The organism is Caldicellulosiruptor hydrothermalis 108, from assembly GCF_000166355.1.
In the GTDB taxonomy this organism is placed as follows: domain Bacteria; phylum Bacillota; class Thermoanaerobacteria; order Caldicellulosiruptorales; family Caldicellulosiruptoraceae; genus Caldicellulosiruptor; species Caldicellulosiruptor hydrothermalis.
Map to the genome: position 1 here is coordinate 340,001 of NC_014652.1, position 57,671 is coordinate 397,671.

Here is a 57,671-nt window from a genome sequence, read left to right on the forward strand (position 1 = left end):
GCCTGCCCGTCGGAAGCCCAAGGGTTTCTGGGGAAGGCGAATCCGCCCAGAGTTAGCCGGGGCCTAAGGCGAGGCCGAAAGGCGTAGCTGATGGGTATCAGGTTGATAATCCTGAGCCACCTGCCGGAGGATACCCTACGAGGCGGGACGCAGGAGGAGCAGGCAACCGGGGAGTTGGTATACCCCGGCCAAGCGGCGAGTGGGCGTGCGTAGGCAAATCCGCGCGCGCGGTAACCATGAGCCGTGATGGGGAGCCGAAATTAAAGTAGGCGAAGTGCTGAGCTTCACACTGCCAAGAAAAGCGTCGCGTAGGCGAAGGCAGGTGCCCGTACTGGAAACCGACACAGGTGGGCGAGGAGAGTATCCACAGACGGACGGGTGAAGCACCGCTAAGGAACTCGGCAAACTGACCCCGTAACTTCGGGAGAAGGGGTGCCTAAGGTGAAAGCCTTAGGTCGCAGGGAATAGGCCCAAGCGACTGTTTATCAAAAACACAGGTCTCTGCCAAGCCGAAAGGCGAGGTATAGGGGCTGACGCCTGCCCGGTGCTGGAAGGTTAAGGGGAGGGGTTAAAAGCTCCGAACCGAAGCCCCAGTGAACGGCGGCCGTAACTATAACGGTCCTAAGGTAGCGAAATTCCTTGTCGGGTAAGTTCCGACCCGCACGAATGGCGTAACGACTTGGGCGCTGTCTTGGCGGTGTGCCCGGCGAAATTGTGGTACCAGTGAAGACGCTGGTTACCCGCGGTTGGACAGAAAGACCCCGTGGAGCTTTACTGCAGCCTGGCACTGTGTTTTGGTGTGCCTTGTACAGGATAGGTGGGAGGCTGAGAAGTGGGGGCGCCAGCCTCCATGGAGCCGACGGTGGGATACCACTCTGGGTGCACTGGAGCACTAACCAGACACTCTGAACCGAGTGATGGGACACTGTCAGGTGGGCAGTTTGACTGGGGCGGTCGCCTCCTAAAAGGTAACGGAGGCGCCCAAAGGTCACCTCAGCACGGATGGAAATCGTGCGGTAGGAGTGCAAAGGCGGTAAGGTGGCTTGACTGTGAGGCTGACAAGCCGAGCAGGGACGAAAGTCGGGCTTAGTGATCCGGCGGTTTCAAGTGGGAGAGCCGTCGCTCAACGGATAAAAGTTACCCCGGGGATAACAGGCTGATCTCCCCCGAGAGTCCACATCGACGGGGAGGTTTGGCACCTCGATGTCGGCTCATCGCATCCTGGGGCTGAAGTAGGTCCCAAGGGTTGGGCTGTTCGCCCATTAAAGCGGTACGTGAGCTGGGTTCAGAACGTCGTGAGACAGTTCGGTCCTTATCCGCCGCGGGCGCAGGGTATTTGAGGGGAGCTGACCCTAGTACGAGAGGACCGGGTTGGACGGACCGCTGGTTTACCAGTTGTACCGCCAGGTGCACGGCTGGGAAGCCAAGTCCGGATGGGATAAACGCTGAAAGCATCTAAGCGTGAAGCCCACCCCAAGATGAGATACCCCACACCGATGAGGTGGTAAGGGTCCTGGGAGACTACCAGGTAGATAGGCCGCATGTGTAAGCGCTGTGAGGCGTTGAGCAAGGCGGTACTAATGGCCCGAGGAGCTTGACCGAGTGAGCTTTCCACCTATTCACTTGCGAGGCTGCTTAAAAAATGAATATAGGTAACAAATCCGGTGGCGAAAGAGCGAGGGAAACACCCGTTCCCATTCCGAACACGGAAGTTAAGCCTCGCAACGCCGATGATACTGTGCTGGAGACGGCACGGGAAAGTAGGTGGCTGCCGGATTTTTTATTTTTGTGTATATGTGTTAAATGTTTAACAATGTCCATGATAAAAAGAGTTCAGAACTTGTTTTGTATTTCAAAAAGCAAAATTCTCACTTGGTACTGGTACCTTTTCAAGTATCTCGTTTATCACATCTGACGACTTTGCATTTTTGATTATATATTGATTTTTGAGAAGTATCCTGTGGCTGAGGACAAAAGGAGCTAAGTACTTGACAAAATCAGGAAGAACAAAATCGTAGCCTCGGACAGCAGCAAGGCTTTGCGATGCACGCATAAGAGCAATGAAGCTTCTGTTACTTGCAGGAAGCTGAACCATTTCGTGTTCTCTTGTGCTTTGACAAATTTCGTATATATAAGATAGAATATCTTCGTTTACATACACCTCTTTTATCTTTTCCTGAATCTTTATTACCTCATCCTTGGCTACCACAGGTTCAATACTATCGAGAGGATTTTTTTCTCTGAACCTTGTGAGCATCTGGATAGTCTCTTCTTTGTTTGTGTATCCTAAACTGAGCTTTATCAAAAACCTGTCAAGCTGCGCCTCAGGGAGAGGATATGTTCCCTGGATTTCAATGGGGTTTTGAGTAGCAATAACAAAAAATGGGTCTTCTAACTTATGTGTGATACCGTCAATTGTCACCTGTCTTTCTTCCATGCATTCAAGAAGACTTGACTGTGTTCTCGGAGTTGCCCTGTTTATTTCATCAGCCAGCAGTATATTTGTGAAAATTGGACCTGGTCTGAACTCAAACTCTTGCATTTTCATGTTGAAGTAGTATATACCTGTCAGATCTGATGGCAGAAGGTCTGGTGTGAACTGAATTCTTTTGAAACTGCAATCTATAGATTTTGCAAGAGCCTTTGATAGCATTGTTTTTCCTGTGCCCGGGACGTCCTCTAAAAGAACATGCCCACCTGCAAAGAGAGATGTTATTACAAGCTCAATCTGTACATCTTTTCCAACAATTACTTTTGATATATTTTGAATAATTTTTTTTGCTACACTTGCTATCTCCATTTTTCATTCCTACTTTCCTTTTTATATTTTATATTAAAAATTTTGACCTTTCTATGTTTTATTTAAACTTACATAGTCTGCCTACAAGATTATTTTACCTCTTTTAAAAAGCTATTTCAATCAACTGTTAACGTTTTAGATTTACAAAATGTAAAGTGTTGTTTTATCAAAAATGTGCAAAAACAGGTTAAAAATTTGTATACCCATAACTTAACAAACTAAGATACAATATAGTTGTGTAAACAATTTCATAAGGAGGGTATTAGAAAGTGGCAAACGAAAGATTAGGTACAGACGTTATTGTACAAATAGGGATAATTGTGAAGGATATAGAAAAGACAGCAAAAGATTTTGCTGAATTTTTTGGTGTTGACATGCCCCAGATAATTGTAACTGAAGAGTATGACAAAAGTCATACACAGTACAAAGGAAAGCCTACAAATGCCAGAGCAAAGCTCGCATTTTTTAGAAATTTCAAGAACGTAGAGATTGAGTTAATTGAACCAGACGAAAATCCTTCTACATGGAGAGAATTTTTAGAAACTCACGGTGAGGGTATTCACCATATAGGTGTATTTGTAAAGAACATGGATGAGAAGATTGAAAATCTTAAAAAAGAAGGAATTGAGGTTGTTCAAAAAGGGGATTACACAGGTGGAAGATATGCCTACATGGATAGCACAGATAAGCTCAAATTCATCTTAGAGCTTTTAGAGAACTTTTAAAATATTTTTGGGGAAGTGGGGAGTAAGAATATGAAAAGAATCTTAGCTTTGGTTGGAGATTTTTACCACAGTCATGACAACCTGCTCAAAGCCTTAAAGCAAGCCACAAATGCTGCTTTAGATAACTGCGAGATAATAGATGCATCTATTGAAAACTTTGAGGAGTTTCTTTCTCAAAACCCGGATGCAATTGTAATCTCTGCAGAGAACAGGGTAAATCCACAAGACGAAATTGTAAAGTGCTGGATGACAGAGCAGGTGGAAAAGAGAATAAAAGAGTATGTCGAAAGCGGAGGAAGGCTTTTTGTATGGCACTCAGGGCTTGCCTCATACCCTGAAGAAGGAGAGTTTTGCAAACTTGTAAAAGGATATTTTAAGTTTCATCCAGATAAGCACAAGCTTGTGAGATATCATTCTTTACATGAAGCTACTCTTGATGGCAAAAAATTTGATTTTGAAATTATGGATGAACACTATTTTGTTTTTTGCGACAAAGACAATACCAATATCTATCTTTACTCTGAATCAGAGGACGGCAGTTCAATTGCAGGATGGTGGCACAATTTTGGCAAGGGCAAAGTGGTTGCATTAACTCCTGCTCACAGAGAAGATGGGCTTTTAGATAATAACTTCCAGGAACTTCTCAAAGCAGTTTTGACCATTCTTTTCAAGTAGGACTTTCAAAAATATAAATAAGACTTTTTCAAGGGCTTGTCCGGCTACAGCTTAGGATAAGCCCTTTTTAAAAAACAATTGACAGAATATAAAAAAACAATTAATATAGAAATATAAAGTGAACGATTAAGTAACCTATTTACTAAACTTTTAAGTGAGCTGGTGAAAAATGGATATTACAAGGTTTAAGGAAGATTTAAAAGCTCATCTTGAAGAAAAGATAATACCATTTTGGCAAGGTTTAAAAGATAATGAATTTGGCGGCTACTATGGATACATGGACTTTAATCTCAATGTTAACAGGGAAGCTCAAAAAGGTTGCATTTTGAACTCGAGGATATTGTGGTTTTTCTCAGCATGTTACAATGTGCTGAAAAATGAAAAGTGCAAAGAGCTGGCTTTTCATGCGTTTGAATTTTTAAAAAACAAGTTTTGGGACAAAGAGTATGAAGGACTTTTCTGGAATGTATCCCACAAAGGTGTGCCCGTTGATGTGACAAAACATGTTTATGTTCAGGCTTTTGGCATATACGGACTTTCGGAGTACCATGAAGCATCTGGTGACAAAGAAGCTCTTCATTTGGCAAAGAGGCTTTTCGAGATTTTAGAGACAAAATGCAAAAGGGAAAATGGATACACAGAACAGTTTGAGAGAAACTGGCAAGAAAAAGAAAACAGGTTTTTGAGCGAAAATGGAGTAATTGCCTCAAAGACAATGAATACGCATCTTCATGTACTGGAGAGCTACACAAACCTCTACAGGGTTTTGAGAACTGAAGATGTGTATGAGGTTCTTGAATGGATTGTAAGACTCTTTGTTGACAAGATTTACAAAAAAGGAACAGGTCACTTCAAGGTATTCTGCGATGATAACTGGAACGAACTCATAAGAATGGTATCATATGGACATGATATTGAGGCAAGCTGGCTTTTGGACGAAGCTGCCAAGTATCTAAAAGATGAGAAGTTAAAGAAGCAGGTTGAAAAGCTTTCGCTGGAGGTTGCAGAAGTATCTTTACAAGAAGCCTTTGATGGGCAAAGCCTTATAAATGAAAAGGTAGAGGACAGAGTTGACAGAAGCAAAATCTGGTGGGTTGAAGCAGAGACGGTAGTTGGATTTTTCAATGCATATCAAAAGACAAAAGAGGAAAAATATTTAGATGCAGCCATCAAGACATGGGAGTTCATAAAAGAGTATCTTGTTGACAAAAGAAAAAACTCTGAGTGGCTGTGGAAGGTAGATGAGAATTTAGAAGCTTTGGATATGCCAATTGTTGAGCAATGGAAGTGTCCATATCACAATGGCAGAATGTGTTTGGAGATAATAAAAAGGGTTGACTAAAAGTTGCGAGCTTGACCCTGTAAAGTTACAAAGAAATAAAGTATAATAGAAAGTAAAAAAGAAAAGGCTTGTAAAGCCTTATTTGAAGGGGAAAAAAGGTACAATGGGCAAGAGAGTTACCATGAAAGATATTGCCGAAAAGCTTGGTGTTTCAAAGGTAACAGTGTCAAAGGCGCTCAAAGACAGCCCCGATATTAGTTCATCCCTGAAAGAAAAAATCATTAAGACTGCCCAGGAGATGGGTTACATCTACAACGCAAAGGGAAGGATGCTAAGAGAGAACTTGACATATTCCATCGGTGTGATATCTTCAGAAAAGTATTATGGCAAAGACGACTATTTCTATATAGACCTTTACAAGCATCTTTCAAACAGTTTAGAGAAGCTTGGCTTTACAACAACCTTTAACATTATAAGCCAGTCAGATGAAAATGAACTATCTGTCCCCAACGCGCTTTTGGAACAGAAGGTAGACGGTGTTGTTATTTTGGGTCAGATGAGTCTTGACTATATTCAAAAGATTTTAAGTTACAATTACCCGACAGTGTTTTTAGACTTTTACTGTGACAAGTTTAACGTTGACTGTGTCATCACAGACAACTTTTACGCAACATACGAGATAACCAACATGCTAATAGAGCAGGGTCACACCAAAATTGGGTTTGTAGGGAACATCTACGCAACAAGCAGTATCCAGGACAGGTTCCTGGGCTTTTACAAGGCGCTTTTGGAGAACAAGATAGATCTCAACAAGGACTGGATAATAAAAGACAGGGATGACAACAACAATTTCATAGATATTGTATTGCCCAAAAACCTTCCAACGGCATTTGTTTGCAACTGTGACAAGACTGCCTATCTTACAATAGAAAAGCTCAAATCAAGTGGGTACAAGGTGCCAGATGATGTATCAGTTGTTGGGTTTGATGATAGTCTCCATGCAGTGCTCTCACAGCCCAAAATTACTACAGTCCGTGTGAATTTGGAAGAGATGGGCAGAAGAACAGCCAAGATGATGGTTGAAAAGATAAAGCAGGGTGAGAAGCATTATGGCAAAATGCTCATAAAAGGCAGGATTATCATAAGAGAGTCGGTCAAGGCTTTAAAATAACACTTGGTTAACATGGTCGGGTAAAATTTTAAGTTCACATAAATCAAAAAATATGGAGGAGGAAAGAACTAATGGATGTTAAAATTATAGGGCAATCACTTCCAAACATGCCTTGGGAAGAAAGACCAAAAGACTGCAAGGACATTGTATGGAGGTCTAAACACAACCCAATTATCAAGAGAAACCAGGCAAAAGATGCAAACAGCATCTTCAACAGCGCAGTGGTTCCGTTCAAAGATGGGTTTGCAGGTGTTTTCAGGGTAGATGACAGGGCAAGAAGAATGAACATCAGACGTGGTTTTAGCAAGGATGGTTATAACTGGGAAATTGATGATGAGCCAATAGATTTCATCCAGCAAACAAGAGACCCGCTTGTAAGTGAGTACAAGTACGACCCACGAGTAACTTTCATAGAGGATAGATACTATATCACATGGTGTAATGGCTATCACGGACCGACAATTGGTGTGGGCTATACATTCGACTTTGAAAAATTCTATCAGATTGAAAATGCATTTTTGCCATACAACAGAAACGGTGTACTTTTCCCAAGAAAGATAAACGGCAAATACGCTATGCTTTCCCGCCCATCAGATACGGGGCACACAGCTTTTGGTGACATATTCTACAGCGAAAGCCCTGATATGATTCACTGGGGCTGCCACAGACATGTAATGTCAGCAGGCTACACACCTTGGCAGTCGCTCAAGATTGGTGCAGGGCCAACACCAATTGAAACAAGCGAAGGGTGGCTTTTGATTTATCACGGAGTGCTACTTTCTTGCAACGGGTATGTGTACAGCTTTGGTGCAGCACTTTTGGACTTAGAAAAACCATGGATTGTAAAGGCAAGGTCAAAATCTTATCTTCTTTCACCACAAGAGTATTATGAATGTGTTGGCGATGTTCCAAATGTAGCATTTCCATGCGCAACACTTTGCGACGCTAGCACAGGAAGGCTTGCAATATACTATGGCGGTGCTGACACTGTTGTAAACCTTGCTTTTGCTTATGTTCAGGATATAATTGACCTTCTCAAAAGAGAGAGCCAGGAATAACAAAAATATTGATGATAAAAACATACAAAAAAAGGCCGGCAGCAGAACAAGGCTGCTGGCCTTTTTGATTTTGTGATGTTTTCCAAACTTGAAATTGGTTTATTTACTGGTAAAGTAAAATCTAAAATCTGCGGTATAAAATATTAAGTTTCTCGGGTTGTTAAATATGCACCACAAATTTTATAATGAACATGTAGTTGTTTTGCAGTTTTTCTATACAAAAATTACATTCTAAAAAGGAGGATTGATTATGTTTAAAAGAAGAGTTGCTTTATTGGTTGCTATTGCCTTTTTGATGACCATCATTGTTCCGGGGTTTTTCAGTGCTCCAACAAAGGCAGTAGCAGCGTCCAAAAACCCAATAGTTTTTAAGATTTATTGGGGTGATTCTAACGCAGAGCCGGTTGATGTGTGGAAGACACCAATTGGTAAAAAGGTTGAACAGATCACAAGTGTACGGCTCCAGTTTGAGTTTATTGTCGGCAGTGACGAGGAAACAAAGGCAGGTATCATGCTTGCAAGTGGCGACTTGCCGGACTTAATCAATGCGCACAATGTTGTAAACAAGTTTATTGAAGCAGGAGCTTTAGTTCCGCTGGATAATTACATTGCTAAGTACGGCAAGAACATCAAAAAGTGGTATGATGCAAAAGCGCTTAAAAAACTCAAATATCCAAAGGATGGGCACATTTACTATCTCACACCTTTCAGAGAAGAATCTGACCCGCTGTATTCATTTGCTGGTTTTTGGTTGCCTATATACGTTCTGAAAGAGATCAAATGGCCAGTTGTAAGAGATATTGACACATATTTCAAGATCGTAAAAGACGCTGTCAAGAAACATCCAACATACAATGGAAAGCCAACAATAGGTTTTACAGCGCTGACTGACAGCTGGAGAATTTATGTACTGATGCAACAGCCGCTAAGGCTTGAAGGCTATCCAAATGATGGTGGCTGGCTTATTGACGAAAAGACAGGTGTTGTAAAAGACAGCTATACAATGCCATATGCAAAGACATATTACAAGATACTCAACCAGATGTGGAACGAAGGTCTTCTTGACAAAGAGATGTTCTCACAAAACTATGACCAGTACTTAGCAAAGATTTCGTCAGGTAGGGTTGTTGGTTTTTATGATGAAAGATGGCAGATACAATCTGCAATAGATTCTCTTGAAAAACAAGGATTATATGACAGAATTCCGATTGCAATGCCAGTGCTCAAAAAAGGTGTAAAGAGAGATAGATACAACGTAGTTACAATGGGAACAGGTGCCGGAATATCAATTACAAAGAAGTGCAAAGACCCGGTTGCAGCGTTCAAGTTCTTGGACAGAATGGCTGGCGAGGATATCTTGAAACTCATCAACTGGGGTATTCAGGGCCAGGACTACTATGTAAAGAATGGTAAGATGTACAAGAATGCAAAACAGATTCAAAACTACATGAGTCCAGATTACAGAAAGAAACAGGGTATTGGCGGAAATATCTGGTTTGCATTCCCAAGACCACCGTTTGACTGGACATATTCAGACAAGAGCGGAAAGATTTCTTGGGACTACTCAGACCAGGCATTAGAGCAGAGGTACAAACCATATGAAAAGGAAGTTTTGAAAGCTTATAAGATTAAGTCGTTCAAAGACTTGTTCTCACCAACATGGAACTCACCGTACGGATATGGCTGGGATATCAAGCTTCCAGATGACCTGCAGGCAATCCAGAACCAGGCTGATGACTTGCAAAGAAGGTACATCACAAAAGCTATAATGGCAAAACCAGGTGAGTACGATAAGATCTGGAATGAATACCTCAACAAGATGAAGAAGATTCCTATCAAGAAGGTAATCGACTTTAGACAAAAAGAGATCCAGAGAAGACTCAAAGAGTGGAACTAATTGGTATTTTAGAGTTTAGCATTTTAAAGCTCACGGAACACCTAATTCTACAGGTGTTCCGTGAGTATTTAGTTTAATTGACCCTACAAGCTTTTAAGGAGGAAAAGGAAGATGCAGTCATCTAAGAAAGGAATCTGGGCAACAATCTACAACCAGCGCCAGCTAATTGTTCTTACATTTCCTTTTTTGATTATGGTGCTGATTTTTAACTACTTTCCACTGTGGGGCTGGCTACTAGCTTTCAAAGACTACAAACCTTATCTTGGTTTTCAAAATTCAGAGTGGGTTGGATTCAAAAACTTTGCAGACCTATTTTCAGACGTTTATTTTTTCCAGGCGCTTAGAAATACCTTGGTCATAAGCTGTTTGAAGCTCATTTTTAACTTTTTGTCATCCATTACGTTTGCAATACTTTTGAATGAGATTAAAAACATGCTGTTTAAAAGGACAGTGCAGACAATTTCGTACCTTCCACACTTTGTTTCATGGGTTGTTGCGGCAAATATTGTATACACAGTGCTTTCACCTGACTATGGGATAATAAACGAACTTCTTGTCAAATTCCATATTCTAAAAGAACCAATTAACTTTTTGGGCGAACCTCAATATTTCTGGTTCATTGCACCAATTACTGAGGTTTGGAAAGAGATGGGCTGGAACGCAATTATATACTTGGCTGCAATGACAAACATCGACCCCCAGCTTTATGAGGCTGCAAGCATAGACGGTGCAGGCAGGCTAAAGAGAATATGGTATATAACCTTGCCAGGTATTCTACCAACTGTCAAGATTCTTCTTATCATGAACGTTGGATGGATTTTGAACGCTGGGTTTGAACAGATGTACCTTTTGCAAAGGCCATCAACTTTAGACTATTCAGATATCCTTGAGACGTACATCTTAAGATATGGTATTGGCAGTGGAAGATGGTCATATGCAACAGCAGCTGGTATTTTCAACTCAGTTGTGAGCTTGATTCTGGTTACAACTGCAAACAGAATAGCATCTAAAATTGGCGAAGGCGAAAGGGTATTTTAAAAAACTTTACTGAGAGGTGTTCTTGAAGTGCAGACATCAGCAAAGTACAGGACAACAGAGGATTTAGTCATTGACATTGTGGTATACACAGTCATGATAATCGTGATGATTGCAACACTCTATCCTTTTTGGAATATACTTGCTATTTCTCTTAACGATGCGCTTGATTCCATAAGAGGTGGAATATATCTGTGGCCAAGAAAATTTACACTTAACAACTATAGAGTCATCCTCAGCAATCCTGACATATACCATGCAACCCTCATATCAGTTTTGAGAGCTGTTATAGGAAGCCTCACAAATGTTCTTTCATGTTTGATGGTTGCATACGCAATTAGCCGAAAGGACTACATATTCAGAAGGTTTATCTCCAAAGTTATAGTGTTTACAATGTATTTTAGCGGTGGTCTTATTCCCACCTACCTTCTTATGAAAAACCTCCACCTTGTTGGAACGTTCTGGGTATACATTTTGCCTGGTATGGTAAGTGCGTTCAATATAATTGTGATAAGAAGCTATATAGACGGACTTCCTCAAAGTCTTATTGAATCAGCCAAGATTGACGGTGCAAGCGAATACAGGATACTTTTTCAAATTATTATGCCGCTTTGTCTTCCGGTTTTAGCAACTGTAACGCTTTGGGTTGCGGTTGGTCAGTGGAATGCATGGTTTGATACATTCCTGTATAACTCCGGCAAGCCAGAGCTTTCTACTTTGCAATTTGAGCTTCAAAAGATATTACAGTCTGTTCAGTCTGCATCAACCAACCCTGACTTCTCAGCATCACTTACATCATCAGGTAGAACTGTAACACCAACTGCTATTCGTGCAACCATGACAGTTGTTGCAACACTGCCCATACTTTTTGTATATCCGTTCCTGCAAAGATATTTCATACACGGTCTTACAATTGGTAGTATAAAAGAGTGAAGAAGAGTGTGTTATAATTAAATCAATATTCTCTTAGCTTAAAAGAAGATGGAAAGATTCATGCGCAAAGTAATTAAGATTATAAACGATATTCCTCTGTTTAAGAAGATATTTTCCATATTTTTTATATTTGTTTTTATTCCACTTTTGATTTTGAGTAGCCAATTTATCTCGCAGATTTATTTTTATATAAACGATAAGCTCCGCAGCCAGCTTGAAAATGCGTCAAATATGACAATTTCGAATTTCAAGAAAGCCATTGAGCTTGCAATCAATCTTGCGTATACTATATATTCGGACCCAAGGGTAATTGAGACTGTGAACAACCGTTACTCATCTGTTGAGGAATTTTATGATGCGTACGAGAAGAACATAAAACCCATACTTCAAAACGCAAGAATACTCTATCCGCAGATTTCGCAAATAACCATATACTGTGACAATCCTACCATACTGAATGCAGATGGGCTTGCATTTTTGACAGAGGAATATAAGAAGTTTTTTCAAAAAGGAGAAAAAGAGGGTAAAAATCTCTATGTGCTAAGTGGTCTTGAGAATGAAAAGCCGTATGTTTCTATTGTGCTAAATCTCAACTTTTATGAGCAATATGTACCCAAATACCAGCACAGCACAATTAAAAAGTTTTTAAGAATTGACCTGAACAGAGTTTATCTTAACAGTATTTTGAGCACGTTTAAAGATGGTCATATATTTATAGCAGATGAAAAAGACACAGTATATTTTAGTGACCTTTTGTATTACAATCAGGTTGGAAGACTCAGCGACATTTTGAAGGAAGAGAAAAATCAAACAATTGTGTCTGAAAAGCTTCTATCAACAGAGCTTCCTTACTTTGAAAACTGGAGATATATTGTGACAACAAACAATAGTGGAATATCAAAAAGGCTGCTTGAACATCAGAGAAATTATCTTGCAATTGTGGTTTTATGTTTTACACTTGCGTTTTTTGCACTCTTTTTAATAGTAAATTCGGTGGTAAATAGACTCTCGATTTTAGCAAGACACATAAAAAAAGCAAGAAAACAGCAGTTTGAAAGCATCAATATTGAGGCCGGCAAAGATGAGATAGGCCAGGTTATTGAAGAGTTCAATATCATGGCACAAAAGATAAAAGAGCTTCTTGAAAAGGAAATAAAATATGAGCTAAGACAAAAAGAACTGGCGCTGGAGAAGAAACAAGCAGAGATAAATGCGCTACAAAGCCAGATAAATCCTCATTTTCTTTTTAACACCTTAGAGACAATCCGCATGAGAAGTATGCTCAAAAAAGAGTTTGAAACAGCCAATACCATAAAACTTCTTGCAAAGCTTTTAAAACGAAGCATAAGATGGGAAAACGACCTTATAACAATTGAAGAAGAAATTTCGTCTATTTATGATTACCTTGAGATACAAAAGTACAGGTTTGGGGAAAAGCTAAAATTCGAGATTGATGTAGAGGAGGATGTAAAATCAATAAAGATACCCAAGATGACAATACAACCTCTTGTTGAGAATGCATGTGTTCATGGGATAGAAAATAGCAAGGGTGAAGGAAGGATTGTGGTCAAGGTTTTCAAAGAATGTGATGTGATAGCAATAACCATTGAGGACAATGGCAAAGGCTTAGAGGATAATAAGATAACAGAACTCTTGCGTTCTGTAAAAGGACTTTCATCTGACAAGGCAAGTAGTGTGGGGCTTAAAAATGTTTTTAGAAGACTTGAGCTGTTTTATGACAAAGATTTTAGCTTTGACATATTAAGAGGCCAGCTTGGGGGATTAAAAGTTGTGATAAAAATTCCTAACAAGAGGGACTTTGAAGATGCTGTACAAAGTGTTGATAGTTGAAGATGAGGTATTTATGAGAGAAGGACTAAAAAACTTGATTGACTGGAAAGAACTTGGGTTTGAGATAGTCGGAGAGGCAGAAGATGGAATTTCAGCATTTGAGTTTATGAAAAAGATGCAGGTTGACGTGCTCATCAGCGATATCAAGGTTCCGCTTTTAAGTGGCCTTGACCTTATCGAGAAGGTTAAAAGGGAGATAAAAAACCCGCCTGAAGTGATAATTATCAGCGGGTATGCAGATTTTGAGTATGCAAAAAAAGCTATCCAGCATGGTGTTGTAAATTACATATTAAAGCCCATTGAAGAAGAAGAGCTTGTAAACACGCTCCTTAAAGTGAAATCAAATCTCAAAAAAAAGGAGCTAATTAAAGAAGACAGAAGCCTGCTTGCACTTGAGAGAAGCTTTAAAGAAACGATAGAAAGTAGTAACATCAAAATAGAAAATGGAGTTTATGTTGGAATGGTCTATTTTAAAGAAATGTCGAGCTGGCTTAGTCTCTATCTTGATGAGAGAATAGAAAATATATTGTCAAGGATAAAAGAGTGTTTTGATCAGCTAAAAAAAGAAGGACTCATGTATGAATTTTCAGAGGTTGAAGGCAAGTACTACGTAGTTGCAACCTCTGAAGAAGATATAAAAAAGGCATATCAGAGCATAAAAAAGATGGTGGACTTTGCAACAGAGATTGTGTTTGCTTTTTCAAGAAAGATTTCAAAATGGACTCAATTTTTTGATGCCATTTACGAGGCAGCATACTCTCTAAACTTTGTACTTTTTTACAATCAGACAGGAATTACATTTTATAGTAGCAGCCTGCCCAATTCAAAAGAGCTTTTGTATTCAAAGGAATATGACAAAAAACTCATTTTGGCTATCGAAGAAGATAGTCAGAACCTACAAAAGATAATTAAAGAAATGATGGAGGATATTAAAGAAGGAAGGTATCAGCTTGACTTTTTGAGGACATATTTGAGCTTTGTAGTGGTATCTATAAGCTCTTATTTTAAGTAGGATAGGACTCAATTTAGAAGATGAGATAGAGTACTTTTCAGGCTTGAGGCTGGGATTTTCAAACGTTGAGGAAATAGAAAAAAGTATGCTAAAGTTTTGTGAAGGGATACTAAACAAGTTTAGGCATTGGAAAACTAGCCTATCTAACGGTATCATGAGTGAGCTTGAAAAGTATATAAAGGAAAACTATAACAAGAACCTGACATTGAAATCTGTTGCGCAAAAGTTTTATCTAAATCCTGTGTACTTGGGTCAGCTTTTCAAAAAGCATTATGGGATGTATTTCAACTCTTATTTGCAAAAAATTCGTGTTGAAGAGGCAAAAAGGCTTTTGATGTCCACAAACATGAAAATATACGAAATCTCGCAGGCAGTTGGGTACAACGACGCAGACTATTTCATCAAGTGCTTCACAAAACTTTGCAATATGACGCCTAATCAGTTTAGGAAAAAGTACAGAAAAGTATAAAAAGAAGGCTGGGACTTTTGCAAAAAGCACATTCCCAGCCTTCTTTTGTTTTTATGTGAGAAAGAAGGATTGCTATAAGTTATTTCTGACTTCCCACACTGCAAGAACCATATTTTGCAATGTTGGCATAACTTCTTCTTCCTTTCTGGTTTTAAGACCGCAGTCAGGGTTCACCCACAGCCTGTCTTTCCCAACCTTTTCTATCATCTTTAAAATGAGCTTTTTCATCTCTTCCTTTGATACAATTCGAGGTGAATGCACGTCAAATACGCCAGGACCTACATCTGCTTTTAAACTACTTTTGTTTATGCTGTCAAGCAAGGTGAAATCAGATTTAGCTGCCTCAAAAGTTATAACGTCCACATCCATCTTTGCTATTTCGTCTAAAAGCTCGTCAAAGTTGCTGTAACACATATGCGTGTGGATTTGCGTCTGTGGTTTTACCTTTGAACATGTGAGCCTAAATGCCTTTATTGCCCATGATAGATATTCACTGTGCTGGCAGCGCCTGAGCGGAAGCTTTTCAATCAGTGCTGCCTCGTCAATCTGAATAATCTTTACACCTTCTCTTTCAAGCTCCAAAACCTCTTCTTTTATTGCAAGAGCAAGCTGAAAAGCTACATCTTTCAATGGAATATCTTCGCGAACAAACGACCAGTTGAGGATTGTCACTGGTCCTGTCAAGATCCCTTTTACAGGCTTTGAAGTCAAGCTTTGTGCGTATTTTATATATTCCACAGTGAGTGATTTTTTTCTTTTAATGTCAGAAAATATTATAGGAGGTTTTACACATCTTGTGCCGTATGACTGAACCCAGCCGTTTTGAGTAATTAAAAACCCTTCCAAGTTTTCACCGAAAAACTCTACCATGTCATTTCTTTCGTATTCGCCGTGGACAAGCACATCAAGCCCGATTTCTTCTTGAAGCTTTATTACCCTTTCAATTTTGGATTTTATAAAGCTTTCATATTCATCAAATGTTATCTCACCTTTTTTGAGTTTGCTTCGAGCGGACCTTACATCTTGGGTTTGTGGGAATGACCCAATTGTTGTTGTCGGAAGCTGTGGGAGCTTTAAAACCTCTTTTTGAAGCTTGATTCTCTCTTCAAAACATGGTTTTCTTTCAAAATCATCCTCTGTAAGATTATTTACAGCTGTGCTGACATCTGATAGTTTGTTTTTATTCAGCTCTTCGAAAAGCTGAGCATTTTGAAGATAGATGCTGTTTGCAGTAAAGTTTTCTTGAGAAAATAAAAGCTTTAGCTCAGACAGCTCTTTTAGCTTTTCCTCAGCAAACGCTAAAAACTTCTTTTTATTGCTGTCAAGCTGTGTTTCGAACTTCAAAGAGTATGGCACAAAGAGTAAGGAACATGATGTTGAAATTACAATGTTTTTCTTGTCAACAAAGGAGGAGAGCATATTTAAGAGCTCAAGCGTATTTTTGTAGTTATTTTTAAACACATTTCTGCCGTTTACAACCCCGGCAACCAGGAGCTTTTCCTGTGGAAAACCAAATTTTTTAATGAGCTCTAAATTGAACTTTCCATCAACAAAGTCAAGGCCGATTGCGTCAAAGTCAAGGGATATTATCTTTTCGAAGCAGTCTCTGACATCTCCAAAATAGGTCTGAAGAAGTACTTTTAGCTTTCCTTTGTGAAGAAGAAGGCTGCGGTAGAAACTTTCAAAAAGATCTATGTCTTTTGCACTTAAGTCTGTGACAAGTATTGGCTCATCTATCTGAACAAACTCACAACCGAGATTTTCAAACCTTTTTAGGATTTGAATATATACATCAAGCAGCTTTTCCCAGAAAGATTTGTCGTACACATCAACATTTGATTTTTTGGAAAGCTTCAGAAAAGTAAGAGCACCCATTATCACCGGTTTTGTCTTGATTCCTATCGAAAGTGCTTCGACAAATTCATCAAAAGGTTTTGTCGATGAAAGCTCAAATTTGGTCTTTTCAGTGATTTCTGGCACAAGATAATGGTAGTTGGTGAAGAACCACTTTTTCATTGGCAAAGCTTTAAGGTCAATGTTTTGGTCTTGATATCCCTTTGCAAGGGCAAAGTAGAGCTCAAGCTCATCTGAGAAAAAAGCTTTGTATTCCTCGGGTATTGAGCCTACAAGCATTGCATGGTCTAAAAAAGTGTCATAGAACGAAAAGTCATTTGATGGTATCAGATCAACACCATACTCTTTTTGAAGTTGCCAGTGAGTCTTTTTCAAGGTTTTTGAGTTTTGAATAAGCTCTTCTTTTGAAAGCTTTTTGTCAAGATAGCTCTCAACCCATTTTTTAAGTTCTCTATTCTGGCCTATTCTTGGAAAACCAACAACTGAAATCATCTTACACTTTCAACCTCCTAACTAAAATTTTTTCTTATGCCCAAAACAAAATGGGCCTTTACTGCCGCCAAAAAAGGCTCAAATTGCGTCAAGGCAGTAAAGACCCATCACTACCATTTTCAAAAAGCTTGTGCTTTTAAAATGCTTTTTTTAAGAGGCAGAAAAGCTTTTAAAAATAAGGTACATAAGGGGCTAAAAAAGGACAAAATACCCCTTCTTGGTCTTTACCACCTTGACTGTTCTTCCCACCGAAGACAGTACAAGGCATCTCAAGCAGGCAGGTCTCCTGGCTCGCACCTCATCCAAAGCCCTCTTTGGCCTTCCCAGAAGACAAGCTCCACTTCCAAAAGAGGAACCACACCTTCCAGTGGCAAAAGTTATTTGAGGACTTGTCAGTGCTCACAGTAGCGGGGGCTGCAGCGGATTTTCACCGCTTTCCCTATTAAGCCGCCAAATGGCAGCACCTGCTTGATAGGTAAAAGGCCTGTTGCAAATATTTAGTTTTTTTATTTGTATTGCATATTTGCAATGAAAATTGACAATTGCATTTATGCAATGAATTTTATATCAAACATGTTAATTGAAAAGTTAGGAGTTGTCAATATATAAAAAGACTACGGAAATTTTTATCTATAATTCGGCACAGATTATAAAATTATTTCTATTTAAGATTTGATTGGAAAATGGATGAGGATATTAAAATTTATAATTTTATAAAAAGCAAGATTATGTTGCATAGTTTTTCGGGAAAAGTTATAATAAAATACAATAAATTTTTAAAATAGTAAACAATGTGTCGAAAAATGTCGAAATTTTTTTTTGAAAATGCTTAACTTATGTATAGCACTTTAAAAAAAAGATAAGAAACAGGAGGTGTCTTAACAAGTGAAGATCAAAACGGTTTTTATTCATAATTTTAGATCAATAAAAGATGGTAAATTTGATTTATATGATTATAATGTATTGGTAGGTAGCAACAATTCTGGTAAATCTAATATTCTAACTGCCTTGAGAATTTTTTATGAAGATGAAATTAAGTATAATGATAGTAATGATTTTCCAAAATTCAAAACTGATGACAATGAAAGTTGGATAGAAATTGAGTATGTCTTATCAGAGGAAGAAGTGAAAAGTATTAAAAAAGAATACGTATATGACAATAATATATTAAAAGTAAGAAAGTATTTAAAATCAGAAGATAGAAACAAGGTTAAAGCTAATCAAAGTAACATATATGCGTACGAAAGTGGTAAGCTTTCAGAAAATTTGTTTTATGGAGCGAGAAATATTTCACAAGCAAAATTGGGAACAGTGATATATATTCCCGCACTTGCAACAACAAACGAAACTTTAAAAACAACAGGACCATCTCCATTTAGAAAGTTGTTGAATTTAATAATTAAGGAATTATCAAAAAAGAGTAAATCTTTTCAAAGACTTTACGAAGAATTTGAAAAATTTAACATTAACTTGAAAAATGAGGAAACAGAAGATGGATTGTCTCTAAAAAATATAGAAAACAAAATAAATAATAGCCTTCGTGAGTGGAATGTAAAATTTAATGTCAATATAGAACCTATTGGACCTGACGAAGTAATTAAAAGTTTAGTTAAAACTAACTTTATAGATGAAACATTAAATAAGGAAATGAATGTTACTCAATATGGGTTGGGTTTACAGCGTCATTTAATTTATACACTTATAAAAATTGCTTCCCAGATAGAAAAAGAGACAGAAGAAGAATCTAATAATAAGAAAGATTTTTCGCCAGATTTCACACTTATCTTATTTGAAGAGCCTGAGCTTTTCCTTCATCCAACTCAACAGGAGATTCTTAACGTTGGACTGAGGAATCTGGCAAGTGAAGAAAATCACCAAGTTCTTATAACTACACATTCTCCTATTTTTGTTAGCAAAAATATAGAGGAAGTATCGTCAATTATAAAATTAAAAAGAGAAGAAGGGGTTACAAAAATATTTCAAATTACAAACGAGAAAATAGATGAATTAATAAAAAACAACAATGAATTATTCGTTATTTTAAAAAATAAATTAGAGGATCCGCAAACAGATGAGAGAATTAAAAAAAGGATTAGGGAATTGATTGGAGAAACGGAAGAAGAAAGAAGATTGGAAGAAGAATCAATAAGGTACTTATCTTGGTTAGATTCAGAAAGATGTTGTGCATTTTTTGCTGATTTAGTGCTGATATGTGAAGGTGCTACAGAGAAGGTATTTATTGATTATCTTATAAGAAATAAAGTGCAAAAATTAAATGAAAAAAAGATTTATGTTTTGGACGCAATGGGAAAATTTAATATTCATAGGTATATGAATTTATTCAAAGAATTAGGAATTTACCATTCTGTTTTAATGGACAAAGATGAGAATAGAAATGTTCATGAATTTGTAAATGAGTTTATTGTTAATAATAAAAATGAGTACACAAAAAAAATAGACTTTTTTGAAAGCAATATCGAAGACTTTTTAAATGTACCTCGAGTAAAACAAGACTGGAAGAAACCTATTAATATGCTATGGCATTACTTCCATAATAAGATAGAAGAGAAAAAGTTAGAAGATTTAATCGAGAAAGTAAGACAACTTATAGAATGAAAGTTAAAAATATTTGTATAAAATTAAATACAACAAAGTAAGAAAATATTAAAGCCATAGCTTCAAACCATGTATGATATTAGTTGAAAAGACAAACCCATACACAGGAGGTTTGAAGCTATGACCTATTATAATAATACCACAAAGAGAAGAAGATTTAAACACTTAAGTAAAGCAGAAAGAGGGATTATAGACAAGTTGTTAGAATTAGGGTATGGTATAAGAGAGATAGCCAGAGAATTAGGCAGAAGTGCAAGTACAATCTCACGTGAAGTAAAGAGAGGAACAACGACTCAAATGAGAACTGACCTGAGCACATTTGAAAAATACTTTGCTCAGACAGGTAAAGCTGTGTATGACAGAGAGACTTGTCAAGAATTTTGTGTTTCCAATTTATAACGTAAGTTGTAAAGTTGGGTTATGTTATTGATGCATTTTCTAATACTGGGAACTCCATTTTTCCATTTTGTACGTCGTAAGTTCTCTCGCTGTAAGTAAATATTAATTTCTAAGACTTCAACAGACTGAAAGTATCTACCTGAATTTACTTCTTTACTTTTCAATCATGCTATTTACACTTTCAACGGCGTTTGTGGTATAGATATGCTTTCTTAATTCCTCGGGGTATTTCATATAAGCAGAATAAAACTCTGCTTTTTCTGATATTGCAGCAATAAAATCGAGGATATTTTGCAAGGTATTCATCACAAAGTTCTTTAAATTTCAATACAGCTTCATCGAAATCAGAAGAAGAGATTTTGATTTTGTCCAAACTCTTGTTAAAAGCTGAGGCATCCTCTTTTGTCATATGTTTTCTGACATTACGTTGGAGGTGGACAAAACATAATTGATGATCAGCAAGAGGGTAAGCAAGTTTGACAGCATCTATAATACCAGGGAAGTCATCGCTTATGACAATTAGAACTTCTTTAAGTCCTCTTGTAATTAAGTCTTCAAATACTTTCATCCAATCAGCCTTATTTTCTTTGCCGAAGAAAGTGTAGATACCAAAGATGTCTTTTTTACCTTCTAAGTCGATACCGAGGACAATATAACAAGTAGCTTGTTTAACCTTAGAATTATCCTTAACTTCACAGTGGTAACCATCGATGATGAGAGCAAAAACACTAGTTGGTAGTTCTCTTTGTTTGAATAATTGAAGTTCATTTTTGAGGTCTTCTTTGATTTTTAGGATTTCGTTTTCGGAGTAAGGAAGATTAAGTTTTTCAAAGTTTGAACAAGGGAACGCTCAAGAATAACCATTGACATATTTGCGACATAAGCAGGTCAGTGTATGAACTATTAACTCTTTTGTAACGGTCAGGGAGGATAGAAGGTCGGAAATTCTAAGGGCGTGTGCGAGGGACAGAGATTTCAAGACTGCCCACAGGTGTTGCAAGTTTTACTTCAATAAAAACCATTGCCTTTGTCATTGACATTTTTAGCAAGGTACACTGCTCTTTCCGATAACATAAAGCAATCGAGCAAGTTTTCTAAAAGCTGTTTTAAAGCTGGGCGGTTAGGATCATCACAAGAAGCAATACATATTTAATACTTGTTCTACAGCCATATTTTTAGCAGTTTCGTAAATTTCGTTTTTATTCATTCTCAGTGACCCCCTTTGATAATTATTTCAATACTAATTATACAGTGGACACAATTTTATTTTAACTTCCAACTAGAGCAGAGGCTTTAGAAGAACTTTACAATGTCAACAAAACGCTTGAGGACAGATTCAAAGAGCTTGAGCAGAGCGATGCTGATGTGTTGGATGAGTTGCAAAAGTTAAAGGAGAAGATGGGGAAGTGACACAAAAATATATTAAAGAGAGGCTATCTGCATGATATGTTCTGGGCAGATAGCCTCTTATAATTATTGTAAAAAGCAAATTATTTAAGATACAGCGAGAGAATTATTTCTCTCTTTTCAGAATAATTTTCTTGTTGAGCAATAAAGTGTTCTTCTAAGAAACGGGATGAAATTTCTTTTTCAAAAATCGGTACTATATCAAGAGGATTTTTATTTGTTAATTTTTCTTTTATCAAATTTGTCACATGATTAATTATTTTTTTAGGAATTGCTCCTTCTTCTATTTTATCTTTTAGTTTTAATAAATAGCTTTTTTGATGTTCACTTACCACAGGACTTTTGAGAAGGATTTTTAAGAGACTCAAAATGTATTTCTGATTTGTACTCATTTTTTGTGGTTCAATGGGAACTTCAGTTGTTGCTTCATAAAAAGCAAGTTTATTCTTTTCTAAAAGGTCGTAAAAGTTTAGAGGAATTGTTTCTTTTTGCTCATTGTTTGAACATTCTAACACTTTTGCGGCGGTGACGAAATCAACCTCTACGGGTTGTGCCTTTTCAGAGACCAAGAAGAATTTTTGCAATTTACCTTTTCGGAAGAATGTCAGCAAAAAACTTTCACCTGAGAACAGCTCTGATGATAATTGGTTGGATATCTGATTTCTTAATTTTGCTGAACGTGCTTTGGCTGGTAAATGTTTAATTTTCTCAAAAAGTTGAGGGTCTTTTTCTTTAATTTCTCTGATTATTTTAAGATATTTTAGTTCACTTTCCACCTCTTCATCTTCTTGAATAAATATTTTTGCTGAGACTAACTTATCAAACAATTCATGGGAATCCACAGGTTCACCTTCAGTCAAAATTGCTGCATCACCACCAAGTAAGGTTAGGAATGCTTCAATTTTTGCTTTGGCAAGTTCCTTTAGTTTTATCTGATCATTTGCTTGTTTGGTTGGAAAGAAATTAAAAACATATATTGTATCAAATTTTGTATCTACTCTGTTTACACGACCTATTCTTTGGATCATTCTTGTTGGGTTCCATGGAATATCGTAATTTATGACAACATTGGCACGATGCAAATTAACACCTTCAGATAGAACTTCAGTGGTTATAAGAATTCTATAGTCATCTTTTTTGATTTTTGCTCTGTCGTCAAAGTTTTCAATTACTGCATCTCTATCTCTTTCTGTTGATTTTCCAGTAAAAAGAAGAATATTTTCCTTTAGAGCTCGGGAAAGATTCTCTGATAAGTATTCAGCCGTTTCTTGGGACTCTGTAAAAATGATAACTTTGTTTTTCAGTATTTCATTTCTCATAAACTCATCAATCAACTTTTCTATTTTTGGATCGCGGTTGATTTTGCTCCACATATTCTTTATACGTTTTAATATCTGCAGATCACTTTTTAAATCTTTTATAAAATTATCTTTAAAATCTTTTGATGAATATTTTTCTGCTTTTCCTTCTTCAATGAGGGTTTGCACAAGAATGTCATCGCCATCTTCTAACAACTCAAATATTCTATTGATATACTTTTTGCTGACGTAGACATTCCCTTTCTCAAATTCTCTTATAAATCTTTCATAAGATTGGATAAATCTATCAATAGTTTTTGAAAAGGCATAAAAACTGCTTTCTAATCTTTTTACTAATAGGACTTTCATAAACCCGCCCATATTTTTTTGAGATTGCTCTTCTAATTGGCTTATCTTTTCTTTATAGTACAAGAGTGGCATATAGCGGGCATATTTTAATTCTTGAGTTATCAATCTGATTGTTTCCATGAAAATGTTATCTTCTTCTTCATTAAATTGATAAAAAAGTGGAAATGGATCTTGAACCTTGGGAAATTTGATTTTATTTTTTTTCAGATCATCAGCAAAATATTTTTCAATTTCAGATCTTGTGCGTCTAACCATTATATGTTTTAAAATTTTTTCACGTATCAGCTTAGCATTTTCTCTTGTGACTTTTATGTATTCATCGTAGTTTTCCTGTCTATCAATGTTTTTTAATCTGTTGTTAAGCTTTGTGAAGAATGCTTCGAGATTAGCAACACCTGGAATGTTGCTTTTTCTGGGGCTTTGGAATAATTTAATAAGATTTAATATATCCATGGGTGTGTTATTGAATGGCGTGGCAGTAATTAAAATTACCCGTTTACCTCGACAAATTTCGGAAAGTTTTTTATAACCTTCTGTGTTTTCATTTCTGAATCTGTGAGCTTCATCAATGATGATGTTTTTATATTTTTCAACCCCACTTTTAAGGATATCATCGAGTTTACCTATTGATTCAAAATCGGCAGGAACAGCAAAATCAAAAAATACATTTTTCCAAGAACCAGGGTTTTTTCTATCAATCAGTTTTGGGGGAGCAATAACTAATGTCTTTCCATCTAATTGTTTTGCAAGTAGCGCAGCGATATATGTTTTTCCTAGACCCACGACGTCTGATATAAATACTCCTCCATATTTTTCCAGTATTTTTTTAGCATTCAATACAGCCTGTTTTTGGTATTCAAGTTGTTTAAAATTTTCGGGAAGATCTTCTAAATATATATCATCAATTGTCTCAAGATCCTCTTTGAAGTATTCATACAAAGTTTTAAGGTATATCTCATATGGCGTTATATTTTCGTTAAGCCAAGTGTTTTCTTTTAGAGTTATAACAAAATCTTGAGAGACATCTACTGCTTCGTTCCACAGTTCTTCGAATTTTGCTTTAGCGTATTCATAGTCTGCGCGATTTTTTAATTCCACATTGAATTCAAGGTTATCAACAAGCCCTGAGTAAGTAAAGTTGCTTGAACCTGTAATTACTCTTCCGACATCCCTGTCTCCTTCTTTGAATGTCATGATATAAAGTTTTGCATGCAGGGATTTAGAAGGATAAGCCCTGATTTGAAGTTTACCGTTTGCTATCCATTCAATAAATTTTTTAATTCCTTCCTCAATATCTTTGCTATCTTCAGAGTTGTCCATTTCATATTTTATAAAGTCTCTAATAGCATTTTTAGTTTGGTAATGAGAAAACAAACTCAATTGCTGAGCGTTTTTTAAAAACTCGAAAGCTTTTTGCTCCGTTCCAATCCCAATTAAAATTCTTATTTTCTCAGTTTTCTCTAAAGAAGGATACAAAAGATAAAACCCACTAAGATAGAAGTACCCAACTAATATATCAAAAAACTGGGTATCTTTTATCAACGTTAAAAAACGGTCTTTAAGAGTTTGTCCATCTTGATTAGTAATGAATGTAAGATCTGTTAACATTTTTGTATTGCCTCCCAATAGCGTAATTTATGTTATCATCTTATTTTTTCTATAATTTCAATTTCTTCATTTGTTAGATCATACAATTCATATACAAGTTTATCAATTTGAATCTCAAGCTCCGAAATATTAGCAGCGGGATTCTGCTTAATTCTTGCAATAATTTCCTCAACTAAATTAACAAAAGGTTGCACATTTTTAGGTATTTTTAAAGGAAGATTTAACAGAGGTTCTTTATCAATTTGATAATTACTTCCTTGCATTTTACCTTTATATCGCAACCAGAATTTTACAACTTTTGAGTTTAATAGCGCTGTTAAAAATTTCATATTTACTCTTTCTGTTTTAATTATATAAAACGCAGCAGAAACATAACAATCGAAATCTGTATAAGTAAAACATGGTTCTACACATTTACGTAAAGCAATTATTTTTTCTCCTTTAAAGAATTTTTCATCTCTAGCTCTGTGTAAACCATAAGGTTTATTATCCGAGGTTATAACTTGCTGAAATTTATCTAAGTGCTTTTTTATGTTAGGGTATGGTTCAATAAATTTTGGATTCCTGAATTTAGAATCAGTATAAATAATCCATTTGCTATTTTTCTTTACTGCATAATATTTTTTTAGTTCCTCTGATGTATAGTAGGGTTTTATTAATTCTAATTCAGTAGGTGTAAAAGGTATTGAGTTTTTTTCTACTTCACTTAAGACAAATATACCATCGCCAACTTTGAAATTTGGACCTAATATTTTTAGCATTTCTTTAGTTACGTAATCATGGTGTGTATGTATTCCATTTGTAATTTCGTTGTCAAGCAAGTTAAAGTTGCTCTGGTGTAATATTTTCCTTAGCAAAACTTCTATTATATCTTCGTTAAAAGTGAAAGGTTTGTCTTTCAAAATTTTTCTATTAAAACAAGGGAGCAAGTATACTATCTTCTCATTTGGCAATTTATTTAACATATCTATAATATCTTTATAGTCAGGATTTTCAACTTTTACTCTTCTAAAATCAAATTGATAATTATCGTCTTTTGAATTTTTCTGAAATATCATAATCATAGTTTGGATTTCAGATGATTCAAAAATTTTGAAGGTATAGAAATCTACCATTTGAAGAATTTTAGCATCTTCAATGATTTTTTTTCTCATTTTTTTGGCCCCAAAGCTGGTTACCCAATTATTTTGTGCAATTAATGTGATAATTCCATAAGGTTTTAGAAAATCTATTCCCTTACACGCAAACATATACCATATATCCATTTTTCCTTGATAATATGGCGAATCACGTAATCCATCAAAGGCGCTTCGATTAATATATTCCTTGATATAAGGTGGATTTGCAATTATTATATCGAATCCACTTTTATTGTGAAATACTTCTGAGAAATATATCTTTAAATCAAAGTATTGGAAGTTATCTGTTAGACGAGATAAAATTTCATCAATTTGCTGTTTATAATCCATCTTTCTTTTTGAGTTTGTTTCATTGTGATAAATAGCTTTTAGAGTTTCTAATAACTTAAAATCTTTCCAATTATTGATTTCTCTTCTTATTTCCTGCAGTGAATTCCCTCTTACTACTTTATACAAGTTGTTGAATAAATAATTATACCATTAATGTTATTATATAGAACTATAAATTATTCCACGTGTATTTAAAAGAAAATTTACAGTTTTCAATTTTTTGAATATAGACCTCTATCAAATAAGTAATCATTATCCAGTCCACATGCCTCTTATATGTTCTAAAACCTCTTAACCTTATTTGTTCTAAATTGTATTCTCCTTTTAACTTCCCAAATAATCTTTCAATTTTTGTCCTTTGCTTATATAACCTTTGTCCTTCCTCACTTCTTAAAAATTCCATATTTTTTACCCTCAAAATATTTTTTACATTACTAAAATCCTTACTATTTCTCTTATTTACCGCCGCTACAAACTTTATCTCAAGTCTATCTGCCACCTCAAACCACTTCGCACAATCATAACCTGCATCCGCTAATATTACTTCAGGTCCAAATATCTTAGCTTCATACAAAAGTTCTACTACTTTACTGTCATGGATATTTGCACGTGTCAACCACCATACTATAGGTATAACCTCATCTTCAACTGTTGCCAACACATGTAATTTATACCCATTGTAAAAACCTAAACTAACACATACTCCTACTTCTGCCTCTTTGTCACCCCTCGAGCTTCTCAAAGGTGTGGAATCTATAGCACAAACTTTTGTCTGCGGAACTATTTCTCTCACTAAAATTCTTGCTATCCCTTCTATATACCCTTCTTCAATTACCTTTGCCCATTTCGAAAAATATGAATGATCAGGGCTCTTCTCTATCCCTATAGCCTTTTTAAATTCTTCATCTTCATTTATCTTGTATTCTAATTCCCTGAAGCTGTTTATCTTGTTTTTGACTTTGTAAACAAAACAAGCTATTATATGGCTTAGCTTAAATTTCTTCGGTCTTCCTCTCCTGCTGCTCTTTATCTTTAATCCCAGGGCTTTTATTACTTTCTCAATTGTCATAAGTATCTTTAAAAATTTTTGTTTTTGTGTTTTAATAAAATTAGACATTGCCATCCTCCTTTGTTAGGTGTTTTTAGTCTTCTCTTATCGTAATTTTACCTCAAGGAGGATGGCTTTTTATATATCTATTTATTGTCTTTTCTGTTAATCCCTTTTATTCAACAAGCTATACTTTATAATCTAAGTTAGGAAGCGGCTTTATATTATGTATATCATCCTCATCTACAATTAATGAAAGCCATAAACGAAGTTTCGCTATTTCAATAGCTCCTGAGTCTATATCAACCCCGTATAAAGAGTTTTCTATACATTCTCTTTTAAATCTGTAAGTCGTTCTATCTGGTTCATCTATAAAAATTGACAAAATATCTCTTAATTTGATGATCTCGCTCATCATACCTACAAGGAAAGCGCCACTTCCAACAGCTGGATCGCAAACAATAATTGTAGCAAGTTTCTGGTCTATTTCTTTTGCATTATTTCGAATATTTTCTGGAAGCTTAAATTTGTATTCTTTTGTTTCTCTTCCTACTTTTACTACTCTTGCATCATTTTCTTTTATTGATTCGCCGTATACGACAAACTGTTCAATGTCTTCTTTTGGGATTTTTCCTTCAAACTCATTTGTAAGATAATAAATCAAACTTTGTTGGCACATGTAATGGACAATTTCACGTGGAGTATAATAAACTCCATATTCCTTATTAAATTTACTTTCTTTTGCTCTATCACCTACTGATTTTAAATATTCCTTAAAATTATCTTCTCTTATAGCATTGAGTCTTTCATATGTTTTTCCAAGAAGTTCTGGATCAATTGCTACTTCTTTTTCTAAAGGTTCATCTTCTTTTACTGTGAAGTTATATCTATCGAAAATATCCAAAATCCCATCACCAATATCTCCTTCAGGTGTTCTGTTGTTATTTGAAAATAATTCATCAGGCAAATTGATATCAATGTTTACCCAGTCGTATCCGTTCATAGGGTCAAAAAGTCCACCGTCTAAGAAAGGTATTTTACAATCAAACCTGCTATAATAATGGTCATCTGCACTTCTGTCTGTTCTCAGTGCTTCATAAAAAAGGGGTTCAAGAATATCATTAAAGAAATTTTTGTAGTCGCCATGCTTCTTTTCAAAAAGTTCTCGGATAAAGTTCTTGGAACCACTACCCCAAGCTTGATTTCTTTTTACTCCAAGCCATCCTTTCTTCTGAAGAAAATACAAAAACAAGATTTGTCCTAATAATTTTTTAGCAAAATCAACCGTACTTATATTCTTTTCTTGGAATTCACTTTTTACTTTAGGGTCTTTTTCTAAAATTTTATCAAGTTCAACCTTTAACTTTATAAATAAATCTCTATATTTTCTAAAAAATTCGTCGCTTATAGTTTCAATACTGAATGCTTCTTCTAAATCTTGTAATGTAGGTTTGTCATCACGTTCAAGAAGAGGTACAAATCTGCTTTGAGCAGTATGACTTTTTTCGTTCTTTCCAACCAAAAAAGACCATCTTCTTGCAGGTGTTAATTCTTCTTTGATTTTGCCATTTTCATCAAATTTGTAATCCATCTTAACAAGTGAAAACCGCCAATCTTCATAAGAAGGTGCAACAAAGGCAACAAGCGCTGCGTCTTTCAATTTTCCTCTTCGAGAACCATTCAAATACCACCTTATAAAGTTTCTTTGTAATGTTCTTGCCTTTTCTAAAGTGGTTTCTTTTTTAAGCTTGACTATCAATATATCAATTTCATGTCCATTTATGTCATAAAATTTCCCAATACGTTCCAAAGAGTTGATGTGTTCTGAAAAAGCATCAGGAATATATACGCCTGAATATATAAAAGTTTTTTCTTCTATCTCTTTTAATAAATTTTTGATAAAAAACAAAAAACTTTCTTTATCAAACGGATTTTCAAATGTTTTTTTGACACATAACTTAGCCTGTTGTTTATCCATTCAAACATGCCTCCTTTTATAGAAGAAAACTTAAAGTATACTTAAATTTTTACAAATATTACAATTTATGATAAATTCATATGTTCAAAACTTATACAAATTATATCACATTATGATAGTATAATGGACACAAAAAATCTATCAACCATTTAAAAGAGACTTGTCAAGAATTTTGTGTCTAATTAAAGTAACGTAACTGGAAAAGTGGTTGTATTTCATAGATATGGCCATTTATCATTGGAACCGGTTTTCTCCATTTTGTCTGTTTTAAATTTTTTCTCTGGAGATAAACATTAATTTCAAGGACCTCAACGGAATTGAAATATCCACCCGTTTTTATGCGGATTTCTCAATCAGGCTGTTGACACTTTCTACAACGTTAGTGGTATAAATATGTTTTCTTAAGGGTTCAGAATATTTAGTAAAGGCTATATAATACTCTGCTTTTTCCATAAGGAGATTCATATATCGGCTGTATCTCTCTTTGAATATATTACAAAGATTTTAAAATTTCTCAACAGCCTCATCAAATGAAGAAGAGAGCTTTATTTTGTTGAGTTCTTTGTTGAATTCTGCAGCATCGGCTTTGGTCATGGATTTACGAATATTTCTTTGAAGATGGACAAAACAGAGCTGGTGGTCAGCATAAGGATATACAGCCTTGACTGTTTCAATTATACCTGGGAAATCATCACTGACAACTATTAAAACTTTTTTAAGACCACGGTTTACTAGATCTTCGAAGACTTTATTCCATTCGGTTCTGTTTTCTTTGCCGAAGAAGAGACTATAAATAATTTTGTGTATATAAATTAAGCCATCCTTGTTACGTATACTTATATTCTGATTCTTACCAAGAAAGAGGCCTTTATATTTTTTACACAAAATCATTTAAAATCTCATCGATATTGAAGTTATTATTATCGAGGAGATGAGTAAGTAAGTTTATGGATTTTTCAAAGTTTTATCATGTTCACCAATATTTCCAAGAATTATTCCATCTTCTTTGTACTGCCATGTCAGTCTTATTCCCATCGTAATGCTTGTTTCAAATATATCTTTTGTTCCTTGTATTTTTTTAGTTCGCAAAAAAGGGTGGTATGAATTTTGTAATAATAGTTCTAACTTTTTCTTTAGTATCTTTTTTACATCTGGTGGCAATTTGTTTACTTTTTCTTTGAAAAGTTGCGAGTAATAAATCTTCATTCGTCATTCAACCCCAAATCCTCAAATAACTCTTGCAACGAATTAGCCACCATGAGTTTGCCTTCCTTGATTTCCTGTTCTACAGTTGCTTCTTCTCTTTGCCACTTCTCAGAATAAAACCATGCCTGTTCTTTTGGAACAGTGACCACAGGTGTTAAAATTATTCTGCCGTCCTTCTCCTCTATTTGTAACAAATCACCTACTTGCAAGTTTAACTTCTTCAGAATTTGAGCTGGAATTGTCACTTGGGACTTTTTCTTTATTTCAACTATCACCATTTCTCACCTCTTAAAGTTAGAAAGTTGTACTTTCTAACTTTAGTATATTCTCATTAAATAGATATGTCAACTTTGTTTGTTGTAAAATTAAATGCAACAGGATAAGAAAATATTAAAGCCATAGCTTCAAACCATGTATGATATTAGTTGAAAAGACAAACCCATACACAGGAGGTTTGAAGCTATTGGTCTATGATGATAATAACACAAAGAGAAGAAGATTTAAACGCTCAAGTGAAGCAGAAAGAGGGATTATAGAAAAGCTTTCAGAATTAGGATATGGTATGACAGAGATAGTAAGGGAATTAGGCAGAAGTGCAATTAGTTGCTGCTGCAGAGGAGAATGATTTGTTTTTATAACTTTTAAAATGCTTGAAAATAGAAAGTTGTTCAGTATCTACTTTATTTGACTATTTATTTGTCTGATTAGTAAACCATTATTTTAAAATGGGTTGACAAATCTCAATGCAGAAAATATAATAAAGGAAAGATGACATTGAATAACAAAACTGAAAGGAGAGGTCAATCCTGTGAATACAAAAAGTATTTGCTTGGTTTCTCTCTTTGCGGCTTTGACTGCTGTGGGAGCCTATATAAAAATTCCCATTCCTTATGTACCATTTACTCTTCAGCTTCTGTTTTGTGCATTGGCAGGACTTCTTTTAGGTCCTAAACTTGGAGCACTGTCACAGGTTGTTTATGTATCAACAGGGCTTATTGGTATTCCAATCTTTGCAGAGGGCGGAGGTCCATTGTATATTTTTAAGCCGACCTTTGGTTATCTTATTGGCTTTATACTGTGTGCATATATAGCTGGTTATATATCTCATTTGAAGCAGAGTAGAAGTATAAGCTTAAACCTTATAGGTTCGCTGAGTGGTTTGTTTGTTGTATACTTATTAGGAGTTAGTTATCTGTATGTGATTTACAACTTTTATCTAAAAATGCCGAAAACAATTAGTTGGGCTTTGTACTGGGGATTTTTGGTGTGTGTGCCTGGAGATATATTTTTATGTATTGTTGCTTCCTTTGTTGCAAAAAGATTAAAACCAATGTTAGAAAGAGTTTTACTCATAAATACAAGATATTTACAAGAACCCCAAGAGTAGCTTTAATCAAGGAGAGAGGAAAAATGAGTGCTGTTTACATTATTGGAACAGATACTGATGTTGGAAAGACATTTATATGTGCTGGACTTTGTTGGGCTTTAAAAGAAAAAGGATATAACGTAGGATATTTCAAACCAGTACTAAGTGGGGCTAAAAGAAGAGGAAAGATGCTAATACCTCAAGATACAGAATTTGTAGTTAATTTTGCAAAAATAAAAGGGGATATTTACAGACTCACACCATTTATATTTGAAAAACCAGCCTCTCCTCATATAGCTGCAGGGGAAGAGAATAAAGATATTGATGTTGATCAAATAAAGCAGACCTTTGATGATTTGTCAAAGGTCTATGAATTTATAATAATTGAAGGTTGTGGCGGGTTGGCAGTTCCACTAAAAGAACAAAATAATCAGTTTTATATGCAATATCAATTGATAAAGGAAATTTGCAACAATGTTATATTGGTTACAACAACAAAGCTGGGAACAATTAATCACACTCTCTTGACAGTTGAATTTGCAAAAGCTTACGGACTTTATTTAAAAGGAATCATAGTGAATAGGTATAAGAATGAACCTGATGAAGATAAAGTAATAAATACAATAGCAAAGTTTACCAATATTCCAATATTAGCCAAAGTAGACTTTATAAATGATTTTCCAAGTGATGTAGATGAGAATAAATTTAAAAATATTTTTAAAAAATGCTTTGATGATAGGGCAATAATGAAGATAATGGGGGTTTTTGAATGTTAAATGAATGGCAACAAAGAGATTTAAAGTATATTTGGCATCCATGCTCACAAATGAAGGATTATGAAGAATTACCACCTATCGTTATAGAGAAAGGCCAGGGAGTATGGCTATACGATGTTGAAGGAAATAGATATCTTGATGCAATTTCTTCATGGTGGACAAATCTTTTTGGACATTGCAATAAAAGATTAAATGATGCTCTCAAAGCTCAAGCAGACAAGTTAGAACATGTAATATTTGCAAATTTTTCACACAAACCAGCTATTGAATTGTCTCAAAAATTAGTTAAAATAACCCCAAATGGATTGGAAAAAGTATTCTTTTCTGATGATGGATCAACGTCTGTCGAAGTTGCTCTTAAGATGAGTTTTCAATATCATCAACAGAAGGGGAATTATACAAAGCTCAAGTTTGCATGTTTTACAAACTCATATCATGGAGAAACCTTAGGGGCATTGTCTGTTGGAAGTATAGATCTGTATTCAAAGATATATAAACCCATTATGAAGGAATCCATAAAAATTCAAGGTCCTGATTGTTTTAGATGTAAATACCACAAAACAAGATATAGCTGCAATGTAGAATGTTTTGAAGAAGTAGAAAAGATTTTAGAAAAGCACCATAAAGAGATTTGTGCTGTGATAATTGAGCCAATTATCCAATGTGCAGGTGGCATGAAAATTTACCCACCTAAATTTTTAAAGCTATTGCGAGAGGTCTGCACCAGCTATGATGTTCATCTCATTGCAGATGAGGTAGCTGTTGGATTTGGTAGAACAGGAAAGATGTTTGCATGTGAACATGCAGGAATAACTCCAGACTTTTTATGTTTATCAAAAGGTTTGACAGCAGGTTATATGCCGTTGGCAGTAACACTTACCACTCAAGAAATTTTTGATGCGTTTTATGCTGACTATGTGGAATTAAAAGCTTTTTTGCATAGTCATAGCTATACCGGAAATCCTCTTGCTTGTGCAGTTGCTTTAGAATCATTAAAAATCTTTGAGGAATACAATGTCCTCAAGAAAATAAATGAAAAAGCAACCTACCTTGAGGAGCTTGCTAGAGAAACTTTTGATAACCATAGGTTTGTGGGTGAGTATAGGCAATTTGGATTTATCGGAGCAATTGAGCTTGTTGAAGATAAGGCTACTAAAAAGGAATTTGATTGGAGAAAGAGAGTGGGATATCACATTTATAAAACTGCTTTGAAAAAAGGGTTGCTTATTCGTCCTCTTGGAAATGTAATATATTTTATGCCTCCATTTGTTATTGAAAACGATGAAATTGATTTTATGGTAAGGAATACTCTTGAATCAATAAACCAATTTTTTGGACTGTAAGTTGCAGAGAGAAATCAAAAAGTTGAAGAGGGGCTATCCAAGAAGATTTTGGACAGCCTCTTTGCATTTATTTATAATTATCTAATTATTTATGCATATTGGTTTGAAATTTTAAATCCAAGGATTCCAACATCTCAATCTTCTCTCTTATTCCCATCCCCTTTGTTGTAAGATAATTTCCAACCATACAACCATTTATTCCACATTCATATGCCATTATTTCCATATCTCCAAGTGCATTTTCCTTTCCACCCGCAAGAAGAATGGTCTTTTTTGGCAGTATAATCCTAAATAGTGCCAGGGTGATAAAAATTTCATTTTGGTCCATGATCTTCATATCTTCAAAAGGCGTGCCTTTTATTGGATTTAATATGTTGATAGGAACAGAATCAACATCTAATTCTCTTAGTTCAAATGCAAGTTTGATTCTTTCAATCATGTCCTCACCCATTGAGATTATTCCACCGCTGCAGATTTGAAGCCCTGCCTCTTTTGCAATTTTTAAAGCCTCTTTCTTTTGCTGCTGAGTATGGGTGGAACAGATATTTTTAAAATATTTGCTGGATGTCTCTAAGTTATTGTGATACTTTACAACCCCAGCTTTCAATAACTTTTTTGCCCTTTCTTGAGTGAGAAAGCCGAGTGATGCACACAAAAGAATGTTATAATTCTTTGAGATATATGAATAGATGTCTAAAATTTTTTCAAATTCTGAGTCATTAAGCTTTTCACCACTTGTGACTAAGGAAAATCTTTTTACTGGAAAAGATATTACATTCTCAAGATACTCTGTTACCTCATCAAGCGTAGCAAGATCTTTTATCTCAATTGAACAACTGTGGTGGATAGACTGGGAGCAGAACTTGCAGTCTTCGCTGCAAAGTCCTACCTTTGCAGGATAAATGGAACAAAGCTCAATAGTATTTTCAAAATAATGTTGTTTTATTGTATTAGCAAGGTTTTTTACTAAATCTGCATCATGTTTTGCGATTTCATAAAGCATGATTGCCTCATTGAAGTCAATGTCTTTCTCATATTCAATTATCTTTTTTTCAACTTCTTTGACAAATTGAACTGATTGAAGAAAATTCAGCAATTAAATCATCTCCAAGCAAAAATGTTTAATTAAATAATAGCATAGAAATTATAAATAGTAAACTAAAAATGAAATTATAGTTTACGCATAAGAAAAATAATTGTTTTGAAGACAAAACCGAAAAATTTTTGTCCAAAATATTCAGATAAAAAATTGTTAATAACTATCTGGATATCCTTGAAGGGAAAGTATTGAATTGATAAAACAAATGCTTTGCTTACGCTAATTCCGTGAAAGTAAGAAGTATAAAAATTTTTACACCATTTTTAGAATGCAAATTTTACACTCCAACATTTGCTAACCAACAAACCCAATAAAAATGGCGGAGAGAGAGGGATTTGAACCCTCGGTACCCCTTTTGGGGGTACACACGATTTCCAGTCGCATTTTCAACGCTTTATTACAGCTTTCTATCCATATCCTGCCAGTAGATTTTCTAAAAGCCTTGATTTTTCTGAATTTTAAGAATGGAATTACTGAAAATTAATGGAATTTACCATTTCAGTTTAAGCTGTTTTCAAACTGTCGTTAGAAAAATGTTAGAAGCAAAAACTGGTATGAACTACTTCTATTGGTTCTTCAGAATGTCCTCAAAAGTTTCTGCCACTTTCTTTCTCTTTTCATCAAACACATGACTGTAAATATTAAGCGTGGTGGTTATGGTACTGTGTCCCAGCCTGTCACTGATATGCTTAGGGTCAACACCGTGTTTTAATAGAATTGAAGCATGGGTGTGTCTGAGGTCATGAAATCGTATCTTTGGCAGTTTATGCTTTTCTATTGTCTTCTGGAACACTTTGGTGATATACTTCGGGTCCTGAACTCTGCCATCTTCAAACGTACATACAAAACCTTCATCATGATAAAGTTCCTTTAATTCTTCTTTCAACTTTTCCTGCTTTGCTTTCCACTCTTTTAGTTCTGATACAACCTGATTGGAAATTGCTACAATTCTATAACTGTTCTTGTTTTCTGCTTTCTCCTTGATATAAGTCTGACCGTTGATTTTCATAAATGTTTTGTTGACTGTTATGTATCCCTGTTCTAAATTTATGTCCTCCCATTTAAGTGCAGCTATTTCCCCAATCCTCATCCCTGTATAAATTGCCAGCAGCACAGGAATTCTGATGTTGGTGCCTTTGAAAATTTCCAGAGCCTTTTTTATAGTTTCTTCGTCCCAGATCGACGGTTGGTAATTTCGCTTCTTCGGTGGGTCTACATAATCAGCAGGGTTCTTTTCTAACATATCCATTTTGACTGCATAGTCTAACGCTTGATGTATTATTCGATGATGATAAAGAGCAAGAGTCGAAGAAAGCCCTTTTTCGGTCATGACATGCTGGTAATATTTTTGCAAATCCATAGGTGTGAGTTTGCCCAGTTCATACTCACCAAGGAAAGGTTTTATGTGCAGTGCAATTGAACTTGAATACGATTGAAAGGTACTAAGAGAAACCCTGTTTTTTGCTACTGTGTTGAGCCATAAGTCTAAAAGTTCACCAAAAGTCTTCTGCTCCAGTAGTTTGTTTTTATTCTGGTAGATAATGTTTAGAATCCTTGGTAATGCTTCTTCTGCTTCGGCTTTTGTCTCAAAACCACCCAGCCACTTTTGTTTGCGCTTTCCATCAACTACACCTATGTCAACAACAATGTAATATTTCTTTCCCTTTTTTGCAATATGTCCTCTCATATTTTCAGGTACCTCCTCTTAAAGATAGCAACTTCATGTTCTATTGTAAGTGGATTAATGTTTTCAAAATCTTCATAATTCATGCAGATAAAAGCAAAATAGTCAGCTTCAATCTCTGTTTTTGTGGTTTTCACAAATGCGTTTGTCATAAATAAGAGACGATTATACTCGTTTGTATGGGAATTGAGCAGGTGATATAATTCATGTAATAAAGCAAACTGTCTTCCTTTTTCAGAAAGCTTTTCATTTATTACGATGTACTTATCACCATCATGTATAAAGGAAAAACCCTGAATACAACGGGGTAACTTCCATACAAGACGAAATATATTTTCCATTGCTGCAATTTTTTCCGGGTCACGAGTACCGTACTCGGTGTCAACAAATTCAATAAAAGAAATTACTTTTTTTAATAATTGTTTGTAATTCATTTACTTTTCACTCCTCTATCTCCTTATTTTCCTGTCTTTTTTCTTTAGCTTTCAGTCTAATAGCAAATGTTATAGCTTCTACAATTGCCTGTTTTACATCAGGTTCGTTGACAGGTATTCCCTTAAAATTTAAATTTTCTGCTTTCTTGATAATTTCATAAATGTCCGGTGTTTTATCTTTTTCCTCTGGGACAAGTTCTTCGTCACCAAGCTTTATTTGTCCCATACTTTCTTCTACAAGTGTGTTCAGATCAACTTTCAACGCTTTTGCTATTCTCAGAAGATTTCCAAGTGAAAGTTCGCTTTCTCCTCTTTCTGCTCTCATAATCGAAGTGGGATTTACACCTGCATAGAGAGCTAGCTGATTTATTGTCCATCCTTTTTCTTCCCTAAGTTTTTTTATTTTTAGCCCCAAGGTTCTTGCAATTTTATTCTTTTTTGCCATACACTCGCCCCCCTTTTTTCACTTTCTATTTTACATTGCATTTTAGCAGCAATACAGTATTATTGTGTTTTTTGTATTGCAAAAACGCAAAGCTCATAAAATTGCAAATTAGTATCTATAAAAAGTATTGCATAAAATCGATACTTATGATATAATACCCTTGAGATTGCAAATACGCAATAGAGAAGGTGGATTTGATGAACTACGAATACATAAGAGAATTTATAGCCAAAGTTCCGACCTACAAATTTGCTAGGTTAATAGGTGTCCACCCGAGCACTATATTCAGGATTAAACAGGGAAAGCAACCAAGCCCGGGAGTGATACTTAGAATCCTCGAAACAAAACCACAGGGTTTCGAAATTGAAAGATTTCTGGGTGAAATAAAATGAATGTTCATGAACTGATAAAAAAGATGGATGAAATTGAAAAGAGTGTAGCAGAAATAAAAAATTTACTTTACGAAATGACAAAAGAAGAAAGTAAAGGCTTTTTGACTGTCGAAGAATTGAGAAGGAAATATAGGATTGGGAAAAATTTTCTGTACTGGCTTTGTAAAAGTAACCTCGTAGATTTCAGATACTTGAACAGGAAATATTACATAAGCGAAAAATCATTTCTACAATATTTAGAAAACTTAAGACCAGGAAAAACAACAGCAATGCCTACAACGTCTAAAAGAGAAGAGCATAACACTAAAATAGTTCAAATAGAGAACAAGCTTCAAAAATACTTAGAAAGTATCAAATAAACAATGGGGGAGGAGAATGCTATGGCAAGAAAACTCAGCCAGGAAAAAATTAATGAAATTCTAAGACTCTTCTATGAAGAACACAAAAAGAGAGTAGAGATACACAGAATAACAGGTGTGTCAAGACCAACAATAAACAAGTACATCAAAGAAGATCCACGCTACTGGGAAGAGGTTGCATATAGGTTACTAGAGGCAAATAATCGAAGAAAAGCTCAATGGAGAAGTTATCAACAAAAAAGAAGAGAAAGAGCGAAAAGAGAACTCTGGGATGAAACGTATGAAATTATGAAGCGTGAACATGCGCAGGCAGTGGCCGAACTTTCTTATCACAGATGGCCGTCTGTGTCCACTTTGTATGAGTTTGTCCGTTCATGTTACAGATGGGTAAGGGGGAAGTTTGTGCGAAAAGACTGTTTAGAAGACGGTACCCTTGTGCCAACAACACTGCCCAAATATATCAGACCGGTACATACATTGACAGAAGGTTTGAAAAAGAGGAGAAATACTGTGATTAATACAGCCAATAACGTCCTTGCATATTAAGGTGTTTGCTATGATTCAAATAACAAGACATGCCATAAAACGTTACAAGGAACGTATAATGCCCTGCTCAGACCTTGAAGCTGAACTGAATATTTTAAAAGCTGCCGTACATGGTATTCTCCTCTCCCGGAGAGGAAAGTACAAAGCTGTACAGTACGGTCCCGCCGTACTGATTATATACGAAAACGGTGGGATAGCCACCGTTAAGACTATCGAGCATGTAAAATTTTCTGGCTGGTGGAAAAAAGAAAAGATGTGGTAGGCATGGTAAAGCAACATGCCAGACTGTAGCTCTGGCGTTGTGGGTTCGTGAACCACTGCCTACCCCAGAAGTAAAGTTTGCCTTTGGAAGTTAGCCGTGTACGGGGGTTATTATACCCCTTTGCACGGCTTTTTGTGTTTTTTAGAGCCTGTTAAGGGGGGTGAGACTTTGAATGACCTGAATGGAATTGTAGAACCTGTTACACCAGAACAATTTTCAAATACACTTGCAAAACTTTTTGTTACTCTTTTACAAATTGTCCAAAATTTTATAAAACCCATAGCAGGTCTTGGTATTATGATTGCAGTACTTTTGCTTTTGGTGGGTTATGTTTTCCATGTCCAGATAGCTAAAAAGATGGGTGCTTCCATCCTTGGCGGAGTCGGTTTTGTTGTAATAATTTACCTGCTTGCGCCTTACATTTTGGGTGTCATTTACAACACCTTTGGAAAATAAAAACAGGAGGTGTTCAGGATGAACAAAATTAAAAAGGTCTGGGCTTCTGTTTCAACTGCTTTGGCTTTTGCAATGCTACAGTTAACAGCATTCGCAACAGCTGATTTTTCGGGCATTGTAGAACAAAAAGATACAAAAGCAGTTGTTCAAGATATTGTTACAAAGGTTAAAACACCAATCCAAATTATAGCAGTAGGTGCAGCTGTTATTCTGTTTATGGTGCGAAGTGCACTGCTGGCAGCAACCCAGGATGAACATAAACAAGCACAAATAAAAAAATCATTTGGAATCATGATTATTGGCTTAATTGGCGTATTCTTTGCAGCATCAATTGTTGGTTTCATAGTCAATGCAGTTAAGTAAACACCCCTAAAAGCCCATTGGAAAATTACCAGTGGGCTTTCTTGTTTATAAGTAGTTAAAGTTTTCAGTAAAATGGAGAGGAGTGATTCCATGAGAACATTTAAAATTCCGTTGGATGAGAAAATAGAGGACAAGGTCATAGGGGGTATCATGACATGGAAACAGTTTTTAGTGTTTGTCGTGCCTGCACTTATCGGTTTTGGCTTGTTCTCTGAGCTCAGGTTTCCCATTTGGCTTGCTGCAATACTTGAAATCTTTATCCTTGTTATAGGGTCTGCCTTTGCGTTTCTTAAAATCAACGGTGATGAACTGGATGTGTTTTTGAAAAAGCTTTACAAGTTCTACACAGGCAAAAGAACAATACTCTACAGGAGTGATGACTAACATGTCAGATCTGCTCGTCATTCTTGTTGGCGGACTGTTGATACTTGGCTACAAGTTGTTTGAAAAAAGAATAAAGACAAAAGCTAATCTAATTTCTTCGAGTTCAAAAACGCAGGGAATACAAAAGGTTGATGACAGAAATCACTTAAAAAGGCTACTGGAGATAAAAAATATCCTGCCAGATGGAACAGTAGTTATGGACAACTTCAGATATGTCAGAATTTTTGGACTGTCATCGCAGGACTTTGATTTGATGAGTGAGGCTGAACAGGAAGCGTTTGAGCTAAGTTTAATGTCACTCATGCGTGCACTCGATGTACCTGTTCAATTTTTCATAACCACCCAGCGGGTTGAAACAACCCAGCAAGTAAATGAAATTGACGGGTTTCTAACACAAAACACAGCAACTATCAATGAGAGTCTGAAAAAGTACTGCGAAATGCTCAAAAACGAACTTTTGCAACTGCAAAAGCAGAAGGACATGTATGTGCGCAAAAGTTTCGTAAGTATCTGGGTACGGGAACAAAATGAAAAAGTAGCTTTTGAAAAACTGAACGACAGAACAAAAAAGATTATCTCACTTTTCAAAAACGCTGGTATAAAAATATACCAGCTGTCCATGCCAGAAGTACTGCAACTTTTACATGATGAATTTAACAAAAACAAAATCTTTAAAGTTGATGAAGCCATAAAGAATCATGTCCTGGATTTGTATAACTCTGGTAAGAAAGGAGTTGTTGTAGATGATTCAGTTATTGAAGAAGTCTACAGAGAAGAAACAGCGTGAAGATAAAAATCAACAGACAAAAAGCAGACTTGATAAAAATGCTCTGGGACTCTTGGACCTGGTAGTCCCTGACTGCCTGCACCTTGAAAAGGACTACATTTATCTTGGTTCAGAAAGATATGCAAGAGTGTACGTTCTGGCAGTGCACCCGTATGAAATCAATCTAGGCTTTTTCAATTCGTTCTTTAATCTTGGACAAATAGTAATTTCAATTTATGTCGAACCTGCTGATACAGGCGAAGTGATAGTAGACCTTACAAAGAAAATCACAAAACTGAAGTCCAATGAAATTGTGAGTATGCAGCAAGGTAAAAAACCAGACTATCGCAAAATGACCCAGGCAGAAGATTATGAAATGCTGAGAGCAGCACTGCAGAGGGGTATCGAAAAGGTCCTGTATGTTCAGGTTTTCTTCACAATCTTCGCAGAAAGTTTAGAAAAACTAAAGGAGAAATGTGAAGAATTTGAATCACGCTGTTCTGCGTATAACATCAAACCACGCTGTCTGAGTTTCGAACAACTTGAAGGGTTGTTAACAGTGCTACCACTCGGAAATCAAAAGTACCTTGAGCATCAAAGAACATACACAACAGGTTCTGCTGCATCAACTGTCCCGGTAGGTAATACGGATGTCTACTACGAAGGTGGGGTGTTCCTGGGGTACAACCTGCTCACCGGTGCACCAGTTTTTTACAACCAGTTCGCACCAGAACTTACCGGTCCCCATATAGCTATTTTCGGTACAGTTGGCAGTGGTAAGTCCACTACAATGAAAACAATGCTCGCACGGGCAGTTGCATTTGGCTTTGCCGCATGTGTGCTGGACCCAGAAGGCGAATACGAAAAGCTTATCAATATGCTTGGCGGGAAATATGTAAAAGTAAAGTCAGGGGAAAAGATTGGGCTAAATCCGTTTGAGCTTGAAGTAGAAGAAGATGAAGGGAAGAAATTTGTGGACATTGACTCCAAGATTTCAGAAATCAGATTTATACTTGGCATTATCTCTGAAAACTTTATTGGCAAAAAACTTGATGGAATCCAGCTGGCTATAATTGAAAGAGCTGTCAGAAAACTTTACGCAGACAGGGGAATTGATAAAAGCCCGGAAAGCCTGTACACAAATTTTGCTACCGACAGTCAGGGCAGGTTTTACATTGGCAAGGTAAAGAAGAAATTACCGATACTCAGCGACCTGAGAGAAGAACTACTGAAAGAGCAAGAAACACAACAACTTGCAAAAGCAATGGAAGTATTTACAGGAGATGGAACGCTTGCTCTGTTTGACTGTGAGTCTCAGATTGACCTGCAGGAAGGTGATAGAATAATAGGCTTCAACCTGAAAGAATTCGATAAGGACCCGTTTCTGAAGTTTTTCGCAGCGGTAAATATACTCAACTGGATCTGGAACAAGTTCTCACATGCCAAGATGAGGCAACAAAAGAAGGTTGTTATCTTCGACGAAGCATGGATGTTTACAAAGTATGAATCAACAAACGACTATCTTGAATCACTCTCACGACGAGGTAGAAAATACAGGATATCACTCATGGTTGCTTCCCAAACAATACTCGAATTTTTAAATACCCCTGCTGGTCGAACAATGCTAAATATGTGTGCAACAAAATTCCTGCTCAAACAGGAACCGGACTTAGCTCAAGAGACTGCTGAGTACTTTAAACTATCTGACGCTGCTAAAAATTTCTTGATGACCGCTGAGAAAGGACAGGGGATTCTGGTAAATTCAAAAGAAAAGGTTCTTCTGCAGGTAACTCCATTTGCATTCGAATGGGATTATGTCACAACGACAAACTTCTAAAAAATTAAGGGCACTTTTTTGAAAACCGTGGTATAAAGAAAAATAGAACTAAACTTTGAAGGGGAAATGTAAAGTGGAACAATTTATTTCTACCATCTTCTACTGGGTCAAAAAAGTGCTGTATTTTCTCTTTGGTTCTGAAGGAATAAAGTCTTTGATTGCTATATTCTATTTCTTCACTGACAGGCAAAAATATGAACAAATAATCAACCAGATACCGGCTGTTGCACTTTCAGACGACATAGGCACTGCTCTTGTTCTTGAGGTTATTTTGATTGCAATAGAAGCAGCAATATACATCTGGCTTGTAAAGAAAATTAGATACGCTTTTATGTGGTTGAGGCGGAACGCAAGAAGAATGCCTGTGTTCAACCTCAAACCCGGTGTTGTTCTCTGTCTTGTGCCCAGAAGAAAAATAACCATTACATCCCAGAAAGATGCAATAAGGGTCTTAAAAACCTTGAAAAACTACAACAGAAGTCTGAAGAAGTTTATACTCTGTCACGAGATTTCGATGACATTGCTGCTGGACGAGAACAATGAACTTTTACTTGCCTGCATTGACAATCATGGCGACTGCTGGGAAGTAAATTCCATGGCACACGAAGTGGTTTATAGCTACAACACATCATTCAACGGCAAATGCAAAAAAGTTATAGTTGCTCACACACACCCCGCAAGGGTGGACAAGAATATGGTATACATCGAAAGCACAACTTTTCCTTCTAAAAACGACTATAATTCTTATGAGTTTATCAAACGTGCCATCCATCCTGTAAAAGTGCTCGATGACCTTGTGCTTCCAGCACTCGACCATGAACGTGTTTTCTCCATTGCAACAAATAAACTGCTCCCCAAAAAAAGATTTAGAAGATTGCCAAACATGTATTTCAGGGAAGTGTTTAATACGTTCAAAGAAGATAAAGCCCTGCATCCTACAATGATTGGAATTCGATTACTGTACAGAGAAAAAAAATATACTCCTAAAAAAGAGGAGGTTTTTGCGCGATGACGAAATTTAAAAAGTTAAAATTCTCAGTCCTGGCAGTGTTGTCAGGACTCTTTCTTTTTTATCCGGTAGTTTCTTTTGCTGGTCCAGTAGACATAGGGAAAACGTTTATTACCAGCCTGTCAAACAAGATAGTTTATGTGGGTATTGGTTTTGTAGTAATCGCTTTTATGCTGGCATTTTTAAAGCTAATGTTTACTCAAAATGAACAGGAACATGCACAGACAGCTCAATGGCTAAAATACATTGTTATTGCCTGCATTATCCTGGGAATTTTCACATCCATCATAGGGGTAATTTTAGGATTTGAACAAAAATTCACAGATGCAATGAAAGTTCTACCTTCCACTCAGCAGGGAAGTCAACCGGTAAATCAGGCGGATACCGATAAAACTATGACATGGATTGGTCTAGCATTAACATGGATAATCAACTACTTTATACAACTTATTGAGTGGATTGGAAGACTTGCAGGTTTTAAACCACTTAATCAACTATTGTTCAACAATACTGTGTTCTCGGACAAAGAATTTAAATTTTTGCTCACATTCTACTCGTTTGCTGCAGCGTGTAGCATAGCTTTCGTCGTACTTATGGTTGGGAAAACGGCTATTCAACTTACTGTATCAGGACTTAGTGTAAGAAAAAGAGTAAATCTAATGGAAGAAATTACAACATGGTTTCAGGTGGTATTGCTTATCGCTGCTGCACCATTGTTGTTTTCTTTCATGTTCTGGTTCTTTGAAAAACTTACTAACTGGCTGTATGCTTACGTCAAAACAGAAACAACATACTTTGGTAACGTTGAAGGAATTACAGCAAGTGTAGCAAAATTTTTCGGTTTTGGTCTGGACGAAAATAAAATTGCTCAGAACGGCTTTATAGACACACTGGCACTGGATCTTGGTACGTCTAATCCGCTCAATACTGCGATCGTAAAACTTATATATGCTCTGCTATATTTCAAAGTTAATCTAATATTCCTGACCCGAAGAATCATACTCGGTGTGTTTTTCCTGTTCACACCATTTGCTGCTGCTATGTGGGGAATCAAAAAAGATGCAAACGTCATGAATGTGTGGTTCGGTGAGATTATCACAAACGCTTCAATGGCATTCTTTTACGCATTTACATTACTTGCAGTTTTGCACCTTTTTACAGCAGTAGGTCTTGATGGCTGGCTGTTCGGAGCAATAGCTATGTACTCCGTACCTAAAATAGCTGATACACTCAGAAATCTGTTGCAAAACTACTTTGAAAGACTTAGCGGTATAGATGAAATGTCACTGGCAAATCCATTCTTCAGTGGAACTCTTGCAATGATGAAAGGTGCTCAGAACAGTTTTGTTCATGCATTTGGCTCTCAATCTAAAGCAAGTGAGTGGTCTACTTCGATAGGTTCAACCAGCGGTGGTGAGATAAATGCTGGCGGCCTGGCAGGCGGATTCAGCCCGGCAGGCGGTGGCAGCGGCAGCGGTGGTTCAGGTGCAACATTTGCTGGCTTTACTGGCAGCAGAACATTCGAAGGTGGACCAATACCGATGGGTGGTTTTTCTGGTGTGCCTGCCACTGGTGGACCTAAAATTGAATTTGCATCAACTTCAGGTTCTACTACCAGTGGTTCATCAGCAAGTCCTCTGGACAGTCTCACAGGATATAGAAATATCTACACAGATACTGACGCAACAAGAAAGGCTTTCCTGAGAAACTTAAATGCAATGACAGGTGGAAGCAAACTGTACAGGGCAGGACAATTCCTGCAAGGTGTGGGTGAGACACTGGGCAGAGACAATCCAACTTTCCAAGCCTTCTCATACTTTGCAGGTGGTATCATGAAATCAGCAGGTAGCATAAACAGGATAGGACAGGCTATAGACCTGACAACCCTTGAGCGAATGTCGCACATGCAGGAGTACAAACAACACTTTGCTAACCTTGCTCCAGTAGTCAACAAACTTACTGCTGAAGGCAAATATGGTGTTGTCATGGACGCTATAAGAAAGGGTGACGTAAGCATTCTTGCAATGAATGGTGTCACAATGACAGATGAGATTTCAAACTCTGTTTTGAAACTCTCTGAAGCATTCAAAGGCGAAAGAGAAATTACAAAGAAACAACTTGGCATTAATGAAGTAATTGCTGCAAAAAAACTCGGACATGGTTACGAAAACTTTGAAAGGTACTTTGCACGAAAACATCCTTACAAAGACGCAGCAGAAGCGTTTATATTCAAAGTTTAAAACCTGCAGCCCTGCTACTTTGAAACAGTAGCAGGGTTTTTTGTTTTTGTGAAAGTACGTTCGTAATAGTTTTTGTAGTTTGGCTGTGATATTTTTCTAAGTAAACAAAATACAAAAGGAGAGATGAAAGAATGCAGAAAACCGACTTCAATTCGTTTGAAATAATGGTGGATATAGGTGAGTGCTACTCCAAAGTAGCCAAACTGCCTGACAACATAAGAGAACTATGCTCTGAACCGGAATGCATTGAAGACGCTAAGTACATGGTCGTATATGAAGACACAGAAGAAAAAATTTACCTCTGTCAAAAACACTTTGAATTTATCAGAACAAATACCTTTTGCTATGCCATTGAAAATGTGCTTGATAACCCTAAAGTGCAAGAAATCCCGGTGGTTTTCGGAGAAGATAAAAAAGTAAAAGTGTCATACCTTGGTACAGTTGATATTGTCCACGAAACTGAAGACTACTTAAGGTCCCTGGGACTGTTAGATAGTAGCGAATCTCTGGATGTGGAAGTATTTCTCTCAATGCTGAGAGCACACGACAGAATTGCCTACGCTAATATTGTAAACGACAAAATATTTGCCTACCTTTTGGACGAGTCCAATGATGAGTATATCATCACCGAAAAAGAATGGAAAGAAATCCTGCAAAGATTGGGGGAGTATGCGTTATGACCGATATATTCGATAGAGCAAGAGTTGCCTTGCTTTATCCCAAAAACGACTCAAAAAGAGAGAGAATCGAATATGAAGTGTCTGACAATATGCGTTGTTCAGTCTGCGGGGAGAAAGCATACTACAGACTTTCAAAAACACCAGCGTGGTTCTGCACACGGCATTACAATCAGCTTTTAAACCGCTCATTGTGGGATTTTATTGATAGGTACCTTGTTGCAATGGATCCGCTTGCTGTTCTGTACCTTGAGTACAACGACAAAAACATTAATCTCGAAGTGTGGTTTACCGATAGGCTGATGAAAGATATTCAATACTACTTCAGGGATGTCGGGTTTAAAAACTTAAGACTTGACAAAGAAACGTTCCTGTCAGTTGTGAGAAGTTGTAACGGAGTTGCATATGCTGACTGGATTGACAACAAACTCATAACCTTCATGGTACCTGTCCATGATTGCCTGATTACAAAACAGGAATGGGAAGAGATAAAACAAAGAGTGATTAAAAAAGGATTTTTAAAGAAAGTTCAGATAAACAACAAAAGCCCTGATTATGATTTCTAATCAGGGCTTGTTATACTCACGGGGGAGGAGAACACCCCCAGATGTTTGCAAACTTCTTTGAGCGCAAACTTTATTTTGGCTAACTGCATAATTTCAGTATACCAGAATAAAATGCGAACAAAAAACCGAACACAGAAAAATTTTTGCCTGTGAGAAAAGTTTCATTCTCACAGGCTTTTTTATTTTATCGGCAGCAAAAATTTAAAAGGGGGTAAGATAACTATGAAATGTGCCGTTGATGTTGGGTTTGGTTTTACAAAGGCAGTAAATGAAAAAGGAAAAGAAGTGATTTTCCCATCCGCAGTAGCAAAAACTTTTCTAACCGATATAGGACTTAAACCAACCAGTGAATACTTCATAACTTATATGAACCAGACTTACGCAGTAGGAAAAGCAGCTACTCATTGCATGATAACAGAAACAAGTTTCTCAGACGACAGATTTGTATCAGAGTTTTCCAAGTTACTCGTTCTAACAGCACTTATGGCTCTTGATAGCGACAGAGAAATCGAACTTGGTCTTGGTCTGCCACTTATGTTATACCCAAAACTTAAAGAGAAAGTCAGAGACTATTTTGAGTTCGCAGAAGAGATAATTGTTGACAGCAACAACGTGGCACACACATACCACATAACAAGGTGCGAAGTTTTCCCACAGGGTGTTGGTGCCTTGTTTTCTATCGACTCTAATATTGAAAAAGGAATTTATTGCGTTCTGGACATAGGTTTTAGAACTACTGATGTCATAGTTGTAGAAGTGAATGAAAACAACATCAATCCACTTCTCGAACTGTGCTTTACACTTGACAAAGGTATGTCAATGGCTATTGAAAAGCTCAGCATAATCCTCGAACGAAAATATGGAGTCAGTTACGATACAAATCTTCTGCTCGATATTCATGAGCGTTCGCAGATATCCGTACGTGGCAGAAAAATAAACATCGAAGAACAAAAGAAAGAAGTCTTCAACACTATAGCAAATGACATTGTCCAGTCTATTTCAAGAAAATTACAACGTGGCTTTGACACATTTGATGGTGTATTCGTGGCAGGTGGTGGCGCTTTCAATATCGCAGCTGTTCTGCAGAAAGAGTTTGAAAATGTCCAGGTCATCTACAATGCACAGTTCGCAAACGCAAAAGGATTTTTGAATCTGCTCAGTATACTTGATGAGTAATACCACTGTAAACTTTGATATAACTGAAATGGATGAATGTCAAATGCCTGCTTTGTATTACTACTATGAATTTTTTATTCGATTTTTTACTTCCAGTAATACAAAATAGCAATACAAGGTGTCTCTAACTAAGGTAACAAAAGCTCTAAAACAGTATTACGAAAAGGTGAGTCTGGAATGAAAAAGACTCTGTCAGTTAAAATCGATGAAAAACATCCTATCTGGCAGGAAGAAAACAAGACCAGAGTCATTCTCGACGCACTTGAGCTGTACTACGCAACCAAAGCAGTCGTATCAGGTAGTATTAAACTGAACACAATACCTGTTAATCTGCCTTCCAGTAGTGAAAATCAAAAAGAAAACAACCTTGCAAAGAATAAAAAGGTTGTAAAGTCATTCCTCAACGCCTTCTCATAGTATAAGGCAGGGCTTAAACCCTGCCTTATTTTTTTTGTAGAAAAACTGCAGAAAGGAGAGAAATCAAGATGAGTAATATTCCGAACGATTTCATACCACTTATTGAACACCTCACAAAATGGACAAAAGAACTTGAATTTTCTATCTACCAGATACGTGAAAGCCTGTTTGCACTTCAGTATAAAGTCAAATTCTATGCAAGCATCATCGAAGATATCCACAATTACAAAATTGACACTACCTTTTTATCGGACATAACCGAAGCAAAATACGAAGACGACATCTTAACAATCTTAATCTACGACGTCCCACCTGTCTACAAAGTCGCTACTCAGTCAGATACACTGAAATGGAAAGAAATGATATATAACGCCCTGTCTAAACTGCCAGAAAAACCATACTTCGAAAAAGCTCATATAGTCTTTGAATTTTATGTACCACACAGCGTTTCAATCAGAGCCGACACAGATAACCGAATGCTGAAAACATTGATAAATGCACTTGTTATAGCTGGTATCATTCCTGATGATACAATGTACCATATGTCCTTCAGCTGCTTCGGTTACCCCATAGACAATATGTATTGCAAAACACTAATAAAAGTAGCGCATCCTGATAACATCCATAAAGTCATAACAGCAAAACCTGATATAAAAATCACAAACAAAATACCAGTAAAAGAATAGCAGCAAAGATAATAGTAGACAATACATTACCAGTAAGATAATAGCAGTAATTCAAGAGATAGGATACAACAAGTTGTAAATTTGGAGAGTCAAAGACATTATCCAAACTTGTATCAAAGATAAACAATAACAGAAGTAAAGCATGTTGATAGCGAACATGGATAGCGAATTTGATACTTGAGACTCAGTTGTATCCTATCCTGAACGGTTAGGTTCGAAAAGGAAGAAAGGACTGGGCAGGGAAAACATTGTGTTTTCCCTGCGGAAGTAGTTTTTTAAATTCTGCTACAGAGTGAAAGGCAGGGATGCGGATGTAAAGGAAGGGCAACAGGCTGGTAATGCCATAAAGTGCCAGTAGCAATATAATTGCCAGTAGAGTGTCGACGGTATTGAAACACAGGGGGTGATTGTAAGTGGTAGAAATAACAGAAAGAGACAACAAATTGATAGAGAAGATAATAAAATTCAAGATGGTACCATACAGTGTGGCGAAAGAGATATACCAAAATGAATGGGCATATTATAGACGGGTGAAGAAATTGATTGACGGAGAGATATTGAAGAAAGTGGGTGGCAGGTATTTAACACTTGACAAGGGTGGTATAGAATATGTGAATTTGGAATACATGATATGGTTTGAACCATTGAGCAATCCGACGAGCAAAGAAGTTCTGTACAGATGGGAGAACGTATTGAGAGTAGGTAACAGACCTTACATTTATCCGCATTTTACAACCTGCTGGGATTTAAAGAGTGAATCGAGAAAACAGCGTGAACAGCAGGGGAAGAAGGAGATAAGCGACAAGAATAAGGTGCTTGGGGTGGCGAAAGGCTATGCGATATTCAAGGTATCACAGAAAGCGAGCATGAAAGTATTATCTGAGATGATAGACGACATAGACGAACTGGTCGAGCACGATATACACAGGTTTGTTATTTTATGCGAAGGTGAGAAACTAAAAGACTTTTTGCAGGTAGTGACAAAATACAGCACAAGATTAAGGGTGCAGGCATTGCACACACTGCCGTTGAGCGAATCGGGACTGCAGATAATGGACGTGATAATAGGGATACCGGAATGGAAGCACAGGATAGCAACAGCAGTTTACAGCAATGCATTTCCCAGTAGAAATAGACTGTTTGATTTTGAAGCAGGCGGAAAGCTAGTATATATTGGGATAGATGGTGAGATGATAGGGAAGAACGCAGTAGAGAACGTATTGAAATCGAGTCCATACAGAGCAGAGATACTGTGTTTAAAAGGTCAGGAGTGGCGGTTTGAAGGGATACAGGCGAATTTGAGAACAATCACACTGCAGGAGTTTTTGAACATAGTCAGGTATGAATCGACACCCAGTAGCCAACCCGGCAGCCAAACAAGATTTGGCGAGATGCAAGTATAGGGGGGGGTTGATAGGATGAAGAAAGCGTTTGGGATTGTAGCGATACTGGTGATTTACTATTTGATGATGGCGTATTTGATAGGGATGTTCAGCGGTGCAATATCACAGGACGCATGGGAACAGCTCATGGCAGGGAAGAGTCCAAAGATAGTGATACAGACCGACCCGGTAGCAGCGCTGGGCAATGTATTTCACAGTCCAGCAGTTTTAAAGGTCTGGCTTGGTGTTGCTACTGTCCTACTGGTGGTAGCAGGAGTATTCATATTTGCTTACAGAGACGAGTTGAAGATACATTTTGGCAAGGAAGTACCAGCAGATGAGCGTGGGACGTACGGAACAGCGGACTGGATGAAGATAAAGGAAGCGAAGAAGGTATTCAGGTTTGGCAGCGAGCAAAAAGGAATACTGCTGGGCAAGGTAAATGGACAGAGGGTAGTGCTGCCAGCAGACACGAAATACAACAAGCACATAGCAATCTTTGGAGCACCGGGAACAGGGAAGTCAAGGACGTTTGCAAGACCGAATATTATCCAGATAGCGAAGATGGGACAGAGCATGATAATCACCGACCCGAAAGGGGAATTGTTTGAAGACATGGCAGTGTGGCTTGAACAGCAGGGGTACGATGTGAAGGCATTGAACCTTGTCAACATCGAATGTTCGGACAGGTGGAATCCGCTGGACGCAGTAGCTGACGACATGGACGCAACAGTGTTTGCGGATGTTGTAATACGAAACACACAGGCAGGGATGAGAAAGGCAGGTGGCGACCCGTTCTGGGACAGGGCGGAGCTGAACCTGCTCAAGGCGCTGGTGCTGTACATTAAGGAGACGAGACCGGCGCAGGAACAGAATTTAGGGGAGTTGTACAGGCTTTTAGCGACGACGAACATGGCAGGGCTGCAGAGCATGTTTATGAGTATACCGAACGACCGTGCGTCAAAGATGGCATACAATATATTTGCACAGGCAAGTGAACAGGTAAGAACTGGTGTTATCATAGGACTTGGCACAAGACTGCAGGTATTCCAGAACAGGCTTGTCCAGAAAATGACAGAAGTGAGTGACATAGATTTAGAAGCACCAAAGAAAAGGAAGGTAGCGTACTTTTGTATCATAAGCGACACACATAGAGCGTTCAGTTTCTTGAGCTCACTGTTTTTCAGTTTCCTGTTTATCAAGCTTGTGAACCTGCACGATACAACAACAGATCCAGAGATAAGAGCAAGGGAAGTGTACTTCCTGCTAGACGAGTTTCCGAACATTGGTGAGATACCGGATTTTCAGGAGAAGATAGCGACGATTCGTTCCAGGAGACTGCACTGCAGTATTATCTTTCAGAGTTTAGGGCAGCTTGAGAAGATATACCCGCTGGACTGGGAAAACATAATAGGATGTTGTGACACGAAGTATTTTTTGGGGGCGAACGATTTGAAGACGGCGGAGTATGTATCGGAACTGCTTGGCACGAAATCAATACACACACGGTCGGTATCAAGGCAGGGCGGACTGGAAGGCCTGACAGAGATAGAACGAATAACACAGTCAGTTGGTAAAAGACAACTTTTGACACAGGATGAAGTGCTGAGATTTGAGAACGAGAAAGCGATAGTGATGGTAAGGGGACACAAACCGTTGATAGTAGAGAAAGTTGACATAAGCGAATTGAAGGAGAGTAAACAATTAACCATCCGGGCAATAAAAGACTATTTGAGACCGTGGGCAGCAGAAGTTACTGGAAACACAACTGCAGGGCAAGTTTGCGACGCAGGAGCACAATCACAGATAAACACTGACCAGTCACAAACTACATTTACAACACCACCAGAGAATAGTGCAGATAGTTCAGAAGGGAACAAACAACAGGAAACAGGAGAAGATGAATTGCTATAATGGAGTGCAGCCAGCCCAGCCAGGCAATACAGCAACACTACATCCTGCTGCGGGAACAGTCCAGACACAGGCAATAGCTGCCCAGCCACAAACTGCTTCAACGACACCACCAGTAGACAACGCTGACTGTGCTACTGGAGGGGCAACAACCGGTGCATCAGCAGCAGACGATGAAGAATTGCTATAGGTCCTGAAGTCAAAGAACTTCAGGACCTATTTTTTTCAGGGGGAGGTGAACTACTTGAAGATCCCGGTACTACCATACAAGGGCGAAGTATTTGAAGAAGTAAGGTATGCACATTTTTTAGAGAAGACAGGATATACCACTACACCACTGCCGATGAAGATACTGTCTTTCGGTGCCTGCAACTATTCATGTCCGTACTGCAAGAGAAATGGGTACAGAAAGGAAGGGAACTATATCAAAGACAGTATATGGGTCGAAACAGGTGAGATAGCAGAAAAAGTTAAGGAACATTTAATGCATGGCTATGTAATAAGACTTTCTGGCGGTGACCCGTGCTGTTTTGGTGGAGTTGCAAAGGCAATAGCAAAGTATGTGAAGAGGAAAGGGGGTATGGTCAGTATAGCACACAACGGGTCAGACCCGGAGTTTGTTCAGCAGTTGATAGACTACACAGATTTCTGGGCAATTGATTTAAAAAGCATAAGGCCAGACAGGTTCAGAAGAATTACCGGGACAGGGAACAAAAGCAATAAATACCTGAACAATACACTGATGAGTATAAGCCTGGTATCGTGGTACGATATTCCAGTCGAAGTGCGCACGATAATATTCGATGACACAGAAGAAAGCGAACTGATAGAAATAGCGAAGTTTTTGAAATCCTGCGCTAATCCGAACTTATACTGGACGCTACGACTATACAAGGGGCAAGCAGTTGGTAAATTCAAGTCACCTGAACTGACAAAAGTAACAGACATGGCAAGACGGATAAGAGAAGCGTATCCAGTGCTCAAAATAGGGATACGCAAAAACTGGAACGGAGAAAGTGGATTATTGACAATATAAGTAAACAAGTTTGCAGGAAGGGAGAGAAGTAAAATGCAAAGCACGCAAATAAAAACAGACAAAAGAATTTATGAACTTCAGCAGGCTTTAAAAACAGGAAGGATTCTACTGGGGGAAGTGATAACAAAAGAGCAGCAAAACGGCAAATGGTATGCGGTTGTGAAATGGAAAGGACTGAGACTGTACTGTAACGAGGCAGAACTTGGACTGCAGGAGCAGGTAAAGAACAAAGCAGATGCATTGCTCGGTGCTCTAATTGAGTTTGTGGTGGTAGCCCAGGAGAATGGCAGATTTTACATTTCAAGGGTAAAAGCGATGGAGAAGCGAAGAAAAATCTGGCAGGAGAAAATAAAGGAAGGTGATATTGTTGAAGGCAGGGTAACAGGGGTAACGCCGAGAAATGCATTCATAGAAGTGTTAGGCTATGAATTTGCTCTACCGGCAGAAGAAATGCTGTGGAATTACACAAATGATTTGAGAAGACATTTCAAGATAGCAGACAGAGTCAAGGCAAAGGTGATAAGCAAAGACCCACCGAAAATAAGCGTAAAGCAGGCATACCCGAACCCATGGGACACACCACCGTCGGTACAGGTAGGACAAGTACTTGTTGCCCCAGTAGACGCTATTGCTCCTTTTGGTTTTTTAGTCAGGCTGGATGATGGTAAACAGTGCCTGTGTCCGCCGTATTCAAATGCAAGGGAAATACCAACTATTGGGACGAGAGTGGTGGTGCAGATTCAGAGCATTGATCTTGAGAAGAGAAGGATTTTTGGTACGATACAGCGAATATTGAGATAAGGGGGGTGATATAACATTGCAGACGAAACTCATACCGGCAAGGGAACTACTGGACAGGTATGACAAGAGACCGGCATGGCAGAAGAAAGTAGATGATTTTGTAACGAAAGCACAGATTTTGCTTATCAAAATCAAAATAGCTTGCAAAAGAAGACATAGAGTGATATAATATATCCAGTAGTCGGGTAAAATGCAAGAAAAATGTATCTACAGAAATGTAAAAACAAAAGCTCTGGTTTTTAAAGCCAGAGCTTTTTGTTTTTGTAGACTTTAACAGGGAGTGATGTAAACATGGCACGAAAGATTTTGTTTGAGAGTATTGACGATTATTTGCATTTGGCAGAAAAAACATTGAAAGATGACAGATTTACAAACAGAGTTTTAAGAATGTTAAAAAAACTTCCGGCTGGCAGTAAAGGAGTACTTATCAAACCTTTTCCAGTAACTATAGAAAAGTTTCAAAAACCAAAATACAGATATGAAACCTGGCTGACGGGGCATGTTCAGTCGATGATAACAGGTGAGATACTAATGTTTTTAGCAGGTACAGACGGAACTGTTGCATGCAAAAACCAGAAAACATTTTTGGTAATCCATAGCAGGGAAAATTAAAGCTCTGGTCTCAAAAGCCAGAGCTTTTTGTTTTTTTTGGGGTGGAAAAACGAGAAAGCGTGGTATAACAATAATAGCAACCAGAGAAGGAGAAACTACAGATGAGCATGGCAGTATATCAACTTTGCTTTGCTGAGTATACAGAAGTTCTCAAGCAAGAGATTATCCAGGAGATTGAGAAGTTTCAAAAGTGTTTAAATGTAACAGATAAAGAGAGTATGAGAAAACTTCATAAACTCCCCAGATGCGAGGAAATCAAAAAGCACAGAGATTTTCTTTTCAGCGAAGGACAAAAGATAATAAACATGTTTTTCGCAGACGGTTGGGAAGTAGAACCTGAGAAAATAGACCCTGTGCTCATCCCAGTAGAGAACGATGCACAGAACAGCATATTCAAAACAGCTCGATTTACCTGGAGCTTGCCATACACAGAGGGGTACGGCAGAAGGCTAAAATTTCTGGTGTTTGATAATTTCAACGGCAAACTAATAGGCATACTTGGGTTACAGTCGCCAGTACTGGGGCTTAAAGCCAGAAACGAATACCTGGGACTTTCAAAAGGACCTGAAAAGTTGAAAGTACTGAATCGCACAATGGACATATACACACTGGGAGCCCTGCCGCCATATAATTTCCTGCTGGGTGGCAAACTCATGGTCCTTGCAGCAGTTTCAAACGAAATTAGAGAGGTTTATCGCAAAAAGTATGAAGGCAAAACAACAGAGATAGAAGGTAACAACATTGATGGAGACCTCGTCATGCTAACCACAACATCAGCATACGGCAGAAGTTCCATCTATAATAGAGTCAAATACAAAGACAATCTCATCTGCATACCTGTGGGGTACACAGAAGGACAGGGTACACTGTTCCTGACCGGCAGTCTGTGCGAGAAAGCAAGAGAATACCTGCAAAGTAAGGGTGTGAAAGTTAAAAGTGGCTACGGAAACGGACCAAACTACAAGTTTCGACTTGCAAAGGCACTGGCAAGACAGCTAAAATTAGAAGGGATTGAAGTTGAACTTGTAACCCACGGTGTGCAGAGAGAAGTATACGTGTTTCCACTGATTAAAAACCTGCAGGAGTACGTCAAAGCACCTGATACAACTGAACCCGAATACTTCGACTATCCGTTTTCTGACCTTGCAAGTTACTGGAAGGAGAGATATTGCTTGCCCAGAAGCAAAAGGGACACCGAATGGAAGGCATGGCGAAAAGAACAGGTGTGGCAGGACATAGCAAAGTCTTTGTGAGTTTTTTAAAAAGCTGGGGGAAATTTTTTAAAAGCGTGGTATAACTTTAAATAGAAATGTATAATTTACTTGGGAATAAGAGATAACAGACAATCATGCCTGTTCAAGAAAATAATCAATAGCGGTTGTATTTGCTTTAGAGCAGGGAGGTGATTAGGGTGAAAAAAAGGATTATTAGTATTTTGATAAAGGTGTTCCTCGGCTGCAGCATTTTAGTAACGATGCTATCTCAAAAGGGCGCGATTATAAATATATACAACAGGAACCCAAAACTGATGATACTGACGGTAATAATAATTGGGATAATAGCACTCATTGATGGTATAGTCAGGGTTATACTTCCAGTAGACACGAGCACGCTGTTTCTCTTTTACACAATTGAAATACCGCCTCTTATCTTCATTGCTCTGTCTTTTCTATATAACCCTGAGTTATGCAAACTTAATATAACTTTGCCTCTGGTTGTAGTGCTTAGCATAATATTCATTTTCACGCTTACACTTGATATAGTAGCAGAAAAACGTCAGCAACAAGTAAAAAACAACATAAGGTAAGTTTATCGAAAAGGGCAAAAAGAGGAGGGGATAAATGTGAAGAATGTATTTCTGGTTTGGGTTGTTGGTGTACTCCTATCAATACCTATATTCGTTATGCTTGTTCTACTGCGTGGTATAGATAACAATCTGTATTATCTCACTGTACGGGCTTTTAGTTTCTTCCTTGCATTCATAGGTATTGTTG

The 57,671-nt window shown here is 37.1% G+C and carries 55 protein-coding genes, 1 tRNA gene, 2 rRNA genes, 2 pseudogenes and 1 riboswitch (2 of these 61 running past the window's edge); of the genes and pseudogenes, 45 read left to right on the plus strand and 15 right to left on the minus strand.

What is annotated here, in order from left to right; genetic code table 11:
* Together CALHY_RS01410 and rrf are read left to right on the plus strand one after the other, a co-directional pair.
* Positions 1–1,602, plus strand: a 23S ribosomal RNA gene (locus CALHY_RS01410) (it extends 1,351 nt beyond the left edge of the window).
* Positions 1,603–1,660: 58 nt separating this feature from the next.
* Positions 1,661–1,777, plus strand: a 5S ribosomal RNA gene (gene rrf, locus CALHY_RS01415).
* 75 nt (positions 1,778–1,852) lie between these two features.
* Here rrf and CALHY_RS01420 read toward each other — a convergent pair.
* Positions 1,853–2,800: an AAA family ATPase gene (locus CALHY_RS01420; RefSeq protein ID WP_013402238.1), complete on the minus strand. Its 948-nt coding sequence runs from the start codon at positions 2,798–2,800 to the stop codon at positions 1,853–1,855.
* A 269-nt stretch (positions 2,801–3,069) separates the two neighbouring features.
* On the opposite strand from CALHY_RS01420, the gene CALHY_RS01425 reads away from it, so the two are divergent.
* The 11 genes from CALHY_RS01425 (at position 3,070) to CALHY_RS13820 (ending at position 14,908) form a co-directional block, all read left to right on the plus strand.
* Positions 3,070–3,525 (plus strand): VOC family protein, encoded by a 456-nt coding sequence (locus tag CALHY_RS01425; RefSeq protein ID WP_013402239.1) that lies wholly within the window; start codon positions 3,070–3,072, stop codon positions 3,523–3,525.
* A 30-nt stretch (positions 3,526–3,555) separates the two neighbouring features.
* Positions 3,556–4,200 carry a ThuA domain-containing protein gene (locus tag CALHY_RS01430; protein WP_013402240.1) on the plus strand — a complete coding sequence of 215 codons (645 nt, stop codon included), beginning with the start codon at positions 3,556–3,558 and terminating at the stop codon, positions 4,198–4,200.
* 169 nt (positions 4,201–4,369) lie between these two features.
* Positions 4,370–5,542 (plus strand): AGE family epimerase/isomerase, encoded by a 1,173-nt coding sequence (locus CALHY_RS01435; protein ID WP_013402241.1) that lies wholly within the window; start codon positions 4,370–4,372, stop codon positions 5,540–5,542.
* Positions 5,543–5,645: 103 nt separating this feature from the next.
* Positions 5,646–6,653, plus strand: coding sequence for a substrate-binding domain-containing protein (locus tag CALHY_RS01440; protein ID WP_013402242.1), 1,008 nt, complete (start codon positions 5,646–5,648; stop codon positions 6,651–6,653).
* Between the two features lie 71 nt (positions 6,654–6,724).
* Entirely contained in the window at positions 6,725–7,711 is a 987-nt protein-coding gene (locus tag CALHY_RS01445) for a glycoside hydrolase family 130 protein (RefSeq protein WP_013402243.1), read from the plus strand.
* 250 nt (positions 7,712–7,961) lie between these two features.
* On the plus strand, positions 7,962–9,608 hold the full coding sequence (locus CALHY_RS01450) for an ABC transporter substrate-binding protein (RefSeq protein WP_013402244.1): 1,647 nt from the start codon (positions 7,962–7,964) through the stop codon (positions 9,606–9,608).
* Positions 9,609–9,719: 111 nt separating this feature from the next.
* Entirely contained in the window at positions 9,720–10,646 is a 927-nt protein-coding gene (locus CALHY_RS01455; protein WP_013402245.1) for an ABC transporter permease, read from the plus strand.
* Between the two features lie 27 nt (positions 10,647–10,673).
* Positions 10,674–11,576, plus strand: a complete 903-nt coding sequence (locus CALHY_RS01460) for a carbohydrate ABC transporter permease (protein ID WP_013402246.1) — start codon at positions 10,674–10,676, stop codon at positions 11,574–11,576.
* Positions 11,577–11,636: 60 nt separating this feature from the next.
* On the plus strand, positions 11,637–13,427 hold the full coding sequence (locus tag CALHY_RS01465; RefSeq protein ID WP_013402247.1) for a sensor histidine kinase: 1,791 nt from the start codon (positions 11,637–11,639) through the stop codon (positions 13,425–13,427).
* Complete coding sequence (locus tag CALHY_RS01470) at positions 13,402–14,439, plus strand: response regulator (protein ID WP_238524558.1); 1,038 nt, start codon at positions 13,402–13,404, stop codon at positions 14,437–14,439. Before CALHY_RS01465 ends, CALHY_RS01470 begins: the two co-directional genes overlap by 26 nt.
* Positions 14,440–14,524: 85 nt before the next feature.
* Complete coding sequence (locus CALHY_RS13820; RefSeq protein WP_238524559.1) at positions 14,525–14,908, plus strand: helix-turn-helix domain-containing protein; 384 nt, start codon at positions 14,525–14,527, stop codon at positions 14,906–14,908.
* A 72-nt stretch (positions 14,909–14,980) separates the two neighbouring features.
* Here CALHY_RS13820 and metE read toward each other — a convergent pair whose 3' ends face one another.
* Positions 14,981–17,254: a 5-methyltetrahydropteroyltriglutamate--homocysteine S-methyltransferase gene (metE, locus tag CALHY_RS01475; RefSeq protein ID WP_013402248.1), complete on the minus strand. Its 2,274-nt coding sequence runs from the start codon at positions 17,252–17,254 to the stop codon at positions 14,981–14,983.
* Positions 17,255–17,513: 259 nt separating this feature from the next.
* Positions 17,514–17,737: riboswitch (cobalamin riboswitch) on the minus strand.
* A gap of 402 nt (positions 17,738–18,139) precedes the next feature.
* On the opposite strand from metE, the gene CALHY_RS01480 reads away from it, so the two are divergent.
* Positions 18,140–19,870 carry an ATP-dependent nuclease gene (locus CALHY_RS01480; protein WP_013402249.1) on the plus strand — a complete coding sequence of 577 codons (1,731 nt, stop codon included), beginning with the start codon at positions 18,140–18,142 and terminating at the stop codon, positions 19,868–19,870.
* 120 nt (positions 19,871–19,990) lie between these two features.
* Positions 19,991–20,233 (plus strand): annotated as a pseudogene (locus CALHY_RS01485) (helix-turn-helix domain-containing protein); the annotation flags it as partial.
* 217 nt (positions 20,234–20,450) lie between these two features.
* On the opposite strand, the gene CALHY_RS13825 reads toward CALHY_RS01485, so the two are convergent.
* From CALHY_RS13825 to CALHY_RS01525, 8 genes and pseudogenes are all read right to left on the minus strand, one after another.
* Positions 20,451–21,065, minus strand: coding sequence for an IS256 family transposase (locus tag CALHY_RS13825; protein WP_307188728.1), 615 nt, complete (start codon positions 21,063–21,065; stop codon positions 20,451–20,453).
* A gap of 694 nt (positions 21,066–21,759) precedes the next feature.
* On the minus strand, positions 21,760–24,951 hold the full coding sequence (locus tag CALHY_RS01495; protein WP_013402250.1) for a helicase-related protein: 3,192 nt from the start codon (positions 24,949–24,951) through the stop codon (positions 21,760–21,762).
* A 35-nt stretch (positions 24,952–24,986) separates the two neighbouring features.
* The gene (locus tag CALHY_RS01500; RefSeq protein ID WP_049772006.1) at positions 24,987–26,546 is read right to left on the minus strand and encodes an Eco57I restriction-modification methylase domain-containing protein; all 1,560 of its coding nucleotides are present in this window, start codon (positions 26,544–26,546) and stop codon (positions 24,987–24,989) included.
* A gap of 43 nt (positions 26,547–26,589) precedes the next feature.
* Positions 26,590–27,537: an ISNCY family transposase gene (locus CALHY_RS01505; protein WP_013402015.1), complete on the minus strand. Its 948-nt coding sequence runs from the start codon at positions 27,535–27,537 to the stop codon at positions 26,590–26,592.
* 118 nt (positions 27,538–27,655) lie between these two features.
* Complete coding sequence (locus CALHY_RS01510) at positions 27,656–29,446, minus strand: DNA methyltransferase (RefSeq protein ID WP_049772007.1); 1,791 nt, start codon at positions 29,444–29,446, stop codon at positions 27,656–27,658.
* Between the two features lie 178 nt (positions 29,447–29,624).
* A pseudogene (locus CALHY_RS01515) lies at positions 29,625–30,229 on the minus strand (transposase); the annotation flags it as partial.
* Positions 30,230–30,391: 162 nt separating this feature from the next.
* On the minus strand, positions 30,392–30,652 hold the full coding sequence (locus tag CALHY_RS01520) for a hypothetical protein (protein ID WP_013402251.1): 261 nt from the start codon (positions 30,650–30,652) through the stop codon (positions 30,392–30,394).
* Entirely contained in the window at positions 30,649–30,930 is a 282-nt protein-coding gene (locus tag CALHY_RS01525) for an AbrB/MazE/SpoVT family DNA-binding domain-containing protein (RefSeq protein ID WP_013402252.1), read from the minus strand. Before CALHY_RS01525 ends, CALHY_RS01520 begins: the two co-directional genes overlap by 4 nt.
* A 185-nt stretch (positions 30,931–31,115) precedes the next feature.
* Between CALHY_RS01525 and CALHY_RS01530 the strand changes: the two genes are divergently transcribed.
* The 4 genes from CALHY_RS01530 (at position 31,116) to bioA (ending at position 34,137) form a co-directional block, all read left to right on the plus strand.
* Positions 31,116–31,277, plus strand: coding sequence for an integrase (locus tag CALHY_RS01530; RefSeq protein ID WP_013402253.1), 162 nt, complete (start codon positions 31,116–31,118; stop codon positions 31,275–31,277).
* A gap of 183 nt (positions 31,278–31,460) precedes the next feature.
* Positions 31,461–32,039, plus strand: a complete 579-nt coding sequence (locus CALHY_RS01535) for a biotin transporter BioY (protein ID WP_013402254.1) — start codon at positions 31,461–31,463, stop codon at positions 32,037–32,039.
* Positions 32,040–32,062: 23 nt separating this feature from the next.
* Complete coding sequence (gene bioD / locus CALHY_RS01540; RefSeq protein WP_013402255.1) at positions 32,063–32,794, plus strand: dethiobiotin synthase; 732 nt, start codon at positions 32,063–32,065, stop codon at positions 32,792–32,794.
* Positions 32,788–34,137: an adenosylmethionine--8-amino-7-oxononanoate transaminase gene (gene bioA, locus CALHY_RS01545; RefSeq protein WP_013402256.1), complete on the plus strand. Its 1,350-nt coding sequence runs from the start codon at positions 32,788–32,790 to the stop codon at positions 34,135–34,137. The genes bioD and bioA overlap by 7 nt, the downstream gene beginning before the upstream one ends.
* An 85-nt stretch (positions 34,138–34,222) precedes the next feature.
* On the opposite strand, the gene bioB is transcribed toward bioA, so the two are convergent.
* The 5 genes from bioB to CALHY_RS01565 form a co-directional block, all read right to left on the minus strand.
* The gene (gene bioB, locus CALHY_RS01550) at positions 34,223–35,233 is read right to left on the minus strand and encodes a biotin synthase BioB (protein WP_013402257.1); all 1,011 of its coding nucleotides are present in this window, start codon (positions 35,231–35,233) and stop codon (positions 34,223–34,225) included.
* Positions 35,234–35,553: 320 nt separating this feature from the next.
* Positions 35,554–35,649: transfer RNA gene (locus CALHY_RS13540), tRNA-OTHER, on the minus strand.
* A gap of 152 nt (positions 35,650–35,801) precedes the next feature.
* Positions 35,802–36,923 (minus strand): tyrosine-type recombinase/integrase, encoded by a 1,122-nt coding sequence (locus CALHY_RS01555; protein WP_013402258.1) that lies wholly within the window; start codon positions 36,921–36,923, stop codon positions 35,802–35,804.
* Positions 36,920–37,354, minus strand: a complete 435-nt coding sequence (locus CALHY_RS01560; protein ID WP_013402259.1) for an ImmA/IrrE family metallo-endopeptidase — start codon at positions 37,352–37,354, stop codon at positions 36,920–36,922. Before CALHY_RS01560 ends, CALHY_RS01555 begins: the two co-directional genes overlap by 4 nt.
* A 7-nt stretch (positions 37,355–37,361) precedes the next feature.
* Positions 37,362–37,799: a helix-turn-helix domain-containing protein gene (locus tag CALHY_RS01565; RefSeq protein ID WP_013402260.1), complete on the minus strand. Its 438-nt coding sequence runs from the start codon at positions 37,797–37,799 to the stop codon at positions 37,362–37,364.
* A gap of 197 nt (positions 37,800–37,996) precedes the next feature.
* On the opposite strand from CALHY_RS01565, the gene CALHY_RS01570 reads away from it, so the two are divergent.
* The 26 genes from CALHY_RS01570 to CALHY_RS01690 form a co-directional block, all read left to right on the plus strand.
* Positions 37,997–38,191, plus strand: a complete 195-nt coding sequence (locus CALHY_RS01570) for a helix-turn-helix domain-containing protein (RefSeq protein WP_013402261.1) — start codon at positions 37,997–37,999, stop codon at positions 38,189–38,191.
* Positions 38,188–38,550: a helix-turn-helix domain-containing protein gene (locus CALHY_RS01575; protein ID WP_013402262.1), complete on the plus strand. Its 363-nt coding sequence runs from the start codon at positions 38,188–38,190 to the stop codon at positions 38,548–38,550. The genes CALHY_RS01570 and CALHY_RS01575 overlap by 4 nt, the downstream gene beginning before the upstream one ends.
* A 21-nt stretch (positions 38,551–38,571) precedes the next feature.
* Complete coding sequence (locus CALHY_RS01580; protein ID WP_013402263.1) at positions 38,572–39,096, plus strand: hypothetical protein; 525 nt, start codon at positions 38,572–38,574, stop codon at positions 39,094–39,096.
* Between the two features lie 58 nt (positions 39,097–39,154).
* Positions 39,155–39,358 (plus strand): hypothetical protein, encoded by a 204-nt coding sequence (locus CALHY_RS01585; protein ID WP_238524560.1) that lies wholly within the window; start codon positions 39,155–39,157, stop codon positions 39,356–39,358.
* 168 nt (positions 39,359–39,526) lie between these two features.
* Positions 39,527–39,814, plus strand: a complete 288-nt coding sequence (locus CALHY_RS01590; protein ID WP_013402265.1) for a hypothetical protein — start codon at positions 39,527–39,529, stop codon at positions 39,812–39,814.
* A gap of 18 nt (positions 39,815–39,832) precedes the next feature.
* Positions 39,833–40,177, plus strand: coding sequence for a TrbC/VirB2 family protein (locus tag CALHY_RS01595; RefSeq protein WP_013402266.1), 345 nt, complete (start codon positions 39,833–39,835; stop codon positions 40,175–40,177).
* A gap of 90 nt (positions 40,178–40,267) precedes the next feature.
* A complete protein-coding gene (locus CALHY_RS01600; RefSeq protein ID WP_013402267.1) occupies positions 40,268–40,561 on the plus strand; it encodes a PrgI family protein in 294 nt (97 codons plus the stop codon).
* A gap of 1 nt (position 40,562) precedes the next feature.
* Complete coding sequence (locus CALHY_RS01605) at positions 40,563–41,348, plus strand: hypothetical protein (protein ID WP_013402268.1); 786 nt, start codon at positions 40,563–40,565, stop codon at positions 41,346–41,348.
* Entirely contained in the window at positions 41,305–43,164 is a 1,860-nt protein-coding gene (locus CALHY_RS01610) for a VirB4 family type IV secretion system protein (protein ID WP_013402269.1), read from the plus strand. The genes CALHY_RS01605 and CALHY_RS01610 overlap by 44 nt, the downstream gene beginning before the upstream one ends.
* A 73-nt stretch (positions 43,165–43,237) precedes the next feature.
* Entirely contained in the window at positions 43,238–44,176 is a 939-nt protein-coding gene (locus CALHY_RS01615) for a JAB domain-containing protein (protein WP_013402270.1), read from the plus strand.
* Positions 44,173–46,413 (plus strand): hypothetical protein, encoded by a 2,241-nt coding sequence (locus CALHY_RS01620; protein ID WP_013402271.1) that lies wholly within the window; start codon positions 44,173–44,175, stop codon positions 46,411–46,413. The genes CALHY_RS01615 and CALHY_RS01620 overlap by 4 nt, the downstream gene beginning before the upstream one ends.
* Before the next feature lie 131 nt (positions 46,414–46,544).
* Positions 46,545–47,093: a hypothetical protein gene (locus tag CALHY_RS01625; RefSeq protein ID WP_013402272.1), complete on the plus strand. Its 549-nt coding sequence runs from the start codon at positions 46,545–46,547 to the stop codon at positions 47,091–47,093.
* Positions 47,090–47,656: a hypothetical protein gene (locus CALHY_RS01630; protein WP_013402273.1), complete on the plus strand. Its 567-nt coding sequence runs from the start codon at positions 47,090–47,092 to the stop codon at positions 47,654–47,656. The genes CALHY_RS01625 and CALHY_RS01630 overlap by 4 nt, the downstream gene beginning before the upstream one ends.
* A gap of 222 nt (positions 47,657–47,878) precedes the next feature.
* Positions 47,879–48,832: a ParM/StbA family protein gene (locus CALHY_RS01635; RefSeq protein WP_013402274.1), complete on the plus strand. Its 954-nt coding sequence runs from the start codon at positions 47,879–47,881 to the stop codon at positions 48,830–48,832.
* A 177-nt stretch (positions 48,833–49,009) separates the two neighbouring features.
* Entirely contained in the window at positions 49,010–49,249 is a 240-nt protein-coding gene (locus CALHY_RS01640; RefSeq protein WP_013402275.1) for a hypothetical protein, read from the plus strand.
* A 68-nt stretch (positions 49,250–49,317) separates the two neighbouring features.
* A complete protein-coding gene (locus CALHY_RS01645) occupies positions 49,318–49,935 on the plus strand; it encodes a hypothetical protein (protein WP_013402276.1) in 618 nt (205 codons plus the stop codon).
* A 413-nt stretch (positions 49,936–50,348) separates the two neighbouring features.
* Positions 50,349–51,338, plus strand: coding sequence for a hypothetical protein (locus CALHY_RS01650; protein ID WP_013402277.1), 990 nt, complete (start codon positions 50,349–50,351; stop codon positions 51,336–51,338).
* A 15-nt stretch (positions 51,339–51,353) separates the two neighbouring features.
* Positions 51,354–53,231: a VirD4-like conjugal transfer protein, CD1115 family gene (locus CALHY_RS01655; protein WP_013402278.1), complete on the plus strand. Its 1,878-nt coding sequence runs from the start codon at positions 51,354–51,356 to the stop codon at positions 53,229–53,231.
* On the plus strand, positions 53,218–53,418 hold the full coding sequence (locus CALHY_RS01660; protein ID WP_013402279.1) for a hypothetical protein: 201 nt from the start codon (positions 53,218–53,220) through the stop codon (positions 53,416–53,418). Before CALHY_RS01655 ends, CALHY_RS01660 begins: the two co-directional genes overlap by 14 nt.
* A gap of 45 nt (positions 53,419–53,463) precedes the next feature.
* Positions 53,464–54,264, plus strand: a complete 801-nt coding sequence (locus CALHY_RS01665; RefSeq protein WP_148222327.1) for a radical SAM protein — start codon at positions 53,464–53,466, stop codon at positions 54,262–54,264.
* A 33-nt stretch (positions 54,265–54,297) separates the two neighbouring features.
* Entirely contained in the window at positions 54,298–55,065 is a 768-nt protein-coding gene (locus CALHY_RS01670; protein ID WP_013402281.1) for a S1 RNA-binding domain-containing protein, read from the plus strand.
* Positions 55,066–55,081: 16 nt separating this feature from the next.
* On the plus strand, positions 55,082–55,234 hold the full coding sequence (locus tag CALHY_RS13690; RefSeq protein ID WP_013402282.1) for a hypothetical protein: 153 nt from the start codon (positions 55,082–55,084) through the stop codon (positions 55,232–55,234).
* A 122-nt stretch (positions 55,235–55,356) separates the two neighbouring features.
* Positions 55,357–55,677 (plus strand): hypothetical protein, encoded by a 321-nt coding sequence (locus CALHY_RS01675; protein WP_013402283.1) that lies wholly within the window; start codon positions 55,357–55,359, stop codon positions 55,675–55,677.
* Positions 55,678–55,778: 101 nt separating this feature from the next.
* Positions 55,779–56,930 (plus strand): Druantia anti-phage system protein DruA, encoded by a 1,152-nt coding sequence (locus CALHY_RS01680; RefSeq protein WP_013402284.1) that lies wholly within the window; start codon positions 55,779–55,781, stop codon positions 56,928–56,930.
* Positions 56,931–57,088: 158 nt separating this feature from the next.
* Positions 57,089–57,484: a hypothetical protein gene (locus CALHY_RS01685; protein WP_013402285.1), complete on the plus strand. Its 396-nt coding sequence runs from the start codon at positions 57,089–57,091 to the stop codon at positions 57,482–57,484.
* 36 nt (positions 57,485–57,520) lie between these two features.
* Positions 57,521–57,671: the 5' portion of a hypothetical protein gene (locus CALHY_RS01690; RefSeq protein WP_013402286.1), read on the plus strand. The gene runs 77 nt beyond the window's last position; only the first 151 of its 228 coding nucleotides appear in the window; its start codon is at positions 57,521–57,523; its stop codon lies beyond the right edge, outside the window.

Excerpts from the sequence above, each read along its gene's own strand:
- CALHY_RS01455 (WP_013402245.1), top strand. The coding sequence starts at position 9,720 with ATGCAGTCATCTAAGAAAGGAATCTGGGCAACAATCTACAACCAGCGC.
- CALHY_RS01435 (WP_013402241.1), top strand. The coding sequence starts at position 4,370 with ATGGATATTACAAGGTTTAAGGAAGATTTAAAAGCTCATCTTGAAGAA.
- CALHY_RS01630 (WP_013402273.1), top strand. The coding sequence starts at position 47,090 with ATGACCGATATATTCGATAGAGCAAGAGTTGCCTTGCTTTATCCCAAA.
- CALHY_RS01635 (WP_013402274.1), top strand. The coding sequence starts at position 47,879 with ATGAAATGTGCCGTTGATGTTGGGTTTGGTTTTACAAAGGCAGTAAAT.
- bioA (WP_013402256.1), top strand. The coding sequence starts at position 32,788 with ATGTTAAATGAATGGCAACAAAGAGATTTAAAGTATATTTGGCATCCA.
- CALHY_RS01595 (WP_013402266.1), top strand. The coding sequence starts at position 39,833 with ATGAACAAAATTAAAAAGGTCTGGGCTTCTGTTTCAACTGCTTTGGCT.
- CALHY_RS01555 (WP_013402258.1), bottom strand. The coding sequence starts at position 36,923 with ATGAGAGGACATATTGCAAAAAAGGGAAAGAAATATTACATTGTTGTT.
- CALHY_RS01420 (WP_013402238.1), bottom strand. The coding sequence starts at position 2,800 with ATGGAGATAGCAAGTGTAGCAAAAAAAATTATTCAAAATATATCAAAA.
- metE (WP_013402248.1), bottom strand. The coding sequence starts at position 17,254 with ATGATTTCAGTTGTTGGTTTTCCAAGAATAGGCCAGAATAGAGAACTT.
- CALHY_RS01675 (WP_013402283.1), top strand. The coding sequence starts at position 55,357 with ATGGCACGAAAGATTTTGTTTGAGAGTATTGACGATTATTTGCATTTG.
- CALHY_RS01430 (WP_013402240.1), top strand. The coding sequence starts at position 3,556 with ATGAAAAGAATCTTAGCTTTGGTTGGAGATTTTTACCACAGTCATGAC.
- CALHY_RS01585 (WP_238524560.1), top strand. The coding sequence starts at position 39,155 with ATGCCCTGCTCAGACCTTGAAGCTGAACTGAATATTTTAAAAGCTGCC.
- CALHY_RS01680 (WP_013402284.1), top strand. The coding sequence starts at position 55,779 with ATGAGCATGGCAGTATATCAACTTTGCTTTGCTGAGTATACAGAAGTT.
- CALHY_RS01580 (WP_013402263.1), top strand. The coding sequence starts at position 38,572 with ATGGCAAGAAAACTCAGCCAGGAAAAAATTAATGAAATTCTAAGACTC.
- CALHY_RS01450 (WP_013402244.1), top strand. The coding sequence starts at position 7,962 with ATGTTTAAAAGAAGAGTTGCTTTATTGGTTGCTATTGCCTTTTTGATG.
- CALHY_RS01440 (WP_013402242.1), top strand. The coding sequence starts at position 5,646 with ATGGGCAAGAGAGTTACCATGAAAGATATTGCCGAAAAGCTTGGTGTT.
- CALHY_RS01575 (WP_013402262.1), top strand. The coding sequence starts at position 38,188 with ATGAATGTTCATGAACTGATAAAAAAGATGGATGAAATTGAAAAGAGT.
- CALHY_RS01470 (WP_238524558.1), top strand. The coding sequence starts at position 13,402 with ATGCTGTACAAAGTGTTGATAGTTGAAGATGAGGTATTTATGAGAGAA.
- CALHY_RS01620 (WP_013402271.1), top strand. The coding sequence starts at position 44,173 with ATGACGAAATTTAAAAAGTTAAAATTCTCAGTCCTGGCAGTGTTGTCA.
- CALHY_RS01640 (WP_013402275.1), top strand. The coding sequence starts at position 49,010 with ATGAAAAAGACTCTGTCAGTTAAAATCGATGAAAAACATCCTATCTGG.
- CALHY_RS01610 (WP_013402269.1), top strand. The coding sequence starts at position 41,305 with ATGATTCAGTTATTGAAGAAGTCTACAGAGAAGAAACAGCGTGAAGAT.
- CALHY_RS01645 (WP_013402276.1), top strand. The coding sequence starts at position 49,318 with ATGAGTAATATTCCGAACGATTTCATACCACTTATTGAACACCTCACA.
- CALHY_RS01670 (WP_013402281.1), top strand. The coding sequence starts at position 54,298 with ATGCAAAGCACGCAAATAAAAACAGACAAAAGAATTTATGAACTTCAG.
- CALHY_RS01655 (WP_013402278.1), top strand. The coding sequence starts at position 51,354 with ATGAAGAAAGCGTTTGGGATTGTAGCGATACTGGTGATTTACTATTTG.
- CALHY_RS01600 (WP_013402267.1), top strand. The coding sequence starts at position 40,268 with ATGAGAACATTTAAAATTCCGTTGGATGAGAAAATAGAGGACAAGGTC.
- CALHY_RS01660 (WP_013402279.1), top strand. The coding sequence starts at position 53,218 with ATGAATTGCTATAATGGAGTGCAGCCAGCCCAGCCAGGCAATACAGCA.
- bioD (WP_013402255.1), top strand. The coding sequence starts at position 32,063 with ATGAGTGCTGTTTACATTATTGGAACAGATACTGATGTTGGAAAGACA.
- CALHY_RS01565 (WP_013402260.1), bottom strand. The coding sequence starts at position 37,799 with ATGGCAAAAAAGAATAAAATTGCAAGAACCTTGGGGCTAAAAATAAAA.
- CALHY_RS01510 (WP_049772007.1), bottom strand. The coding sequence starts at position 29,446 with ATGGATAAACAACAGGCTAAGTTATGTGTCAAAAAAACATTTGAAAAT.
- CALHY_RS01560 (WP_013402259.1), bottom strand. The coding sequence starts at position 37,354 with ATGAATTACAAACAATTATTAAAAAAAGTAATTTCTTTTATTGAATTT.
- CALHY_RS01605 (WP_013402268.1), top strand. The coding sequence starts at position 40,563 with ATGTCAGATCTGCTCGTCATTCTTGTTGGCGGACTGTTGATACTTGGC.
- CALHY_RS01445 (WP_013402243.1), top strand. The coding sequence starts at position 6,725 with ATGGATGTTAAAATTATAGGGCAATCACTTCCAAACATGCCTTGGGAA.
- CALHY_RS01625 (WP_013402272.1), top strand. The coding sequence starts at position 46,545 with ATGCAGAAAACCGACTTCAATTCGTTTGAAATAATGGTGGATATAGGT.
- CALHY_RS01505 (WP_013402015.1), bottom strand. The coding sequence starts at position 27,537 with ATGTCTAATTTTATTAAAACACAAAAACAAAAATTTTTAAAGATACTT.
- CALHY_RS01520 (WP_013402251.1), bottom strand. The coding sequence starts at position 30,652 with ATGAAGATTTATTACTCGCAACTTTTCAAAGAAAAAGTAAACAAATTG.
- CALHY_RS01495 (WP_013402250.1), bottom strand. The coding sequence starts at position 24,951 with ATGTTAACAGATCTTACATTCATTACTAATCAAGATGGACAAACTCTT.
- CALHY_RS01465 (WP_013402247.1), top strand. The coding sequence starts at position 11,637 with ATGCGCAAAGTAATTAAGATTATAAACGATATTCCTCTGTTTAAGAAG.
- CALHY_RS13820 (WP_238524559.1), top strand. The coding sequence starts at position 14,525 with ATGCTAAAGTTTTGTGAAGGGATACTAAACAAGTTTAGGCATTGGAAA.
- CALHY_RS01570 (WP_013402261.1), top strand. The coding sequence starts at position 37,997 with ATGAACTACGAATACATAAGAGAATTTATAGCCAAAGTTCCGACCTAC.
- CALHY_RS01525 (WP_013402252.1), bottom strand. The coding sequence starts at position 30,930 with ATGGTGATAGTTGAAATAAAGAAAAAGTCCCAAGTGACAATTCCAGCT.